Genomic DNA, 48,167 nt, shown 5'->3' with positions numbered 1-48,167 from the left:
CGGCGGGGGGGGGGGTTTTTTGTGGGGCCCCCAAAAAGCAGCCACAACCACTCACGACCACTGTCCAGCGGAAACATCAACGATAGGGAGAAACCGATGTTCTGGATTCAGCTCAGCACGTTCGTCCTGTTCAACCTGCTGATCCTCGCCATGCTCACCACCCAGATCCCCACGCGGGCGATCGCCTTCGCGACAACGGGCCAGCACGCCGGAGGCGGCGAAGGCGCCTACACGGTCTGGCACCTCATCGCCGACATCGAAGCCGAAACCCGAGAAGAACGCGGCTCGGAACACGAACATCCCCGCATACCACCGGAATTCCCCACCACCGACCCAGACGAACCCACCGGACGCCACCACCTACGGCCCTAAAAAGCTCGTGAGCGCTCACTCCGGCCCTTACCGGAACCAGCACTCACGACACCCGAGCAGGGCCGGTGCGGCGACCTCCCTCAACCCCCACCCGCACCGGCCCACCCCGGTGACCGGGCGCGATGCCCCCGACCCCACGCGCCCGGTCACCGTTGACCAGACTCCGCAGGCCGTCGAGCACGCCCGGCCGCCCGCCGCTACATCACGAAATGCCCGCCGGGACGCGGGCGATGAAGCGGCAGCCGTCGGTGACCTGGTCTATCCGGACGTCTCCGCCGTGCGCGCGGATCAGGCCGCGGGTGATCGCCAGGCCCACGTCGCCCGGCTCGACGGAGTCGCCGATGTCCATGAGCCCTCCGCAGCCGTCGACCACGATCACCTCGATCTCGTCACCCGACACCACCGCCGTCACCGTCACCGGCTCGCCCGGCATCGTGTGCCGCACCGCGTGCATCACCAGGTTCGTCAGGGCCCGCGTCGTCACCGCGATGTCGACCAGCACCGGATCGGTCGCGCTGTCCAGGCCGACGCCGTGCAGCCGCACTCCGCGCTCCAGGGCGACCGGGAGCGCCGTCGCCAGCGCCGAATCCAGCAGGTCCGCCAGCCGGGTCGGCATCCGTTCCACCGGCGCCGCCTGGATGCGGGCCAGCTCGAAGAGGTCGCCGGTCACCCGGTTCAGCCGCTGCGCGCCGCCGACCAGGCTTTCCAGGTATCGCTCGGGTTCCTGCGCCACGCCGTCCTGCAGCGCTTCCGCCGCGGCGCGGATGGTGGCCAGCGGGGTGCGCAGTTCGTGGGAGATGGCGGTGATCAGCTCGCGCTGCGCGCGCCGCAGGTCGGCCCGGCCCTGCTCCGCTTCGATCAGCGCGTTGCTCGCGGCCGTGAGTTCTTGCCGCAGCCAGCGGAGTTCCGGCTGCGGGTAGCGGCGGGTCCAGCGGCCGAGCGCCCACCCGACCGCGCCCGACGCGAGGCACATCGCAGCCAGCGCCTTGCTCACCCTGGCCACGTCTGGTCACCCCTGAGATCTGTTCCTTCGGCGGCGGTGGCCGCTCGCGGTGCGGGTCGCGGCTCGCGCCGCCGCGGGTTCTCGTGGACCTGCCCGCGGGGTTCTCCGCGAGCGCGGTCCTTCCTGCTTTCGGGGATCCCACGCCGGGGTTCCGCCACCCGCACCGCTGCGCAAGCCACTCTCGAAACAGTCCTCAAGTGCGTTCGCCCGGTCCGGGTGGGACGGCCGGCTCTCCGAATCGTCCGTTCCATTTAACCTCCCGGCAACCACGCTCCGGGAGTCCCATGAAAAGGGGTCGGCGGGCGACGTTGTTGGGACTAACGCTCGCGCATCGCGCAGGGCAGGCTGGGAACACCGTTTCAACGCAAAGCGGATTTAGCGGTCGTTGGATCCGCGCGGTCGATGGAGGAGAGTGGCGTGGCACGGCCTGTGCTTTCGGTCCGCCCGGAGGGGCCCGACGGTCATCGGACCATCACGGCGGCATTGGAGCAGGCCCGCCCGGGAGCGGTCATCTCGGTGCACCCAGGCCGCTACCAGGAGAACCTGGTGATCACCAAGGTCGTCACCATCACCGCCGCCGAGGGTTCGCGCACCGTGGAGCTGGCCCCGGTCCGCGGCAGCGCGGTGCGGGTGGTGTCCGAGGCCGTGCAGCTCAGCGGCCTGGTGCTGCGCGGCCGCGACCCCGAACTGCCCACTGTGGACGTTCCGCGCGGCCAGGCCGCGATGGACGACTGCGAGGTCACCGGCTCGGCCTGGACCGCCGTGCTGGCAAGGGAATCCGGCTCGCTGGCGATGCGCGACTGCCGGGTCACCAACTCCTCCGGCGCCGGCATCGTCGACACCTCCGAGGCGGGCAGCGTCGTCGAGGACAGCGTGATCGAGCACCTCGGCAGCTCGGCGATCGTGATCAGCGACCGCGCCGCTCCCACGATCCGCCGCTGCGTGCTCCGCGACAGCCGCGGCAACGGAATCTGCGCGAACGCCGAATCCCGCGGCACCGTCGAGGACTGCCAGATCTCCCGCACCGACAAGCCCGCCATCGCGCTGGAAGGCTCCAGCAGCACCGCCATCAGCAACACCTCCGTCAAGGACGTGGCGATCGGCGCCTACCTGAACAGCACGGGCCGCCCGACGCTGCGGGACTGCTCGATTACCGGCACCCGGGAGCACGGCGTCGTGGTGCTCGGCGGCAGTGAGCCGGTGCTGACCGGCTGCCGCGTCGGCCGCAGCAAGGCGCACGGCCTGCTGATCACCGACAAGGCCAAGGGCAGCTACGAACAGCTGCGGGTGTTCGGCACCAAGCAGGCCGCCATCCACGTCGGGGAGTTGGCCGGGCCAAGCTTCCGCGAGACCACCGTGCACGACAGCGCGAAGGAAGGCGTGGTGCTCACCGACGAGTCGGTCGCGGAGTTCGACCGGCTCGAAGTGCGCGACGTCGAAGGCACCGGGATCAGCGTGGGCGCCGGGGCGAACCCGATGCTGCGCCGGGTCACCGTGCAGGAGGCGCGCGGCGACGGGATCGCGGTGTTCGGCGGCGGGCACGGCCGGCTGGAGGAGTCCGAGATCGGCGACGTCGCCAAGGTCGGCCTGCGGATCGGCGAGGACGCCGACCCGTACGTCAGCGGCACCGTGATCCGGGCCGCCACCGGCGTGGCCGTGGAACCCGGCGGCACCGGCATGTTCCGGGACTGCGAGGTGCGGGACTGCACCGGCGACGGCGTGACCGTCGCCGACCACGCGGAACTGACCATGCTGCGCAGCAAGATCCGCAAGAACGACGGCCACGGCGTGCTGGTGAGCAACGGCGGCCGCGCCACGCTCGACGAGTGCGAACTGGTCGACAACACCCGCGACGGCGTCCGCGTCGAGACGACCGAACCGGTCTCGGTGACCAACTGCACGGCCACCGGCAACGGCGGCTCGGGCGTCAACACCCCGAACAGCACCAGCAGCGGCGGCGACCGGCTGGAGATCGAGAACCTGGACAGCCGCGACAACGCCAACACCACCGACGCCGAGGCCGGGCCGCTGGTCGAGCTGACCGCGCTGGTCGGCCTGGACGGGGTGAAGGAGCAGGTCACGACGCTGGTGAACCTGACGGAGATGGCCAAGCGCCGCGAAGCGGCCGGGCTGCCCGCGCTGCCGATGAGCCGGCACCTGATCTTCGCCGGGCCGCCCGGCACCGGCAAGACGACCGTCGCCCGCCTCTACGGCGAGGTGCTCGCCTCGCTCGGCGCGCTGCGCAGCGGCCACCTGGTGGAGGTCGCGCGCGCCGACCTGGTCGCGCAGATCGTCGGCGGCACCGCGATCAAGACCACCGAGGCGTTCAACAAGGCACTCGGCGGCGTGCTGTTCATCGACGAGGCGTACACGCTGAACGCGCAGGAGGGCGGCGGCCCCGACTTCGGCCGCGAGGCGGTCGACACGCTGGTGAAGCTGATGGAGGACCACCGCGACGACGTGGTGGTCATCGCGGCCGGGTATTCCGAGCAGATGCAGGGATTCCTGGCGTCCAACCCGGGCCTGGCGTCGCGGTTCAACCGCACCATCGAGTTCGAGAACTACTCGGTGCCCGAGCTGGTCACCATCGTCGGGAAGATGTGCGAGGCGCACAGCTACGAGCTCGGCGAAGGCACCCGCGAGGCCCTCGAACAGCACTTCGGGCGGATGCACCGCGGCGCCGACTTCGGCAACGGCCGCGCCGCCCGCAAGCTCTTCGAGGAGATGATCGACCGGCAGGCCGTCCGGCTGGCCGCGCTGCCGGACGCCGACGGGCCGGAGCTGTCCCGGATGCTGCCCGAAGACGTGGGCGCCGAGCCGGAACCCGCGGCGGACGACAAGCCGTCGGCGCTGACCCGGCTGCGCGAGATGATCGGCATCGGCTCGGTGAAGTCGGCGGTGGAAGACCTGGTCAACCTGCTGGAGGCGAACAAGCGGCGGGCCGCCGCCGGCCTGCCGACGCCGAAGATCAGCAACCACCTGGTGTTCGCCGGGCCGCCCGGCACCGGCAAGACCACGGTGGCCCGGCTCTACGGCGAGGTGCTGGCCGGGCTGGACGTGCTGCCGACGGGCCAGCTGGTGGAGGTCGCGCGAGCCGACCTGGTCGGCAAGTACATCGGGCACACCGCGCAGCTGACCCGCGAGGCGTTCGAGCGGGCGCGGGGCGGCGTGCTGTTCATCGACGAGGCGTACACGCTCACGTCCTCCGGCGGCAACGACTTCGGCCGCGAAGCGATCGACACGCTGGTGAAGCTGATGGAGGACCACCGCGACGAGGTGGTGGTGATCGTCGCGGGCTACCCGGCGGAGATGCAGGACTTCCTGGACTCGAACCCGGGCCTGGGCTCGCGGTTCTCCCGCCACGTGCAGTTCGAGAACTACACGGCGTCGGAGCTGGTCAGCATCTTCGAGCGCACGGCGGAGACCAACGGCTACGAGTGCGGCGAGGCCGTCCGATCGGCGCTGCTGGACCACTTCGAGCAGGTGCCGCGAGACCGGAACTTCGGCAACGCCCGCTACGCCCGCCAGCTCCTGGAGTCGACGATGACCCGCCAAGCGGGCCGCATCAGCGCCCTCCAGTCGCCAACCCTCGAAGACCTCCGGAACCTCCAACCCTCCGACCTCCCCCTCTGACGGGCCCCGGGGGTCCGCAATTTCCATTGAAATCGAAGGTCCAATTGCAATGGAAATTGCGGACTCAGCAGACCCGACGGCGGCCGCCCCGGCACGGCGATCCCCTTTTGGGGACGTGTCGCCTTCGAGCGCCAGGGCATAGCTTCGGGGCGTGCGAACTTGTGCCAAGTGGGCGGCCGTTTTCGGGGTCATCTCGGTGCTTTCCGCTCCGGCGGCGAGCGCCGCGCCGGACCTGCCACCGATCACCCCGGTCCTGTCGAGCTACCAGGGCTGCCGCACGGCGTCCACAGTGGACACCAATGACATCCCGTGGGCACAGGCGATGCTCCGCCCCGACCGCGCCTGGCAGCACGCGAACGGCGCGGGCGTGACGGTCGCGGTCGTCGACACCGGCGTGGACGCGACGTCCCCGGCCCTCGCCGGCCGGGTCGCCAACGCCGGGGAGGACTGCGTCGGCCACGGCACCTTCGTGGCGGGCCTGATCGCCGCCACTCCCCGCCAGGGCGGCGGATTCACCGGCATCGCCCCCGGCGCGCGCATCGTGGCCGTCCGCGCCACCGACCAGGCGGGCAACGCCACGGCGGACGGCGTGGCCAACGGCATCCGCTCGGCGGTCGCGGGCGGGGCCCGGGTCATCCAGGTCTCGGCCGCGGTCACCGAGGGCAACGGCACCCTCGCCGCCGCAGTCCGGGACGCCACGGCGGCCGGGGCTGTCGTCATCGCGCCCTCTTCGACCGGCGACCCCGACAAGGCGGTCCCGTCGTTCCCGGGCGCATATCCCGAGGTGATCGCGGTTTCGGCGATCGCCCCGAACGGCGCCCCGGTCCGCGCCTCGGCACCCGAGATCAAGGTCGACCTCGCCGCCCCGGGCGCGATGATGACGGGCATCGGCCCGCGCGGCAACGGCCTGTTCGTCTCGGGCGGCGACGCGGTGGCGGCCGCGCAGGTCTCGGGCGCCGCAGCGCTCGTCCTGTCGTACCGCCCGGCGCTGTCCCCGCAGGAGGTGGTGCGCCGGCTGCGCGACACCGCCTACCCGCCGCCCGGCAGCGCCCCGGACCCGCTGCTCGGCAGCGGAGTCATCGATCCGGAGGCGGCGCTGACGGCGGAATTCCCCACCGCAGGGGGAAAGCCGCCCGTCGTCCCGGCAGCGGTCCACATGCCACCACCCGTGGACACGACGCCAGAGGTGACGGCGGCAGTGGTGGCAACGGCGGCGGCGGTCGTGATCGCGGCCGTGACGATCGCGGCGGCGATCATCCCCCGAGGCCGCAAGCGCGGCTGGCGCGCGGCCCCCTGAACCCACCGCCCGGGGCGAGTGCTTCCGAAACGCCGTTTTCACCCGAAGACGACGCCCCTTCGCCACGCAATCTCCGCCCACCACAGCGGTCCGCTGTGGTCAGACCCGCGCCGTCTCCGGAACTTCGACGAGCTTCGTGGTGCTGACCCGCTCGTGCCAGCCCAGCCCGGCCACCATCGCCACCACGATCACGAACCCGACCCACTGGGTCGCGCTCAACTCCGCGCCCAGCACGAAGACGCCGACGATCGCCGCCGTCGCCGGGAACGACAGCTCGGCGAGCGTCGCCCGCGCAGCAGGAGTGGTGCTCAAACCGATGTAGTAGAGCCAAAGCGCGAGCAACCCGGGGATCAGCGCCAGCAGCACCAACCCGAACGCGTTGTGCCAGCCCACCGCCACCGGCGACCCGCTGAACAGCAGGATCACCGACGCCGCCGGCAGCCCGATGGCGAACCGCAGGGTGGTGACGTCCCGCGCGGGAACGCTGCGGCTGACGAACCGCCCCAGCACCGTCCCGGCCGCCCACAGCACCGCGGCGCCCAGCGCCAGCAGCGCGGGCACCACCTGCGAAACCTCGATGTGCAGCGGGTTCTTGAACGCCAGCAGCCAGGCCCCGATCAGGGCCGGGATCGCGAAGGCGAAGTAGCGCCCGCGCAACTTCTCGCGCAGCAGGGCGAACGAGGCGACGGCCGCGAAGATCGGTTGCAGCTTCTGCAGGACCAGCGGCGTCACCGGGTCGCCGTACTTGAAAGCGGTGGTGAACAGCGCGGTCGCGAGCGCGGACGAGCCGACCCCGACGACGATGATCGCGACGCGTTCCCGCCAGCCGCAGGCCCGCAGAGCACGCAGAGCGCGCGGCAGGAACGGCGCCAGCAGCACCACGATGATCACGTGCTCCCAAAACACCACGCTCGCCGACGGCAGGCTCGTCGCGAGCGGCTGCCTCCACAGTGCATCGGTGCCCCACATCGCGGTGGCCAACGCCACCAGCCAGGTCCGATCCGCGCCCCGCGATAACCCCATGCCCACAATCTATGATCTCGCCCCGCCCGCCCGGCCGGCCGCTCGCCATCTGGGACGCGATCCGCGGCTTTCGTACCCCTGTTCATACGACAGGACACGGGCCACCTGCGGCCATACGCTCGATCCGGGCCACCGCTGGACGCCGGTTTCGGCGCGTCGGCGATCACGGGCAGAATCGGCGTCGATTCGGACAGTAACGACAAAGGACGGATACCTCATGCTTCACCAGAGCTCTCGCCTGACCGGCTCGACCCTCGGCCTGTGCACGGCGGCCGTGCTGATCGCCGGATGCGGCGGCGGGCAGGCCCCGGCGCCGTCCGAGCAGCCCGCGACGCAGGAACACGGCCAGCACCAGGCTGCCAAGCAGACGTCGGCGACCTTCGAGCCCTACAAGGAAGGCGCCACCGCGATCACCTACAACCCCGAGCAGGTCCCGGCCGGTTCCCACGTCAACCTGTCCTCGGAGCGCACCAACGGCCAGACCAAGATCACGGTGAACGTCGAGGGCCTGCAACCGAACCGCGACTACGGCGCCCACGTGCACACCAAGCCCTGCGGCCCCACCGGCGAAGACGCGGGCCCGCACTTCCAGGAGAAGGCCGACCCGGTGAAGCCGTCGGTCGACCCGGCCTACGCGAACCCGCAGAACGAGGTGTGGCTGGACTTCCACACCGACGCCCAGGGCAACGGCACGGCCACCGCGGAGGGCAACTGGTCCTTCGACAACCGGCAGGACGCGAAGTCGTTCGTGATCCACGAGATGCACACCCACACGGAGCCCGGCAAGGCCGGCACGGCGGGCGGCCGCCTGGCCTGCACCAACGCCACGTTCTGACCGGACCGCGCCGCGGCGGAACGCAATTTCAGTGAGGTTTTTCCAACCTCGTTTTGCGTGGCGGTGCGGGTAGCGGAACCTCAGAGGCTCCCTGGACTGTGGGTGCCCCTCCTGATGTATGTCCAATACACGGCGGAGGGGCCGTCCTCGCCGGGGGAACCCCGGAGGGGTGGGCACCGTGAACCCGCGGCGGTGCAAGTGTCGTAGGTGGGCTATGCGCCTGCGGCGCATACGGCACCCCATCGACGTGCAGCTTTGCGGCCCGCGGCTGCGGGCCGGCCAGGATGAAAAACGCTCAATGGAAATCGGAGGTCCGATTTCCGTTGAAATTGCGGAAGCAGAACCAGGATTTCACGATACGGAAAGGTAGCCAGAGGGGCGCCTGGCGGCCATCCGGCCGGAGGCGCCCCTCTTCCGGTCCGATTCTTTAACTGAGTGCTCAGTTAATTTGCTAGCCTGGTGGCATGGCTCGAACAGTCGACCCGGAACGCTCCGCAGCGCGGCGCAAGGCGATCACGCAGGCGGCCGCGACGTTGTTCGCGGAGCGGGGCTTCGAGAACACGTCCGCGGCCGAGATCGCGAAGGCCGCGGGCGTCAGCTCGGGGAGCGTCTTCTACTACTTCACCGACAAGCGCGCCGTGTTCCGCTCGGTGTTCGAACAGGACCTGCCCACGTCCCGCGAGCTGGTGCGGCGGTGCACCGCGGGCGACGACCCGGTGGCGTCGATCCTGACGATGGTCGACGAGCTGGCGGTCGAGGCGATGGATCCGATCGCCCCCGGCCTCCTCGTCGAAATCCTGCGGCAGGCCGGCAAGGACCCCGAGTTGGCGCAGGTCATCGGCCAGAACGCGGCGATCCTGCGCGCGGGGTTCGCGGAACTCGTCGAGCGCGGCATCCGCACCGGAGCCATCGATCCGGCGCTGGATCCGGATGAGACGGCGGAGGCGATCGAGGTCGTCATCGACGGCGCCTTCGTCAACGCCGACCCCGACCGCGACCCGCGACCGATGCTGCGCCGGATCGTCGCGAAGTTGCTCTCCCACCCGTGCGAACCCGCTGGAGAACCCGCATGACCACCACCGAAACCTCCGTCACCCTCCGCATATCCAACGTCGTGCTGTGGCTGCTCGGAACAGGCTGCGGCGCCGCCGGTTTCGGCCTGGGATTCCTCGTCAAACCGGTCGTGGAGTGGATCGTCGACGCTGTGGGCGATGCGCCGGGCCCGCTGCGGCTGGCCGCCGCCCTGCCGACCGTCTGGGCGGTGCCCGTCCTCACCCTCGTCGGCCTCCTGATCGGCGCCTGGCTGGCGAGCATGGCGCAGAAGGAAGCCCTGGCGCTGACGGTCAACGCCGCGTGCGTGGGCCTGCGGCAGGACGGGGCCGACCGCCACATCCCGCGCGACGCGATCGGCTCGGTGTTCCTGGACGGCAAGGAACTGGTGTTCCTCGACGCGCAGACGAAGCAGATCGCCCGCCACAAGGCCTCCGACCTCTCCAAGACCGCCGTGCGCACCACCTTCGAACGCTTCGGCTACCCGTGGGCGGGCATGAGCGATCCGCACGAGCAGGAGTTCCAGCGCTGGGCGGACGGGCAGCCAGGCCTCGACGAGCACGCCAACGGGCTGCTGCGCGCCCGCTCCCGGGCGCTGACCGACAAGCAGGCGGGCGCGGCGGCGGACCTGGCCGACCAGCTCCAGGCGGCGGGCGTGGTGCTCCGCGACCGCGACGACGCCCAGCAGTACCGCCAGATCCGCTGATCGGGGTCACATCGGACGGATCACGCCGGACCGGACCAGGTCGTCGTAGTTCGCGACGATCTCCCGCTGCACGATCTCGGGCGTGAGTTCTTCCGGGCCGTACTCCTCGTGCAGGTCGATGCCGAACTGCACGGCGGCCTGATCCGCCGGGTCGGTGTGTCCCTGGGTGCCGTAGTCGGCGACGTCGGCGCCGGTGTGCAGGTCGTCCGCGCTGAATCCCGCCTCCCTGCCGACGTAGCCGTAGTGGATGTTCGACCACATGTCGTACCGGATTTCCCCGGACGTTCCAGGAATCGGGGTCGCCGTGTTGTCCTCGACCGTCATGTCGAGGATCCGCGACTTGTGGTCCCATTCCCCTCCGGGCTTGACCAGTTCGAACCACTCCGCGTAGGCGCCGGAGCGGTTGAGCTTCTCGGACAGGTCGTCCGATTCGAACATGTCCAGGAAGTTCTCCGGCGGGTCGAGCACGTCGTCCAGCAAGTCCAGGAAACCGCCCAACCGGTTCTTCTCGATCAGCTCCCGCGTCCTGGGATCCTTGGAGTTGTTGATCATTTCCCCGGTCATGAAGTTCAGGACGTCGCGGAACTCGGCGAATGCGTCTCCGGGCCTCCGCTGGGCGGCCACACCGGAATCGAGGTACTCCGCCGACCTCGCGGCATCGTCCATGATGCGCACCACCTCGGCGGCCACGCCGTGAACGACGAGCGACTGCTTCGAAGCCCACGAGTACAACGTGCTGTTGCGGAGGACGAGCGCGGCGATATCACGTTTCGCCGCTCCTACGATGTCCGCGAACAAGGCGGCGTGGTTGCTCTTCTGCTCGCAGCTCAGCCGAACCGTCTCCGTCACGTCCACGATGTCCTCGACCTGCCCGGCGAACAGCGTCCCCGCCGGGTCCGGCCACGCTTCGCCGAATTCACCGGACCGGACCGGAATCGTGGTGAAGTCCCTGGCGGCGTCTTGCCAGGCGCGGGACAGCTCGTACATGTCGTCCTCGTTGGTCTCCGGCCACCACCAGGCCGTGTAACCCGTCGCTTTCACCGCATCCCAGAGTCCGTTGGGATCGGCAGGTTCCGGAATGGGCACGCGACCTCCTATCCGGGGAAGCAGCTGGCGGCGTCCTGCTCGGCCTGGAGGTAGAGCGCCACCGCGTCCGTGCCGTTCCTGCCCTGCGCCAGCCACCGCCCCGGCAGCGGATCGGCCAGCGCGAAGATGGAGTCGCGGCCGGGGCCGTATTCGGTCCGGAACGCGCGCCCCAGCGGATCACCGCCGATTCCTGACTCGTTCTCCGAGATCGCCGCCCGGCGCCGGTTCCACCCGGTCTGCATGTCCTCGCCGACCGCGGTGAGCACCCGGGACAGGCGCTCGAAGTCCTCGGGCTTCATGTGAATGCAGTTGGGATCCGCCATGTTTGAAAGCGTGAACCGCCGGAAGCCCCACCGCGGCAGGCTGACCGCTTCCGGCCAACGCCCGCACCGCCGCGGCGGGCGGCGAACTGCCGACCGCGCCCTATTCCACGTCCAGGTGGCGGAGCAGGACGTCGTAGGTCGGGGCGAGCTCGCGCAGGACCGCAGCAGCTGCGCGGTCGTCGCCGGTGACCAGCGGGTGCTGGAGCGCACCGACCAGCCGTGCCTGCTCGGTGACGACGGCCGCCGCCCCGGTGCGACCGACCCGGTGCAAGCACGTCGCGGCGTCGGCCAGCCGCCGCGCGCCAACGCGGATCACGAAGTCGACGAGCTGTTCGCGCACATCGTCCTCGCAGCCGGATTCGAACAGCTCCGCCAGGGCGAGCGCGGCGGTGCCGCTGCCCGGCTCGGCGCGCAACCAGTGGATCGCGCGGTCGAGCGATGCGCGGATGGCGTCATCCGGATCGACCTGCGCGGTCCGATGGAAGTTCGTGCGCGAGGTGAAGGGCTCGCCGTAATCGATGGTGTCGCCTCGCCACGCCGCGACGAAGTCGCCCACCGGCAGCCGCGCGTACGGGTAGCCCTGCGGGTCGTGCAGCAGCACGTGCTCGTCGTCGATGCCGAGTGCCACGAGGTAGTGGTCCGCGCGGACCGGCCCGGTCATGCCCGGCTGGTACCGCAGATGCCCCATCTCGACGGGGCCGACCATGACCGGACCGTTCGCCAGGCTCGCCGAGAGACGATCCAGCGCGGCATCGACGTCACCTCCGCTGGTGGTCTCCGCGGCCCAACCGAGGGCCGCCATGGCGTCGTCCACGCCGATCTCGGGGTCCCAGCCGGGCGGATCGAAGAACGGCAGCGACCCGCCGACCAGCTGCACGCCGAACGGGCTCCCGGTCAGCGTCTCCACGACACCGACGTCCGGCGCATCCGCACCGATCATCATGACGAGGCTGTGCGAGTAGCAGTACGGCCCTGAGCCGCGATAAGCGATCATGCGGACAAGATGGCCTTTTTCGTGCGAAAACACCACCGCCTTCCGCCGCGCTCCCCCTCCGCCCCGCGGCAGTACCGGCCGGTCCGCGGTCGGCGATGCCCCAGGCGCGACCATCGAAGTCGCGGGGGCTGAAGGTCGTTTCGGGCGTCAGCGACAATGGGGAGCGTGACCGCCACCTTGTCCAAGCCCGCCTTGAAGATCGGCCCCTACGAGGTCGATCCGCCGGTGGTGCTCGCGCCGATGGCCGGCATCACCAACGTCGCCTTCCGGCGGCTCTGCCGGGAGTACGGCGCCGGGCTGTACGTGTGCGAGATGATCACCAGCCGCGCGCTGGTCGAACGGCACCCGAAGACCCTCGAAATGATCACCTTCGACGCGGACGAGCACCCCCGCTCCATGCAGCTCTACGGCGTCGACCCGGTGACCATGGGCAAGGCCGTGCAGATGATCGTCGACGAGAACCTCGCCGACCACGTCGACATGAACTTCGGCTGCCCCGTGCCGAAGGTCACCCGCAAGGGTGGCGGCTCCGCCCTGCCGTACAAGCGGCGGCTGTTCGCCGAGATCGTCTCGGCCGCGGTCCGCGCCGCCGAACCGGCGGGCGTCCCGGTGACGGTGAAGTTCCGCATCGGCATCGACGACGACCACATCACCTACCTCGACGCGGGCCGCCTCGCCGAGGAGAACGGTGCCGCGGCCGTCGCGCTGCACGGCCGCACCGCGGCCCAGCGCTACTCCGGCACCGCCGACTGGACCGCCATCGCGCGGCTCAAGGAGCACGTCAAGACGATCCCGGTGCTGGGCAACGGCGACATCTTCAGCGCCGACGACGCGCTCCGGATGATGGCCGAGACGGGCTGCGACGGCGTGGTGGTCGGCCGCGGCTGCCTCGGCCGCCCGTGGCTGTTCCGCGACCTGCAGGCCGCGTTCGCCGGCCGGCCGATCCCGCCCGGGCCGAAGCTGGGCGAGGTCGCCGCCGTGCTCCGGCGGCACGCCGAGCTGCTCGCCGACCACATGGGCGAGGAGAAGGGCCTGCGCGACCTGCGCAAGCACATGGCGCAGTACCTGCGCGGCTTCCCCGTCGGCTCCGACCTGCGCCACCAGTTCGGCCTGGTGTCCAGCCTCGCCCAGCTCGACGACCTGCTCGCCGGGCTCGACCCGGACGTGCCGTTCCCCGCCGACGGCGAGGGCCCGCGCGGCCGCCAGGGATCGGCGGGCAAGGTCGTGCTCCCGGAGGGCTGGCTGGACGACCCGGAGGACGCCACCGTGCCGGTCGGCGCGGAGATCGACAGCAGCGGCGGCTGAGTGGCCGCGCAGCGCACCACGACCCGCGATTCCGTTGCGGCGCGCCGAATTCGCCACCGATCGGTTTTCCTCGTCGGCGTGTCGGCGCTGCTTTTCGCGGCCGGATGTGCCCAGCCGCCAACCGAATCCGAGTCGCTGCGACTGTCCGAGCAGTACTTCGCGGAGAACAACTCCGCCGCGGCGCAAGGACCCCAGGCGCAACAGGAGTTCTTCCGCCGCACGCAACATCCCGATTTCCAGGACCAGACCTGCGATCTCGGAACGATCACGGTCGAACTCGACCCGGCATTGTCGACGCTGCGGCCGGATCCGGGTTTCGCCCCGGACGGCGCCAAGCCGCGCGGCGAGATCTGGGTGGTCGGAGTCGAGGTGACCACCAGGTCGGCGGGCAGCACCACCGGCCACCAGATCGGTTCGCAACACCTGGTGCTGATGGACGGCCGAATGCACGGATTCGCGCCTTGTCCAACCTGAGTAATTGTTGCGCGCTCAAGCGCTGTAACGCGAAGGACGGGCGAAACCGATGAACTTGCAATGTGGTGATGAGAAACACACGCTGGTCTGCTCGTCCGTGCGGGTGGGTCCGATCCGTTTTGCTTCCACACACACCCCTCCGCCCGGTACACATCCAAGGCAGCTGCAGATTCGCGCGGCGCTCGCCAATTCGGACCAGGCCAGGGTCAGCCGGTCGAGCGAATTAGGGCGGTGCGCGAGTCAGAGCAGCTCAAGCGATCCGTCCCACCCGACGACACCACGGACGGGAGGTGAGTGCGATGACCGGACTGCGCAACGGTTTCGCCGGGCCGGAGCCACTGCGTGACGACGAGCCGCCCATCGCGCTGCCTCCCGGCAGGCGCTCCCGGCAGGACCTGGCCAACGGGACCGGGATGGCCGAGCTGCACGAATCGATCGCGAGCCTGCTCGCGTCGCGCGGCCAGTGGCGGCAGGCGTACCACCACCTGCGGTCGGCGCTGGACCTGAAGTCCACCGCGGACCCGCCGCGGGTGCCGGAGCAGCTGCGGCACGAGGTCAACCGGCTGCGCCGGGAGCACGCCGAGGCCCGCGAGCAGAGCCTGCGGGACAGCCTGACCGCCAGCTACAACCGCCGCTACCTCGACGAACGACTGGCCGACCTGCTGGCCGACCACGTCGGCACCGACCACGGGCTGGCCGTGGCACTGGTCGACCTGGACTGGTTCAAGCAGGTCAACGACACCTACGGGCACCTGCTCGGCGACCGGGTGCTGCAGCGCGTCGTGGACCTGCTGCAGGAGGTGCTGCCGACCGGCGCGTTCTGCGCTCGCTACGGCGGCGAGGAGTTCGTCCTGGTGCTGCCGAACATCGAGCCCGCGGCGGCCGTCGCGGTGTGCGAAACAGCACGTTCCCGGGTGGAGCGGTTCCCGTGGGCGCAGATGGCACCGGGGCTGCGGGTGACGGTCAGCGCCGGCGTGGCGCACGAGCACACCACGGCCGATTCCGCGCCGGTGTCGGCCGAGCAGCAGCTGCTCAGCGCGGACGCTCTGCTCTACGCCGCGAAGCAGTCGGGGCGCAACGCGGTCGCGTACCGGACCGGAGCCGAAGTCCGTTTGGCCGGGATTGCGGCGGGACGGCGCGGCGCCGCGGCTCGGCGGGTCGCCGGTTACTGATCGCGATCATGCAAAAGCACAGGGTGTATTCGAGAAACGTTTACCCCGGTCAACCTGCATAGCACAGTTGGCCGCATTCGACGAGGTCCGGGGCATGATCGTGCACTGATTGTGAAGAAATTGTCGCCCACTATCGTCAATTCGGGCGATCGGCCGTACTATCTCGTAGGCGCCGACCGATACGCGTCGGGGGGTATCGAGCGCGTCGGCAGTAGTCGCAGACCGTTGGCTTTCGCAGGTGGGAGGGAAAACGCGTGCCGCAAGACCCCCGGCATGGCGAATTCGGGCACCGGCGTTCCCGCCCCGACGAGGACGTCGCCGACAACGCCACCGCCGCTTCGACCGGTCGACGCAGGCGCGCATTGAGCGACGACGGCACGGGCGGCACCCGCGTCATCGACCTGCTCTCCAAGCACGGCAAGGCCCCGGGCAACGGCTCCAACCACCGGCGCGCCGCCGAGCCTGAACCCCCGCAAGCACCCCAGGCACCGCAGCCTCCGCAGGCGTCGAAACCGCGCCGCGCCGCGCGACCGCCCCAGAACATCCCGCCGGGCCCAGCGGAGCAGTCGGACCCGCGCGGCTGGACCGCGCCGGAGGGCGCGTCGCGCCGCTCCCGCCCCGCGCCGCCGCCGAACTCCGGCACCCCGCCCGCCACGCCGCCGCCCGGCTGGGCGCCGCCTGCGGCGGGCTCCCACGCCGCCCAGGCCCCGAACGGCGAGCCCCGCCAGGGCCGCCGTCGCGCGCGCCCTGAGAGCCCCGCACGGCCCGCCGACGGCCCTTCGGGTCGCGCTCGCCCGAACCTCGGCGGTGCCGCCGCAGCGTTCGCTGGCGGAGCCGCCGCGCGCAACGGCGCCCCTGCCGACCTCCCGACTCGCAACGGCGCACCCGCAGAACCGTCTGTTGGCCGCAACGGCGCTCCGGTCGAGCCGCCCGCTGGGCGCAACGGTGCTCCCGTAGAGCCGCCCGCCGGCCGCAACGGCGCTCCGGTCGAACGGCCGGGTCGCAACGGCGCCCCAGCAGAGCCACCGGCCCGCAACGGCGTGCCGGAGCGGCCCGTCGGCAACGTCGCTCCGATCGAGCCGCCCATGCGCGGCGGAGCCCCCGGCCAGCCGCCCGCCCGCAACGGCGCACCCGCCGAGCCGCCCGCGGCCGAGCCGACCCGAATAACCCAGGCGCTGACCGGCGAGGCCGCCCCCGCCCCCGCCCCCGCCCCCGCGCCCGCCAAGCCGCCGCGCCGCGCGCCGCGCCCCGCCGCGGGCCGCCCGGTGCCGCCTCCGGTGAACGAGGACCTGGAAGCCACCACCCAGCACCCGGCCGTGCCCGCGGCCCCGCCGCAGGCCGAGAAGACCGCGATGGTCGCGCGCCCCAAGCGGGACGACAAGACCACCATCGCCAAGCCGGTAGCGCCGCCGACCTCGGACGCCGAGGAGACGGCGATCGTCGCGCCCGCCGAGCTCGACGGCCTCGACGACTTCGATGACCTGGACGACGTCGACGACCTCGAGGACGCCGACGAGCCCGGCGAGACGGGCGAGGAACGCAAGAACGACATCAAGGAGATCGACGCCACGCTGGCGCGGTTCTCCGCGGTCCACGACGAGATCGCCGCCGAGGAGGAAGCCCGGCGCAAGAAGTACTCGTGGCTGCTGGGCAAGCGCCGCGAGCCGGAGCTCGGCACCGACATCCCGTTCGACTTCGTCGAGGGACGGGACGGCCAGTCCCGGATGGAGTGGAAGAAGAAGCAGCGCAAGCGCCGCACGAACCTGATCGTGATGGCGGTGGCGATGGCCGCGTCGCTGACCGTGTTCCTGACCCTCGGCATCGCCTGGGGCGCCACCACGCTCTGGGGCCCGCCGTCGGTCCAGGCGCTGGACCCGAACTCGGACTCCATCAAGGAGATCGCCAAGCAGACCGGCGACCAGAACTTCCTGCTGGTCGGCTCGGACACCCGGGCGGGCGCCACCGCCGAGGACGGCGTGGGCAGCGAGCAGGACGAGCCCGGGGCGCGCTCGGACACCACGATCATCGCCCACATCCCGGCCGACCGGAGCCGGGTCGTGCTGGTGTCGTTCCCGCGCGACCTCAAGGTCGACCGGCCCACCTGCGAGCGCTGGGACGCGACGACCGGCAAGTACACCGGCGAGCAGGTTCCGGCGGACAAGGGCGTGCGGCTGAACTCGGCCTACGCCGTCGGCGGCCCGCTGTGCACGACGAAGGTCATCCAGCAGATCTCCGGCCTGCGCGTGAACAGCTTCCTGGGCATCGACTTCCAGGGCTTCAAGTCCATGGTGGACGCGGTGCAGGGCGTCGAGATCTGCACCGAGAAGCCGATCATCGACTCCACGCTCGGCACCGTGCTGCCCCAGGCCGGCCGGCAGACCCTCACCGGCGAGCAGGCGCTGAACTACGTGCGCGCCCGCCACGTCAAGGGCGACCCGACCTCGGACTACGGCCGGATGCAGCGCCAGCAGCTGTTCCTGTCGGCGCTGCTGCGCAAGACGATGTCCAGCCAGGTGCTGCTCGACCCGGGCAAGCTGGGCGACTTCGTCAAGGCGGTCAGCGCGAACACCTTCGGCGAGAACATCGGCGTCGACCGGCTGATGGACCTGGGCCAGCAGATGCAGGGCCTGGACGCCAGCCGGGTGACCTTCATCACCGTGCCCACGACCGGCTACGCCGACGAACAGGGCATGGAGGTGCTGCGGGAGGGCGACACCAAGTCGCTGTTCCAGGCGATCCTCGACGACGCCCCGATCATGTCGGGCAACGGCGGGCCCGCGGCCATCACCGCCACGCCCAGCGGCGGGGGTGCCGCGGCGGCGAGCGGCCTGGTGCAGCAGCAGCCCGCGGACCCGAACCAGCCGCCGGCCGTGCCGGACGGGCTGTCCACGGTGAACGCCGGAACCGACCTCTGCGGCTGAACCGCTCCGAGCCGCGAGTACGGGTTCATCACGGCCCGTTCACCCCCGGTTCACCACAGGGCATTCTGTCCGATTCCGGCTGGAAGTACCCTGGTTGTCATGCGTGAGGTTTACCAGGAACAGCTCGGCGTGCTGGCCGATGAACTCGCTTCGATGTCGGCCATGGTCGGCACCGCCATGGAGCGCGCCACGAAGGCTCTCCTGGAGGCCGACCTGTCGCTCGCCGAGCAGGTCCTCGACGAGGACGTGCAGGTGGACGAGGCGCGGGCCCGCGTCGAGGAGCACGCCTTCGGCCTGCTGGCGCTGCAGGCGCCGGTGGCCGGCGACCTGCGCACGGTCATCTCCGCCATCCACGCCGCCGAAGACCTGGAGCGGATGGGCGACCTGGCGCTGCACGTGGCCAAGACCGCGCGCCGCCGCCACCCGAACGCCGTGCTGCCGCAGGACGTGCAGCCGTACTTCGCCGAGATGGGCCGGATCGCCGTCAAGCTGGCCGGCCGGGTCCGCACCGTGATCCGCACGCAGGACGTCGAGGCCGCGCGCGGGCTCGAAGAGGACGACGACGAGATGGACGACCTCCACCGCCACCTCTTCACCGTGCTGATGAGCCCGGAGTGGTCGCACGGGGTGGCGGCCGCGGTGGACGTCACGCTGCTGGGCCGGTTCTACGAGCGCTTCGCCGACCACGCCGTCTCGGTGGCTCGCCGAGTGGTGTTCGTCGTGACCGGAAAGATGCCGACCGGCTGAGCCGTCATCGCAGGTCACGGGTCATTTGGCCGGGAAAGTATTAATACTCGGTCTCAGTACTCGATGTTGCGATCGCCGTGTGCGATGCTCGTTCGGGTGAGAAGGTTCCGAACAGCTTCCGGCGGGGTGTCCGGTGCGTAAGAGTCCGACCGTGCACCGACGGCGGCTGGGCAGCGAGTTGCGGCGACTGCGCGAGTCCGCCGGCCGCACGCACCGCGAAGTCGCCGCTCACCTGGACTGCTCCCAGGGCAAGATCAGCCAGATCGAACTCGGCCGGGTGCCGGTGCGCACCTCCGACGTGCGGCTGATGGCCGAGTTCTACGGCGCCACGACCGACCAGCTCTCGACGCTGGTGGACCTCGCGCAGGACTCCAAGCAGCGCGGCTGGTGGCAGCAGTACCCGAGCACCGCGCAGCGGCCCGGCCTGCAGACCTACCTCGGCCTGGAGACCTCGGCGAAGGCGGTCAGCTGCTACGGCTCGGATCCGCTGCCGGAGCTGCTGCAGACCGCCGAGTACAGCCGGGCCCTGCTGACCGCCGGCGCGCAGCCCTACGGGGCGGACGAGCTGCAGGAGCGGCTGACGGTGATCTCCACCCGGCAGCAGCGGCTGCTCGGGGAGAGCCCGCTGGAGCTGTGGGCGGTGCTCGACGAGGCGGCGCTGCGGCGCGCCGTCGGCGGCCCCGCGGTGATGCGCCAGCAGCTGGAGCACCTGGTGCTGCTGGGTTACCGGCGCAACGTCACGATCCAGGTGCTGCCGTTCCGCACCGGCGGGCATCCGCTGATGGGCGACCGGATCGCGGTGTTCTCCTTCCCGGACGACGCCGACCCGCAGGTCGTGCACCTGGGCGACTCGGCGAACTCCCGGTTCCTGGACAAGCCCGAGGACACGGCGGACTACCTCAAGTCCTTCGAGCAGGTCTGCACCCGGGCCCTGAACCCCAAGGACTCCAGCGCCTTCATCTCGGCCATAGCCGACGAATCCCCGGCCTGACCCGGAGGTCCGCAATTTCAATGGAAATCGAAGGTGCGATTTCCATTGAAATCGAAGTCTCCTGTGGACAACTCGTCGGAGCCTGTGGATGGTTCGCGCGAAATCGGGGCGCGTGCGCGGAGGAAGTCCGCTGTGGACCGGTCCGCCGGGAAGAAGGACTCGATCGCCAGTTCCGCGACCGTCACGTCCAGCGGGGTGCCGAAGACCGTCGTCATGCTGAGCAGCGACAGCTCCCGGTCGCCGTGGCGGAGGCGCAGCGGCACCACGACATCGCTCGCCCCCGGTAGCTCGACCTCCGGTTCCGGCTGGTCGCACGGGTAGTCGCGGAGCTCCGCGAGCAGCTCGGCCAGCGCCGGGTCCGCGGTCGCCGCGGCCTGGCGGCGCAGCCGGCCGAGGACGTGGGCGCGCCACTCGCCGAGGTTGGCGATGTTCGGCGCCACGCCCTGGGGGTGCAGGCTCAGCCGGAGCACGTTCACCGGCGGCGCCAGCAGATTCGCGGCCGCGCCTTCGAGGAGCAACTCGACGCTGGCGTTGCTCTCGACCAGCTGCCACGCCCGGTCGACGACCAGCGCCGGGTAGGGCTCATGCCCGGCGAGCACCTGGCGCAGCGCCGCTCGCACGGCCGCCAGCTCCGGCACGTCCAGGCCGCTCGCCGGGTAGACCGGGGCGTAGCCGCCCGCCAGCAGCAGGCTGTTGCGCTCCCGAAGCGGCACGTCGAGCCGTTCGCTGAGCCGCAGGATCATCTCCTTGGTGGGCTTCGACCGGCCGGTCTCCACGAAGCTGAGGTGCCGCGTCGAGATGTCGGCGTCCAGCGAGAGCTGCAGCTGGCTCAGCCTCCGCCGCTCCCGCCATTCCCGGAGCAGCACACCCACCTGGCGCTGTTTCACCGTTGTCACACCACGACATTAGCCACCGGGGCCATTACCTCCCGGGTAATCGACGCGATGACCCACCGCGCCGCACAGTGGTGCTCATCGAACCGCAGAACGGAAGGGTTTCCACCATGAACGAGCTCCTCGACCGCTACCTCGCCACCTGGAACGAGCGGGACGCCGACAAGCGCCGCGCGATGGTCGACGAACTCTGGGCCGACGGCGGCACCTACACCGACCCGCTGGCCGACGTGCGGGGCCGGGAGGCCATCGACGCGACGATCGCGGCGGTGCAGGCCCAGTTCCCGGACTTCGCGTTCCGCCCGGGCGAGGTCTTCGACGCCCACCACGACATCGCCCGCTTCACCTGGGAGCTCGGCCCGGCGGACGGCGAAGCCGTGGTGGTCGGCTTCGACGTCGCGGTCCTCGACGAGAACGCCCGGATCCGGGCGGTGCACGGCTTCCTCGACAAGGTCCCGGCGATGTGATGCGACCGGTCGTGAGTGGCTGTGGCCGCTCCGGCGGCCATTGCCACTCACGACACCGGGTCAGGCCGCGCCGTTCAGCGCCGCCATGAGCCGCCGGGTCTGCCGCTGCTCCTCGTCGGTCCCGAAGGGCGCCGCGATGAGCTCGGTGGCTCCCGCCGCCGCGTAGCGGCGCAGCGCGCTTTCCACCGCCGCGTCGTCGCCGATGACGGCGACGTCCTCCGGGCCCGCGAGACCTTGGTGGTCCAGCACCGCCCGGTAGGCGGGCAGTTCGCCGGCGATCGCCAGTTGCGCGGCGAACCGTTCGCGAGCATCGTCCACATCGGACACCACCGACACCGAGACCATCGCGACGACGCGCGGTTGTGCCGCAACCGCCCGGATCTTCGGCACGATGTGCTCGTCGAGCGCCCGCGGCCCGGCCCAGACCGTGATCGTGCCGTCCGCGAGCTCGCCCGCGATCCGCAGCATCGTCGGCCCCAGCGCCGACACCAGGAGCGACGGCGGCTCGGCGCCCGGGACCTCGACCTGCCCGGCCGCCCGCAGCGTCGCGCCGCGGAAGTCGACGGCTTCGCCGCGCAGCAGCGGCCCCAGCGCCGCCAGGTACTCCCGGACGTGCCGCGCGGGTTTGTCGTAGGAGTAGCCGAACTGGTCCTCGACGATCACCCGGTGGCTCGGCCCGATGCCGAGGTCGAGCCGGCCGCCGGTGATCGCCTGCACGGTGAGCGCCTGACCGGCGAGCATCAGCGGGTGGCGCGGATAGGTGGGCACGATCGCGGTGCCGAGCCGGATGCCCGGCACCTCCGCCCCGATCGCGGCGAGCGAAGTCAGCACGTCCCACGAGGCGTGCTGGCCCAGCCAGAAGCTCCCGAAGCCGTCGGCCGCGGCGTCGCGAACCGCCGCCAGCAGTTCGCCGTGCGAGAGCTCCCGCTCGTCGACGCAAAGCCCGATCCGCATGTCAGCCCCTCACGTCCAGCACGGCCTTGCCCGGAACCCGCCGCTGCAGCAGCGCTTCGGCGGCCTCGTCGAGGCGGTCCCACGAGCCCCGCCAGCCGATCTCCGGCGAGATCCGTCCTGCCGCCAGCAGACCGGCCAATGTGGACAGATCTTCGGCGGGCACGGCGACGTCGCCGAAGGTGTTCAGCGACTTCGACGGCCCGACCGCGAAGATCGAGTAGGGCTCGAAGACCGCCGGTTCGCCGGAGGTCCAGCCGATGTTCTGCACGCTCCCGCCCAGCTTGACCAGCTTCCAGGCGTCGACCAGCAGCTGCCCGCCGACGTTGTCCAGCACCAGGTCGACCGGCCGCACGGCGCTCAGATCGGACACCACCTCGTGCGCGCCCAGCTCCGCCAGGCCGTCCTGCCGGTTGGCCTGCGCGATGACGTGCGCGCCGCCGATCGCGGCGAGCTGCACGGCGAAGCGCCCGACGCCGCCGGAAGCACCCGTGATCAGGACCCGCTTGCCGAGGATCGGCGCGGTCCGCAGCGTGCGCAGCGCGGTCAGGCCCGCCATCGGCAGCGCCGCCGCGTCGGCCAGGTCCACCGCCGCCGGAACCTCCGCCACCGCGTCGGCGTTCACCGCCATGCGCTCCGCCCAGGCGCCCGCGCCGAAGGCGATCACCCGCGCACCGACCGGCGGGCTCCCCTCCGCCGCCCGCACGACGACGCCCGCGGCGTCGTAGCCGTGGACGGTGCCCGGGGCGAGCCGCCCGGCGAAGGCGATTTCGCCGTGGTTGAGCGAGATGTGGTGGACGTCGAGCAGCACCTGCCCGTGCTCCGGCTCCGGGACCTCGCCGAGGCGCAACTTCGCGGGTGCCGCCAGGTCGGCGACGAGTGCTCGCATGTTCCCTCCAAGCAGTAACCGGACCATCGGTCCGCTTAATCGACGGTAGCATAGGCGGACCGACAGTCCGGTTATTCAGGAGGGGATGTGCCGAAGCAGGAGCGAGCCGACGCGGCGCGCAACCGCCAGGCGGTGCTGGAAGCGGCCGAGCGGCTGCTGGCGGAGCGCGGCCACGTCTCGCTCGACGAGGTCGCGGCCGAGGCCGGGGTCGGCAAGGGCACGGTGTTCCGCCGCTTCGGCAGCCGCGCTGGCCTGATCAGGGAAATCCTGGAGGAGCGCTCCCGGGCGCTGCGCGAGAACGTCACCAGCGGGCCGCCGCCGCTGGGCCCGGGCGCGCCGACCCGCGAGCGGCTGATGGCGTTCCTGGCGGAGCTGACCGGCATCGGCGAGCAGAACGCCTCGCTCCTGTCGGCGCACGAAGCGGCCTGCGCCGACCACAAGCACGAAGACCCCAGCTACCGCTTCTGGGCCCGGCACATCGCGGACCTGATCACGGCGGAGCGCCCGGACCTGGACTCGGACTTCCTGAGCCACGCGATCCTGGCGACCTTCGACGCCGACCTGATCCGCCACATGCGGACCCGCGGACCCGGCGCCTTCACGCACGCGGTCCAATCCATGGTCACCGCGCTCCTCGACGCACCCCGAAAGCAACAGGACCCCAGTTTCAATTGAAACCAGGGTCCTGCTTCGGACACCCACACCAGTTTCAATTGAAACTGGGACACCCGGGCACGGTGCGCAGTTTCAATTGAAACTGCGGACGATCAGCCGAAGCGGCCGGAGATGTAGTCCTCCGTCGCCTTCTGCGTCGGGTTGGAGAAGATCTTGCCCGTCTCGTCGATCTCCACCAGCTGGCCCGGCTCGCCGACCGCGCGCAGGTTGAAGAACGCCGTCTGGTCGCTGACCCGCGCCGCCTGCTGCATGTTGTGGGTGACGATGACGATCGTGTAGTCCTGCTTGAGCTGCGAGATCAGGTCCTCGATCGCCAGCGTCGAGATCGGGTCCAGCGCCGAGCACGGCTCGTCCATCAGCAGCACGTCCGGCCGCACCGCGATCGCTCGCGCGATGCACAGCCGCTGCTGCTGACCGCCGGAGAGACCGCCGCCCGGCTTGTTCAGCCGGGCCTTGACCTCTTCCCACAGGTTCGCGCCGCGCAGCGCCCGCTCCGCGACGTCGTCGAGCTTCTTCTTGTTCTTCTCGCCCGCCAGCTTCAGGCCGGCCACTACGTTGTCCCGGATGGACATCGTCGGGAACGGGTTGGCCCGCTGGAAGACCATGCCGATGGTCTTGCGCACCTGCACCGGGTCCACGTCGTTGGCGTAGATGTCCTCGCCGTCGAGCATCACCTTGCCCTCGACCCGAGAGCCCGGGATGACCTCGTGCATCCGGTTCAGCGAGCGCAGCACGGTCGACTTGCCGCAGCCGGACGGGCCGATGAACGCGGTGACGCTGCGGGCGGGCACCTGCAGGGTCACGTCCTGCACGGCGTGGAACTTGCCGTAGAAGAGGTTCAGGTCCTTGATGTCGAGACGCTTGGCCATGTTTCGGTCCCTACTTCGTCTTGATCGCGAGCAGCTTGGACAGCAGCGACGCGACAAGGTTGATCAGCATGATGACGAGCACGAGGGTCAGCGCGGCGCCCCACATCCGGTAGTCACCGGCCACCGTTCCGGTGCTGCGCTCCATGTAGATCACCAGCGGCAGCGACGCCATCTCACCTCCGAAGAGGTTGTAGCTGATCGAGCTCGAGTAACCCACCAAGATCAGCAGCGGCGCGGTCTCGCCGAGCACGCGCGCGAGGCCGAGCATCACGCCGGTCAGGATGCCGGACAGCGCGGTCGGCAGCACGATGCGCAGGATCGTCTTCCACTTGGGCACACCCAGCGCGTAAGACGCCTCGCGCAGCTCGTCCGGCACGATCAGCAGCATCGTCTCGGTGACGCGCACGACCACCGGCAGCATCAGCAGCACCAGCGACAGGGCCACCGCGAAGCCGCTGCGGCTGAACCCGAAGGTGGTGATCCACAGCGCGTAGATGAACAGGCCCGCGACGATCGACGGCAGGCCGCTGAGGATGTCGACCATGAAGGTCGCGATCCGCGCGAACCGGGACTCCCGGCCGTACTCGATCAGGTAGACGCCGACCATGATGCCCAGCGGCACCGAGATGACCGCGCACACCAGGCCCTGCAGCAGGGTGCCGATCAGGGCGTGGTTGATGCCGCCGCCGAAGTCGTTGGGCAGCAGCCCGTTGAACGAGTTCGTCCACCAGGTGGAGCCGAACATCGGCTTGAGGCCCCGTTCCAGCAGCGTCCACAGCACCCACAGCAGCGGGACCACCGCGACCACGAAGGCCGCCCCGAACAGCGTGGTGGCCAGGTTGTTCTTGAACTTCCGCCCGAAGCTGATGCGCTGGAACGCCGGCGGGGTGGCGAGCTGCTCCACGTCAGCGGTGTCGGTCCTCATGCTTTCCCCTTACCGCTGGAGTTCTCGATCCAGCGGGCGAGCGCGTTGACCGCGAAGGTGATGACGAACAGCACCAAACCGGCCGAGATGTAGGCGCCGACCTGCAGGTTGTTGTTGAACTCCCCGGAGCCGAGCGCGATCTTGGAGGCGAAGGTGGCGCCGGCGTCGAAGACGCTGTAGTTCGGCGGCGCGGTGCTCATGCTCAGGATGATCGTCAGCGCGACGGTCTCGCCGAGCGCGCGCCCCAGGCCGAGCATCGACCCGCCGATGAACCCGTTGCGGCCGAACGGGAACACCGTCGTGCGCACCACTTCCCACTGGGTGGCGCCGAGCGCCAGGGCGCCTTCGATGTGCATGTTCGGGGTGCGCTGGAAGACCTCGCGGCTCACCCCGGTGATGGTCGGCAGGATCATCACGGCCAGCACGATGCCGGCGGTGAAGACGTTCGCGCCGGAGTCGGTCGGCGCGTTGCCGTTGGCGAAGATCGGGATCCAGCCGAGGTTCTGGTTCAGCCACAGCGCGACGGGCTTGAGCACCGGCCCCAGCACCAGGTAGCCCCACAGGCCGTAGATCACCGACGGCACCGCGGCGAGCAGGTCGACGATGTAGGCGAAGGGGCGGGCCAGGGCCCGCGGCGCGTACTGGGTGAGGAACAGCGCGATCCCGCAGGCGATCGGCATCGCGATGACCAGCGCGACCACCGAGCTGGCCACCGTGATCCAGGCCAGGTCGATGATGCCGAAGCTCATATCGTTCGGGTTCGAGGTGTTCCACTCCCTGCTGAACAGGAAGTTCACCTGGTCGACCTGCAGCGCGGGGACGGCGCGGATCAGCAGGAAGATGCCGATCGCGGCGATGAGCGCGACCACGAACGCGCCGGAGGCGGTGGCAACCGTGGAGAACACCCGGTCGCCGATGCGGACCTTCGTGCCCGCGGTGGTTTCGGGAGCGGAAATGGGAGCCTCCGGTCCGGAACTGGGCGCCGAAGCGCCCCGCGGCGCACCGTTGTCGGTGTCCGCGGGGCGCTGATCGGCTCTAGTCGAGTCGGTCACTGCTGTTTGCAGCCTCTCACTTCGTCCGTTCGACCCTTGTTTCACCCTGGGTATGTGCGACCCGGGTTACTCACGAGATGGCGTTGACGGCAGTCAGGACCTTGCCCTTGAAGGACTCCGGCAGCGGCACGTAGCCGGCCTTCTCCAGCTCCTCCGGGTTGGCGTTGGCCGCGACCGTCAGGAACGCCTTGACCGACTTCGCGGTCTCCGCGTCGTAGCCCTTGGAGCAGACGATCTCGTAGGTGTTCAGCACGATCGGGTAGACGCCCGGGGCCTTGTTGCCGTAGATCGAGTCGAGGTTGACGCGCAGGTCGTTGCCCTCGCCCTTGATCTCGGCGTCCTCGATGGCCTTGCCGACGTTGGCGGTGGTCAGCTCGACCGGGCCGGCGCCGCTGTCGATCTTGGCGATGCCCAGGCCGAGGTTCTTCGGGAAGGACCACTCGACGTAGGTGATGCTGCCTTCGGTGGCCTTCACCGACTGCGCGACCTGGTCGCTGCCGTCGCGACCCTGGCCGATGCCGGCGCCGCCCTGGAACTGCTTGCCCTTGCCGGTCCAGGTGCCGCCGGTGGCGGTGGTCAGGTACTTCTGGAAGTTCTCGGTGGTGCCGGACTCGTCCGAGCGGAAGAACGGCACGATGTCCTTGGCGGGCAGCTGCGCGTTCGGGTTCAGCGCCTTGATCGCCGGGTCGTCCCACTTCTTGATCTGGCCCTGGTAGATCTTGGCGATCACGTCGGCGTTGAGGGTCAGGTCGGTGACGCCGGGCAGGTTGTAGGAGATGGCGACCGGGCCGAACACCATCGGCAGGTTCCAGGCCGGGTTGCCCTGGCAGCGCTCGGCGGCCTTGGCGACCTCGCCCTTCTCCTCGCTCAGCGGCGAGTCGGAGCCGCCGAAGTCGATCTGGCCGGCGGTGAAGGCGGCGACACCCTTGCCGGAGCCCGACTTGGTGTAGTTGAGCTTCTGACCGGCGCACTTCAGGCCGTAGTCACGGGCGAAGACGTCCATGGCGTTCTTCTGCGCGGAGGAGCCCTCACCGGAGACCGGCTTGGTGCCGCACTCGACCTGGAGGCCGTCCAGGGCCGGGTTGCCGCCACCCTGCGGGGTGTTCTGGTCCGATCCGCAGCCGGCGAGCACGAGCGCGCCCGCGGCGAGAACGGCGAACGCAGCGCTGTGCCGCTTGATCTTCACTTCGTTCCTCCAGTTGGAAACCCTGCGGTTGCGCGGCCGAGCAGGCGCAGGCCCGTGTTGCCGCTCGCCAGGGACGCTAGGGAGTCGGGGTGGACGGCCTTCGCCATCGAAGTGAACGGGAGGTGAACAAGGCACGCTAAGTAAGCAGGCCCACATTCGAACGGGGGATTGGCTGCCCGGTTCTCAGGTGACCCGGTGACTCAGGGCAAAGATCGATCAGCGCCCAAATTGCACGTCCGTGTCCCATTTCTCGAATCCCAACCGCTGGTAGACCTTGATTGCGGGCGCGTTGTCACCTTCGACGTAGAGCATCACCTGACGGGATCCAGTGTCGCGGAGGTGACGCAATCCGGCCACCGTGAGTGACCGACCCAACCCGCCGCCCTGCGCGGCCGGATCGACGCCGACGACGTAGACCTCGCCCATGCCGTCGGGGTGGACCTTGGTCCAGTGGAAGCCCAGCAGCCGGTCCTTGCCGTCCACGGCGAGGAAGAACCCGGCGGGGTCGAACCACTCCTCACGCTCCTTGGCGCGCAGGTCCTGCTCGGTCATGCCGCCCTGTTCGGGGTGCCAGGAGAACGCCCGATGGTTGACCTCGACCACGGAGGGTTCGTCCCGGCCGGGCCGGAAGGTGCGGATCCGCACGCCTTCCGCGAGCTCCGGCTCGGGCAGCTCCGGGGTGGCGAGGTCCCGGCCCATCCGCCACAGCTCGCGGGGCCGGCTGAGCCCGAAGCGCTCGGCCAGCCGCACCGCGCCGGGGTGCTCGCCGTGCGACCAGATCCGCAGGCGGCCCAGGTCGGGCGCGGGTTCCGGGGAGAGCTCGGCGCGGTCCAGCAGCGCCTCGACGAGGCGGGCGCCGACGCCCTTGCGGCGGTGGTCGGGGTGCACGGCCAGCTCGGCGACGAGCTGACCGGCGGTCTTCTCGTGCTCGGTGTCCAGGTGCGCGTACCCGATGAGGACGCTCCCGGCGTCGCGCACCACGAAGTGCTCGGAGCGCACGTCGGCCTGCACCGGCTCGATCTGGTGGATGACGTCGCGATGCGCCTTCAGGCGCAAGATCACGTGTTCGCCGACCGGGGCCACCCCGTCGGCCTGCTCGGCCTTCTCGAGCAGGGCCATGACCTCGGCCGCTTCACTGCTGTCCAGTCCGTTTCGCCAAGTCAGCTGCACGCCACCGACGTTACCCACGAACCTTGCGGTTGACGCGAGCAGAACGCTAAGACTTGTCCGCGAACTCCTCTCACCGGGCGGTGCAGGTGCCGAAACCCCGCAGGAACATCACGTGACCGAGCTCCGCCGACGCCTGAACACCGCGGACGCGGTGACGATCGGGCTGACGGCCATGATCGGAGCGGGCCTGTTCAGCGCCTTCGCCCCGGCGGCGGCAGCGGCCGGATCGGCCCTGATCATCGGCCTGGTCATCGCGGCGATCATCGCGTTCTGCAACGCGAGCAGCTCGGCGGTCCTCGCGGCCCGCTACCCGGCGGCGGGCGGCACCTACGTCTACGGCCGCGAACGGCTCGGCCCGTTCTGGGGCTACCTCGCGGGCTGGGGCTTCGTGCTCGGCAAGACGGCCTCGTGCGCGGCGATGGCCCTGACGGCCGCCGAGTACCTCGCCCCCGCCGCCGCCAAGCCCGTCGCCGCGGCGTTCGCCGCGGCTCTGGGCGCGGTGAACTACGTCGGCGTCACCCGCACCGCCAAGCTCGCTCGCATCCTGCTCGCGGTCACGCTCGCGGCGCTCGCGTGCACGCTGCTCGCGATCTGGCTCGGGGGTGCCTCGGCTGCCGCCTCGGCGTCCCCGCCGCCTGCGCCGCTGGGCGTCCTGCAGTCCGCCGGGCTGCTGTTCTTCGCGTTCGCGGGCTACGCCCGCATCGCGACGCTCGGCGAGGAGGTCCGCGATCCGCGGCGGACGATCCCGCGCGCGATCCCGGTCGCGCTCGGGATCGTGGTGTGCCTGTACTTCGTGGTGGCGGTTTCGCTGCTGGTGGCGCTCGGCCCGGCTGGCCTCGCGGCGTCGTCGGCTCCGCTGGCCGACGCGGTGCGCGCCGGCGGCTTGTCGCAGCTGGCGCCGGTTGCGGTGGTCGGCGCCGGGATTGCCGCGCTCGGCTCGTTGCTCGCGCTGCTCGCCGGGGTGGGCCGGACGACGTTGGCGATGGCCCGGGAGCGCGATCTGCCCGCTCCGCTGGCCGCGGTGCACCCGCGCTTCGCGAGTCCGCACCGCGCGGAGCTGGCGATCGTCGCGGCTGTCGTCGTGCTGGTGTTCGTCACGGACTTGCGGGGTGCGATCGGCTTTTCGTCGTTCGGCGTGCTGGTGTACTACGCGATCGCCAACGCTTCGGCGTTCACCTTGCCCAGCGACCAGCGCTGGTTCCCGCGCGCGCTCCCGGTGCTCGGCCTCGTCGGCTGCGTGGTTCTGGCGTTCGCGCTGCCGTGGGCATCGGTGCTCAGCGGGCTCGCCTGCTTCGCGCTCGGCGCCGCCGTCTGGGCCTGGCGCCACCGCGCCCGCGCCTGACCTCGATCACCCCGCGTGGCCGTCTCCGGGCGGGCGGAATTTCGCGAGAAATCGACCATCACTCGGGGAACGTCAATTTCTCGCGAAATTGCGCCCTGCAGCGGTGAATCACCACCGAATGATTCCATGATGCGGAAGAGAAGTCCAGTTACTTCCGATTCCGCCCGAAATCGGACGCCCCGATTTCAGGCGGAATCGGGAACCCGGCACCGGACGAAGATCAACAATTCGACCGGGGATCGCCCGGAATGCGCGAAGGCGCCTCCGGCCGGATCGACCGGAGGCGCCTTCGCGGGTGGATCAGTACGCGTCGACCGTCTCGCGCTCGATCGCTTCGAGCTCCGGGTGCGCCTGCTCGGCCGCCCGCGCGGAGCCGCCGCGACTCGGGCGGACGAACTTGTAGCCCACGTTGCGGACCGTGCCGATCATCGAGTCGTGCTCCGGGCCGAGCTTCGCGCGCAGTCGCCGCACGTGCACGTCGACCGTGCGGGTGCCGCCGAAGAAGTCGTAGCCCCACACCTCCTGCAGCAGCTGGGCCCGGGTGAACACCCGGCCCGCGTGCTGGGCGAGGTACTTGAGCAGCTCGAACTCCTTGTAGGTGAGCTCCAGCGCCCGCCCCTTCAGCCGCGCCGTGTAGGTCGCCTCCTCGATCACCAGGTCGCCGACGCTCAGCGAACCGTCGCCGCCGGAGCCCGCGCTGGTGCGCCGCGACACCAGCAGCCGCAGGCGGGCGTCGATCTCCGCCGGGCCGGTGGTCGGCAGCAGGATGTCGTCCACGCCCCACTCGGCGCTGATCGTGACCAGCCCGCCCTCGTTCACCAGGGCGACCACCGGCACGTCCCCGGCCGCCAGCAGGCGGCACAGGTCGCGCGCGCCGACCAGGTCGTTGCGGGCGTCGACGATGATCACGTCGTGCGCGCCGCCGGAGAGGATGGCGCCTGGATCGGCGGGCAGGGTGCGGACCCGGTGCGGCAGCAGCGCCAGCGCGGGCAGCACCGCTTCGCACTCGGATTCACTGGTAAGCAGGAGTAGTTCGGAGCTCATCAGAGGGGCCTCCGTCCCAAGGCGAGAAACACCGACGACCGGTGGGAGAGCGGCCATCCGCAATCGGGGGACGGCCCGGCGTCGTTGCCTGTGGATGGCAAGGAGAATAACCGAAATGCGGCGGAAAAACCCAGGTCCAACCGGCGGCATCACATTTGTGAACGGTGGGCGACCATTTGTTACGGGCATGTGTCGGGTGCGCCACGTCACTCTCACCGCCGCCGACGGCACGCCGCTGCGCGGGCTGCTCTACCCCGGTCCGGGCCTGCCCGCGGACCTCGGTTTCGTGGTCGGCCACGGCTTCACCAACCACGTGCGCAAGCCCGCCGTGCGGCGGGTGCTGGAACGGCTGGCGAGCCACGCCCCGGTGCTCGCGGTCGACTTCCGCGGGCACGGCCGCTCCGGCGGCCGCACCACCGTCGGGCCCGCCGAAGCGCTGGACATCGCCGCCGCCGTCGAGCGCCTCCGCGAGCTCGGCTGCCGCAAGGTGGTCACCGTCGGGTTCTCGCTGGGCGGCTCGGTGGTGCTGCGGCACGCGGCGCTGTCCACGCCGCCGGACGCGGTGATCTCGGTGAGCAGCCCGGCGCGCTGGTGGGTCCGCGAGACGCCCGCGATGCGCAGGGTGCACTGGCTGCTCGAGCAGCCGCACGGCCGCTGGAGCGCCCGGCTGCTCGGCGTCCGCCTCGCCCCGCCCTGGCCGGACGTGCCGATCTCGCCGATCGAGCTGGCGCCGCGCATCCCGGTGCCGCTGCTGGTCGTGCACGGTGACCAGGACCACTACTTCCCGGTGGCCGACGCGGTGGCGCTCAGCGAGGCGGGCGGCGGCGAGTTCTGGCTGGTCCCGGGCATGCGACACGCCGAGAGCTCGACCAGCGCCGAATTGGTGGACCGCATCGCCGGCTGGGCGGCCGATACAGTGGGGCCACCCGATCGTGGTGGCCGCTAGATCCCGAAGGCCACCGGCCCGCTGCCCCGACGAGAAACGGACCGCTCGGTGAAGAAGCTCGCCATCGCCCTCGTGATCATCGTCGGCCTCCTGGTGGGCGCCGACTTCGGCGCAGCCGCGATCGCCGAGTACCAGGTGTCGAAGCGGCTCGCCGAGCAGATGCAGCTCCGCGAGAACCCGGACGTGCGGATCAACGGGTTCCCGTTCCTCACCCAGGTCATCGCCGGGAACTACCGCGACGTGCAGCTGGCCGCCAACGCGGTGCAGGTCGGTCAGCTCAACGAGGTCGGCATCGAGGCCGACCTGCACGGCGCGCGGGTGTCCACCGCCGACGTGATCTCCGGCACCGCCGACCACATCACCGTCGACCAGCTCGTCGGCCGGGTGAAGCTGAAGGCCTCCGACATCGCGCGGCTGATCGGCATCCAGGACCTGACGATCGAGCCGGCCCCCAAGGACGCGCTGGCCGACGACGACGGCAACATCAGCAGCGCCGACGAGCAGCTCGCGGCGGGCACCGACGACACCAAGGCCGTGGTCCAGCTGGACGGCACCGTGAACATCGCGGGCTCCGACAACAAGGTGCGGGTCATCGCGGTCTTGTCCCTGGTCGACGACAAGATGAAGATCGAGCCGCGGAAGCTGGACCTGAACAACAGCGCGCTGGGCCGCATCGAGCTGCCGAAGCTGTTCGAGCAGTCGGTGCTCAAGCAGTTCAGCACCACCCTCGACCCGGGGATGCTGCCGTTCGAGATCAAGCCGACCGCGGTGCGCGTCGAGCGGGGCGCGCTGGTCATCGAGGGCATCGCCGAGAACGTCACCATCAACGCCGGCGGGGTGACCACGGGGTGAACGCGGGCACCTGGGCGCTGCTGATCGCCGTCGCCGTCGCCGCGGTGTTCGGCCTGGTGTGGCGGGCCGGGGAAGGCAAGGTGCGCAAGGCGACCGGCGGCGAGGAGAGCATGTTCGACAAGCTTCCCGAGGGCCTGCGGCAGCAGCTCGCCGACGCCCCGGACACCGACGCCAAGGTGACGCTGCTGCAGCTGTCCACCACGTTCTGCGCGCCCTGCCGGCACACCCGCATCCTGCTGTCCGACTTCGTCGGGCGCACGGAGGGCGTGCGCCACGTGGAGGTCGACCTCACGGATCACCCGGAGTGGTCGACGCCGCTCGGGGTGCACCGCACCCCGACGACGCTCGTGCTCGACGACGCGGGCCGGGAGCTGTTCCGCGTCGGAGGCGTCCCGCGCCGGGACGAACTCGCCACCGCCCTGCAACCCCACCTCGCGTGACGCTGGTCCATCCGGGCGATTTCCCACGCCCTTGAGCACCCGTGATCACACCGCCGATTGGCAGCGCGATCACGTTCCCCGCCGCCCGGCAAGGCCCACCGCTCGCCGTCTCACCCTGTGAACGACCTTCCCGCCGATCGGTCTAGCCGGTAACCTCCGGTCCGTGCATGTACTGCTGACCCGGAGGCGCGCGGTGGACCTTTGCCGCGTGGGTAGCAGCCTGTGTTGCGGGCACTGACCGGGCGGTAGTACGTCTTGCACATCGCACGGCCGCGCGTGGCTGGGGTGTGCTCTCCGAAACCGCCTGACGGACTCGGCAGTCGAAGTCCACTGAGTCAGGAGGCCCCATGTCCGCCGCAACGCTCGACCCGCGTGGCGTCCGCTTCACCGCCGCGATGACCAGCGTGATCCTCGCGCTCGGGCTGGTCACCGCGAGTTGGCGGGTGCTCGCCGCACAGATGGTGCTGTTCGGGATGTGCGCGTTCCTCGGAATGCGGCTCAACCCGTGGGGTTACGTGTTCCGGCAGGCAGTGCAACCGCGCCTCGCGCCCGTCGATCCGGCCGAACGCGAAGAACCGGCACCGGTCCGGTTCTCCCAGGGGGTCGGTTTCGCCTTCGCGCTGGTGGCCACCATCGGCTACGCCGCCGAGTGGACGACGCTGGGCCTCGTCGCGAACGCGTTCGCCCTGGTGGCGGCGCTGCTCAACGCGGTGTTCGGCTACTGCCTCGGCTGCCAGATGTACCTCTTGCTCCGGCGCGTCGCGCCCGTCGGGGCGTCCACATCAGACACCCGCTGAACCACCGAAGATCAACGAAGGAGTCGCTCGATGAGCCGCGCAGAGGTCCTGGTTTCCACCGAGTGGGCCGAACAGAACCTGAACACCGCCGGCGTGGTGTTCGCCGAGGTGGACGAGGACACCACCGCCTACGACGGCGGGCACATCCCGGGCGCCATCAAGCTGGACTGGAAGAACGAGCTCCAGGACCACGTCCGCCGCGACTTCGTCAACCGCGAGGGCTTCGAGAAGCTGCTGTCCGCCAAGGGAATCAGCAACGACGACACGGTGATCCTGTACGGCGGCAACAACAACTGGTTCGCCGCGTACGCGTACTGGTACTTCAAGCTGTACGGGCACGGTGACGTCAAGCTGCTCGACGGCGGCCGCAAGAAGTGGGAGCTCGACGGCCGCGAGCTGACCAAGGACGAGCCGAACAAGGCCGCGACCACCTACAAGGCGCAGGAGCCGGACACCTCGATCCGCGCGTTCCGCGACGAGGTCGTGGACGCCATCGGCAACAAGAACCTGGTCGACGTCCGCTCGCCCGACGAGTTCGCGGGCAAGCTGCTGGCCCCGGCGCACCTGCCGCAGGAGTCGGCGCAGCGCGCCGGGCACATCCCGTCGGCGATCAACGTGCCGTGGAGCAAGGCCGCGAACGAGGACGGCACCTTCAAGTCCGACGACGAGCTGACCGAGATCTACCAGGACGCCGGGCTCGACACGTCGAAGGACACCATCGCCTACTGCCGGATCGGCGAGCGCTCCTCGCACACCTGGTTCGTGCTCCGCGAGCTGCTGGGCAACGCCAACGTCAAGAACTACGACGGCTCGTGGACCGAGTACGGCTCGCTCGTCGGCGTCCCGATCGAAAACCCCGCCGAAGCGGCCAAGAACTGAAACTGTTCGCACCGCGTCGCACGCTCCGACCCGTGTCTACTTTTCGCTTCTATAGCAACAAAAAGTAGACACGGGCGAAGCGACCACCAGGACGCGGACGAGATCGAGGAGAGTTGAGCATGAGCGGATGCGGAGCGCCGCAACAGTCGGGCACGGCGGTCGCCGAGGACACCGACCAGGTCATCGTGACGGGCAAGGTGCTGGCCGGTAGCGCGCCGGTCGGCGGGGCTTTCGTCCGCCTGCTGGACTCCTCGGGCGAGTTCACTGCGGAGGTCGTCTCCTCACCGGAGGGTGACTTCACCTTCTACGCCGCCCCGGGCGACTGGACGGTCCGGGCCCTCCACCGCGAGGGCAAGGGCCAGGCCGCGGTCACCACCAGCGGACCGGGCGTGCACGCGGTGGACATCGCCGTCGCCTGAGTTCTTCCCAACGCGAAGGGCGCCCCGCACCGGTTCGGTGCGGGGCGCCCTTCGTCCACTGTGGTCAGCGGGCGGACTTGGACCGGAGCAGGGCGAAGGCCCGTTCGTCGCGGTCCTGGGAACGCGGGTCGGAGTCCTCCTGGCAGCCGACCGTCGTGAAGTCCACGACCTCCCAGCCGGTGCGGTCGAACAGCCGGCGCAGGCCCGTCTCGCTGAAGATCCAGAAGTTCGTCGCGTCGTTGTTGGCCTCGGCCGGGTCCAGCAGGTACGCCACCGGCAGCTGCTGGACCCGGGTGCCGTCCGGCGCGACCTGCGCGACCCGGGTCGACACGAAGCACAGATCGGCGCGCTTGGCCAGCTCCTCCAGCACGAAGTACGGGTTCTTCAGGTGGTAGAGCAGGCCGAGGAAGAACACCGCGCCGTAGTGCTCGGCGGGCAGCCGGAACTGCGCGTCCAGGTCGATCTCGTGCACCTGCACGCCGGAGTCCAGCTCCTCGACGAGCCGGCGCGCGCCGCGCAGCCCGTTGAAGTTCGTCGGCGCGTTGTCGATCACGTCCACCTGGCAGCCCAGCTCGGCCTCCAGGAAGAAGCCGAAGTCGCCGTCGGCCGCGCCGATGTCCGCGATCCGGGTGCCCGCGATCCGGTCGAACACTGAGCGCTGCTCGCCGGTCAGCAGCGCGTCCAGGTGGAAGATGTTCGCCATCGTGTCGTACGGGTACCAGCCGAAGTCGGCCGGCGCGATCTTGTCCTTGCGCGCCAGCAGATCCTCGCGGAAGGCAAGCGCCCGCTCGCGCAACGTCTCGAAGTCCATGTGATCCCCGTCCCTGCTGTCGGCCCAGCGCAGTTCGGCGCGGTATCCGCCCGCAGATCATGCCCGACACCACACTCCGGACGGGCGCCGCGGTGGTTATCCTTTGCGCGTGGAACTTATCGACTTCCTGCACTACGGTCTCGTCACCCTCGTCGGGCTCGCCGCGCTGGCCACCATCTGGTTCGCCTGCTACGTGGTGTACCGCCTGCACAGCGACTGATCAGGGGCTCCCGGTAATCTCGACGCGATGACTGCTACGCCGAACGAACCACAGCGCGGCAGCGGCGACGCCGCGGTCGCCGCGGCCGAGGAGCGCGCCAAGCTGACCCGGGACCGCAACGTCCCGGAGTACGACGACCTGCCCGGCGTCGGCGACACCGCCAACCTGCGGATGGGCCCGTCGCTGAACGACGCCTGCCTCGCACTGCTGCCGCTGGTCGGCGTGTGGCGCGGCGAGGGCGAGGCGTCGCACCCGTCGCTCGACGAGTCGTACTGGTTCGTCCAGCAGGTGACCATCGCGCACGACGGCCGCCCGTTCCTGACCTACGAGAGCCGCGCGTGGCGGCTCGACGGCGAGGGCGGCAAGGTCGTCGCGCCCGCGTTCCGCGAGGTGGGTTTCTTGCGCCCCCAGGCGGACGACACCATCGAGCTGATGATCCTGCACGAGACCGGCGTCGCCGAGATGTTCTTCGGCAAGCCGCAGGGCCAGACCACCTGGCACTTCGGCACCGACGCGGTCCTGCGCACTCCGACCAGCGAAGACGTCACGGCGGCCACCCGGCTCTACGGCGTCGTCGAAGGCTCGCTGGCCTACGTCGAGGAGCGGGCCACCTCGGAGCACGAGCTGCAGCCGCGCCTGTCTGCGAAGCTCGACCGCGTCGTCGGCTGACGCTCCCGCTCGGCCGTTCCTGTCAGACCTCCGGGCTACGTTCTGGTCAGCTGACCGACGAACCCGAGGCAGGCAGAGCATGACCAGCACCCTCACCGGCGAGCGCGCCGACATCCTGGAACTCCTGCGGGCGCACCGCGGCTTCCTGCGGCACACGGTGCAGAACCTCACCGACGAACAGGCCCGCCTGCGGCCGACCAAGAGCGAATTGTGCCTCGGCGGGCTGATCAAGCACGTGACCGAGGTCGAGCGGGGCTGGTCCGACTTCATCCGCAACGGCCGCAAGTTCGACGCCTACGACGAGGCGGCGTTCGCCGAGCAGGCGGCGACCTTCCACCCGACCGACGAGGAAACTCTGGAATCGCTGCTGGCGGAGTACGCGGAGGTGGCGGAGCGGACCGACGAGATCGTCGCGACCCTGCCGGACCTGGACCTCTCCCACCTCCTGCCGGACGCCCCCTGGCAGGAGGAGAAGGGCCAGCGCTGGACGGTGCGCCGGGCGCTCCTGCACATCGCGGCGGAGACCGCCCAGCACGCGGGCCACGCCGACATCATCCGCGAGACCATCGACGGCCAGAAGACCATGGGCTGACCTCGTGGGACCGCAAGTTCCATTGAAATCGAAGGTCCAATTTCAATGGAACTTGCGGGAGTCATCCACAACCTTCGGCGTGTCGCGGACCGACACGCCGTCCGGCCGCAATTTCCATTGAAATCGAAGGTCTGATTTCCATTGAAATTGCGGCCGGTCGGTCACCGGTGCCGGTGATCAGTAGTTGGACTCGTAGAGGCGGTTGATCTCGGCGTGCAGGTCGGCATCGGTCTTGACCGCGGTGCCGTCGATGGTGTGCACCTGGGTCACCAGCCGGACGCTCGACGCCAGCCACACGCCGTCGCTTTCGAACAGCGCCGAGGCCGGGAACTTCGCCACCTCGGTCTTCCAGCCCGCCTGCTCCGCGGCGCGGAACAGCGCGCCCTGGGTGGTGCCCTTGAGGATGCCCGAGCTGGGCGGCGTGGTCAGCAGCGTGCGGCCCTGCGCGAGCACGACCGTCGAGGTCGGCCCCTCCAGCACCGAACCGTCGGTGGCGGTGAAGATCACCTCGTCCGCGCCGCGCGACTCGGCCTCCCGCATCGCGGCCATGTTCACCGCGTACGACAGGGTCTTCGCGGACAGCAGCAGCCAGGGCGCGCGGTCCATCAGGTCCGGCGCGTAGCCCCGCTCCAGCGTCACCGCCGCGACGCCTTCGGCGCGCTTGCGCAGCGTGTCGGGGCCGATCTGCATGCCCATCGCGAAGCCGTTGGGGGTGCCGTCGCCGCCGTCGACGCCGCGGGTGCACACGAGCTTCAGCGCCATCTGCGGGTCGGTGTCCCACGGCCAGTTGTCGATGACCGTCTGCACGACGCGCTCCCACGCGGCGCGCTCGGGCAGCCGAATCTGCATCAGGCCGGCGGAGCGCTCCAGCCGGTCGAGGTGTGGCCCGAGTTCCCTCGGCTTCCGGTCGGCGACCAGGATCGTCTCGAAGATGCCGTCGCCGCGCATCACGCCGAGGTCGTCGGCGCGGAACAGCGGTGCCTCCGGATCAACGAGGGTCCCGTCCAAAAGTGCCAGTACGCGCATGCCGGAAGCCTAGAACCTCCGCGCCGGAGACAACGGCCGCCCCGCGCACGCGGCCGGCAACACCACCCACCCCGCTCAACGAGCCGATCCGAGCATTCCGGCACGGAGTTACGATCGAAGGAACTTCAAGCGCGCCGAGCACAGGAGCGGGCATTGAGCGACCAGGGATCGCTGCGCAGCACCTTGCACCAACGCGGCATGCGGATGACACCGCAGCGCCAGCTGGTGCTGGACGCGGTGCGCGAGCTCGGGCACGCGACGCCGGAGCAGGTCTGCCGGCGCGTGCAGGGCACCGCATCGACGGTCAACATCACGACGATCTACCGCGCCCTGGACCTGCTCGAGGAGCTGGGCCTGGTGCGGCACACGCACCTGGGGCACGGCGCGCCGACCTACTCCGTCGAGGAGCACGAGCACGTCCACCTGGCGTGCCACCGCTGCGGGACCATCGACGAGGTCTCGACGGAGCTGCTGGACGACCTGTGCCGCGATCTGCTCGCGCGGTTCGGGTTCGCCCTGGACGCCACCCACCTGGCCCTGTCCGGCACCTGCCGGAACTGCCGCAACGCCGACGCCGCCGAGGAGCGCCGATGAGCTCACCCCTGTTGGACCTGCCGGGTGCGGTGCCCGCGCCGGAGGATGCGGTGGACGCCGGTGTGCCCTGGCACTTCGGCGACCCGTTCGCCGAGCAGCGGTCGGCGACCCGCTCCGCGGTGCTGGTGGACCGCTCGCACCGGCAGGTCATCGCGGTGCCCGGCGAAGAGCGGCTGAGCTGGCTGCACCTGGTGCTCTCGCAGCACCTGACGGAGCTGCCGGACGGGCAGGGCACCGAGGCGCTGGTGCTGGACAGCCAGGGCCGCGTCGACTGCCACGTGCTCGTCGCGCACCACGACGGGGTCGTCTACCTGGACGCCGATGCGGGGGCCCAGGCCACCAGCGCGTTACCGACGATGGGCGTGGACGGCAGGCAGTCGCTGCTGGAGTACCTCGACGCCATGCGCTTCTGGTCCAAAGTGGAGCCTCGGGACGCCACCGAGGAGTTCGCGGTGCTGACCGCCGTCGGCCCGGACGCGGGCGGCATCCTCGCCCAGTTCGCGCCGGTGCCGTCGAAGCCGTACGAGGTGAAATCCCTGCCCGGCGGCGGTTTCAGCCGGTACGTGCCGTTCCGCGCGCTGCCCACCATCGACCTCGTGGTGCCGCGCGCATCGCTGGTGGAGTGGTGGACGAAGCTGACCGACGCCGGCATCCGGCCCTCCGGCACGCTCGCCTTCGAGGCCCTGCGGGTGGAGGCGCTGCGGCCGCGGGTCGGGCTGGACACCGACGAGCGCGCGATCCCGCACGAGCTCGGCTGGGTGCACGTGGCGGCGCACGTGGCCAAGGGCTGCTACCGCGGTCAGGAAACCGTCGCCAAGGTGCACAACGTCGGAAAGCCGCCGCGGCGGATGGTCCTGCTGCACCTGGACGGTTCGGCGGAGATCCTGCCGGAGACCGGTGATCCGGTGTGGCTCGGCGAGCGCAAGGTCGGCCGGGTGGGCAGCGTGGTGCAGCACCACGAGCTCGGTCCGGTGGCGCTGGCGCTGCTCAAGCGGTCGGCGCCGGTGGACGGCGAACTGGTCGCCGGCGATCCGGAACAGGATCGCGCGGTGGCGGCCGCGGTGGATCCGGACTCGGTGCCGCCGGACACCGGCGAGCCGCCGGGGCGGATCGCGGCCCAGGGGCTGCGCGGCCGGTAGTTGACGAAGCGGGTATGTCTGGAGGCGCCACCCCGCGCGTGATCCAACGCGGCGGGGGGAGCACCGTTGTTGCAACAACATCACCCGAACTGTTGGCGAACTGCACAGAATTGCCGGAGGATGGCCACGTGATCGAAGTCCGCCCGGGTGGACGGCGCCGAATCGACAGGGTCCTGGCCCCGGACTACACCAGCGATATCGAACAGCGCACGCTCGGCGAGGTGCGCGCGTTGCGGGACGAAGCAGCGCAGGAGGAAACGGATCTCTCCTACCTGCGCCGGGTTCTGCACGCGCGGATCGACATCGTGCGCGCCGAGCAGCGGCGGCGCCGCGAGGGCGGATCCGCCTCGGTCGTCGAGCAGCTGGTGAACATCCTGTCGGACAACGCCGTCGGGCCGGCGGCCGGTTCCGGCCGCTACCAGACGACCGAGCCGTCGCGGGCCGAGGCGCACCGCAGGCACGTCGAGGCGCTGATCTCCGATGTCGACCTCTCGGACGTGATGTCGTTGTCGGAGGCCAAGCTCGACCAGGCCCTCGGCGCCTACACCGCGGAGGAGGACTCGGTGTCCCAGCGCCGCCGGGAGGTGCAGGGCGTGGTGGACCGGTTGAACGCGGAGATCGCCCGCCGCTACCGCGAGGGCGCGGCATCCGTGGACGACCGGCTCGCGGAGGAACGCGACCGGCCCTGACCGCCGAACGGCGTCCTAAGTAGACACCAGGAACGCAGCTCGTGAGCGTTCGATCCGGCAAGAACCGGATCGAATGCTCACGAGCTTTTTTCTTCCCAACTGGGCTTTCCCCGGAGTACGCTCACATATTGGTACTGATCTCCCATATTTTGAGATGGATGTCATGAGTGCGCAGCCGGACACCTACACCCACGGACACCACGAGAGCGTGCTGCGGTCGCACCGCTGGCGGACCGCCGAGAACTCCGCCTCCTACCTGATCCCGCACCTGCGGCCGGGCACCCGCGTGCTCGACATCGGCTGCGGACCGGGCACCATCACGCTGGACTTCGCCGCCCTGGTCGGCCCCGGCGAGGTGCTGGGCATCGACAACGTCGACGAGCCGCTGGAGATCGCCCGAGTCGGAGCCGCCGAACGCGGCCTGGACAACATCGCCTTCGCCAACGCCGACGTCTACCGCCTGCCCTACGCCGACGACTCCTTCGACGTCGTGCACGCCCACCAGGTGCTGCAGCACCTGACCGATCCGCCTGCCGCGCTTCGGGAAATGCGGCGCGTGTGCAAGCCGGGCGGCGTCGTGGCGGCCCGCGACGCGGACTACGGCGGCATGCGCTGGTCGCCGGACAACCCGGGCCTGGACCGCTGGCTGGAGCTGTACCGGCAGGTGGCGCAGAGCAACCAGGCCTTCCCGGACGGCGGCCGGTACCTCAAGGCCTGGGCGCTGGAGGCGGGCTTCGAGGACATCACGTGCACGGCGTCGGCGTGGTGCTTCGCGGCGCCCGAAGACCGCTCCTGGTGGGGCAACCTGTGGGCGGACCGCATCCGCCGGTCGTCCTTCGCCGAACAGGCCCTCGCACACGGCCTGACGACGCGCGAGGAACTGGAGGAGCTGGCGGCGGCCTGGCACACCTGGATCGCCGCCGAAGACGGCTGGTTCGCCGTCCTGAACGGCGAGATCACCTGCCGCCCCTGACGTCCGGCTGTGAGTGTTCTGGGGTGCTGCTGTACGCCCCAAAACACTCACGGACCCGCTAGCGCCGCCGCGAGGGAGGCGCGTGGTGCGTTCGTCGTCAGTTGTGGCGTTCGCGAGCGGCGAATTCCGCCCAGAAGTCCCGCAGGGATTCGTAGTGGGTCGCGACGTCTTCGGCGTCGTCGGCTTCCATCGCGTCGACGATCGCGTGCACGTCCTCCGCCGACGTGTCCGCGTCCAGATCGCTGGACGTCATCAGCTGCACCAGGCCGCCGTAGTCCAGCTCCACCGCCGAGTGCGGGTGGAAGCGCTCCAGCCAGCGGCCGGTCTCCCGCAGGATCCGCGTCGGCCCTTCCTCGCCGATGGACTTCCGGCCGATCGAGTGCGCCCGGGCGACCCTGCGCCGCGCGTCGGCCATCGCCGCCCGCCAGCACACCCGGCGCCGGCCCGGCTCGGTGAACACGCAGCGCTCCGTCGGATCGATCAGCACGAACCACGGCAGCGGGACGGTCCAGGTGGACGACAGCACGTGCACCCCGCCGCCCGCGAGCTCGCTGACCACCGCGGTGGCGCGCACCTTGGCCTTCTCCGCGGGCACCTGCAGCGCCGCGGTCCGCAGCGGGACCTCCGCATCGCCCAGGAAGCCGACCAGCGCCGCGGCGGACCGCCCGCGCAGGTCCAGCGGGCAGACCAGCGGGCCCGGCCCCACCGTGGCCGACGGCGCGCTCGGCACGTCCGCCGGATCGAGCACCAGCACGTCGCCGACGCCCGCGACCGCGCCGTCGGCGGTCTCGCCGGGCAGCAGCCGGGGCGGCGAGGCGAGCTGGCTGCGCAGCCAGACGTCCTGCTCCCGCACTCCGGCGTCGAACGGGTCGACCGGCCCCTGCGCGACGGCCGCCTCGAGCTCCTCGCGCAGCGGCGGGTCGAAGGCCGACAGGGGCTCGTACACCCTCAGGTAGGCGACGAACGGCTCTGGCACAGCGAGCATCGTGTCATGCGCTCCGGGACCGCCTGCGGCTGGCTCTCCGGGCAGCGAAAACAGGGATGGGAAGGGCCCTCGGAGGGGGAGAGTTGGACGTCACCCAAGACACGGGCACTCAGTCATGGCACCACGTCGCGTTGAACCGCCTCGACACGGTACGGTAGTTACAGGAAAAGTTGTCGAGATCATGCGGGGCCGACATTCCCCTGTCCGCCCCGCAACCCTGTGCGAGGGGGTCGAGCCATGGGGCGCGGCCGGGCTAAGGCCAAGCAGACGAAGGTGGCCCGCGAGCTGAAGTACAGTTCCCCGTCCATGGACATAGAGGCGTTGCAGCGCGAGCTGTCCGTCTCGGAGTCCGGCGAGTGGTCCCGTGAGGACCGCGATGACTCGCGCGACGATGGGTACGACGACTACGACTACGACCGACGTTGAAGCACTTCTCCACGGGGACAGCGGTTGAACGCTGTTCGCTCGATGGCGAGGTACGTCGGAGTCGTTCGTCTGACCCGATGTCAAGGAGCGGGTGGGGTTGACGAGTTCGCAAGTCCCACATAGGAGGAGCACCGCGAGTGGCGTTGCCGGGTTCACCGGCGACGCCACTCACGTCTGTGTGCTGCCGTCCGAAAAGGCCTGAGCGAGAAGGCGAACGCGCGCGGAAGTCCGGCGGGCAAGACGAAGCCGGCGCGCGCGGGCCGCCTCTCGGCGAGTGGCGCTGCTGGGCTCCAGCCGAACGGTATTCCCAGCAGGCGGTAGTTGGAGCCCGGGGGCACACGCGCACGCCGGCAATCGGTTCAACGACCGAAACCCCATCAGGATTCCCGGCCGCGATCACATGTTTCGGGCGCGGCCCGGGACAGAACCCGAACCGCGCCCGGCGTCAGCTAGATCTTTGAAGCGGCGCAGCCGCTTAGCCCACCTACGAACTCGCACCGCCGCGGGTTCTCAGGCGTCTTCTCGCGAGGACAGCCCCGACGTGGTGAATTGGCATTCATGAGTCGGGGATCCCACAGCGAGAAGGCGCCTGAGGTTCCGCTACCCGCACCGCCACGCAGAACGAGCCTGGAAACAGGCTTTCTCAGAAGCGCGGGTGGTTGCCGCGGAGGATCACTCGGTCTTCTTCCGTGGTGCCTTCGACGGTGGGCTGCTTGACGATCTCGCCGAGGACCCAGGCCGGCACGTGGCGGGCCGTGAGCACCGCGAGGGCGCGGTCCACGTCTTCGGCCGTCACCACCGCGACCATGCCGATACCCATGTTGAAGGTGCGTTCCATCTCGTCGGCCTCGACCCGGCCGCGCTGGGCGATCAGCCGGAACACCGGGTCCGGCGTCCAGCTGCCCCGGTCCAGCACCGCGGTCAGCCCCGACGGGATCACCCGCGCCAGGTTCTGCGCCAGCCCGCCGCCGGTGACGTGCGCGAACGTCCGCACGCCCGCCTCCGCCGCCAGCGCCATGCAGTCCTTGGCGTAGATCCGGGTCGGTTCGAGCAGCTCCTCGCCGAGGGTCCGGCCGAACTCCTCGACGTGGCCCTCCAGCGGCATCCGGGCGATGTCCAGCAGCACGTGCCGGGCCAGCGAGAAGCCGTTGGAGTGCAGGCCCGACGAACCCATCGCGATCACCACGTCGCCCGGGCGGACCTTGTCCGGGCCGAGCATCGCGTCCGCCTCGACCACGCCGACGCCGGTGGCCGAGATGTCGTACTCGCCGGGCGCCATCATGCCGGGGTGCTCGGCGGTCTCCCCGCCCAGCAGCGCGCAGCCGGCCTGCACGCAGCCCTCCGAGATGCCCTTGACCAGGTCGGCGATGCGGTCCGGCACGACCTTGCCGACCGCGATGTAGTCCTGCAGGAACAGCGGCTCGGCGCCGCACACCACCAGGTCGTCCACCACCATCGCGACCAGGTCGATGCCGACCGTGTCGTGCACGTCCATGGCCTGCGCGACGGCCAGCTTGGTGCCCACGCCGTCCGTGGAGGAGGCCAGCACCGGCTCCTTCCAGCGGTCGAGCTTGAGCTGGAACAGCCCGGCGAAGCCGCCGAGCGAGCCGATCACCTCCGGCCGGGTCGCGCGCTTCGCCCACGGGCGCATCTTCTCGACCGCCTCGTCACCGGCCTCGATGCTCACGCCCGCGGCGGCGTAGGTGGCTTTCGGACTACCGGTCTGGGCAGACCCTGCGAGCAGGTCTTCGGACACGACTGGCTCCACATCTTGGTGCGAGTTTCGGTTCGCCGGACGCGCATGTGTAGCACGGACAACGCTACGCGCCGATGGCGAACCCGGGTGCGGGAACGGTGCGATTCTCAGGGCCGCTGCAGCGCGTCGGCCGCGCCGTAGCTGCTCGGCAGCACCGGTTCGGCCGGCCCTGCGACACCGCGTTCGGCCTGGTTGAGGCCCTCCAGCAGGTACTTGCCGATCCGGGCGTCCTCCGGCAGCGGGATCGGGTAGTCACCGTCGAAGCAGGCCGCGCACAGCCGGGTGCGGGGCTGTTCGGTGGCGGCGACGAGCCCGTCCAGCGAGACGTGGCCGAGGCTGTCCGCGCCGATGGAGCGGCGCACCCCGTCCATGTCCAGGCCGTTGGCGACCAGTTCGGCGCGGGAGGCGAAGTCGATGCCGTAGAAGCACGGCCACTTCACCGGCGGCGAAGCGATCCGGACGTGCACCTCGATCGCGCCGGCCTCGCGGAGCATCCGGACCAGGGCGCGCTGGGTGTTGCCGCGGACGATCGAGTCGTCCACCACGACCAGCCGCTTGCCGCGGATCACCTCGCGCAGCGGGTTCAGCTTGAGCCGGATGCCGAGCTGGCGGATCGTCTGCGACGGCTGGATGAAGGTCCGGCCGACGTAGGAGTTCTTCACCAGGCCGTTGCCGTAGGGGATGCCGGAGGCCTGCGCGTAGCCGATCGCGGCGGGCGTGCCGGACTCGGGCACCGGGATCACGAGGTCGGCGTCGACCGGGTGCTCCTTGGCCAGCCGGCGGCCGATCTCGACGCGGGTGCCGTGCACCGAGCGGCCGGAGATCGTGGTGTCGGGGCGGGCCAGGTAGACGTACTCGAAGATGCAGCCCTTCGGCTTCGGGCTGGCGAAGTGCTGGGAGCGCAGCCCGTCCCCGTCGATGGCGAGCAGTTCGCCGGGCTCGACCTCGCGGACGAACGACGCGCCGACGATGTCCAGCGCGGCCGTCTCGCTGGCCACCACCCAGCCGCGTTCCAGCCTGCCGAGCACCAGCGGGCGAACGCCCTGCGGGTCGCGCACCGCGTAGAGCGTCTGCTCGTCGCAGAACACCATCGAGAACGCGCCGCGGACCGTCGGGAACAGCTCCATCGCGGCCTGTTCGAGACCCTTGTCCACGGCGAGCGCGGCCAGCAGGCCGGTCACCAGGTCGGAGTCGCTGGTGGCCCGCTCGCAGCCGTTGGCCGGCGAGGACGTGTTGGCCGTGGTGTCGACGCCCTCGGCGACGACCCGTTCCAGCAGCTCGGCGGTGTTGACCAGGTTCCCGTTGTGACCCAGGGCCAGGCCGTTGCCGGTGGCCGTGGTGCGGAAGGTCGGCTGGGCGTTCTCCCAGCTGCCGCCGCCGGTCGTCGAGTACCGGGCGTGCCCGACGGCGACGTGGCCGCGCAGCGACGCCAGGGTCTGTTCGGTGAAGACCTGGCTGACCAGGCCGAGATCCTTGTAGACGAGCACCTGCGAGCCATCGCCGACGGCGATGCCGGCGGCCTCCTGCCCGCGGTGCTGGAGGGCGAAGATCCCGTAGAAGCTGAGCTTGGCGACTTCTTCGCCGGGTGCCCAGACGCCGAAGACGCCGCATTCCTCGCGGGGGATGTCGCGCTCGAGGCTGGAGAGATCCGTTGGGGTACTTGCGTTTGCCGGTTCGGGCCGGTCGGTGACCACCGAGAACTCCCTGAAGGACGAAGCCGGAGTTACACCTCAGTGTAAACAGGTGGCAACCGGCCCAACTCCGCCCCGATGCGTGTCCGCCATCTCATCCTCGGACCGGCCGTCGACGCGACGTGCAGGTTCGGTCACGGCTCGTCGATCCGGACCAGCGGGAGCCACGGCGAAACGTCCGAGCGGGAGCCGGAGGCGGTGAGCGCCCCGCGCTCCAGGGCGGCGGCCCAGTCGAGCCGCCCGGTCGCCAGCAGCAGCCAGGTGCGCGGGTCGGTCTCGACGACGTTGGGCGGCGTGCCACGGGTGTGCCGCGGGCCGGTGACGCACTGCACGGCCGCGAACGGCGGCACCCGGACCTCGACGCTGTTGCCGGGCGCGACCTGCTCCAACGTCCGCAGGCTCAACCGCACGGCGGCGGCGAGCTCGGCGCGCGCCGGCTGCGCCGCCTCGCCGTCGAGCCAAGACCGAACGGCCAGCACGGCATCGCGCATTTCCCCGGGATCAACGGCACGGCGACTGGGCATGCCCAAAGCCTACGAACACACCCGACACCCAAACCCCCGACTCCAGACACCCCAACTCCGGGCCCCGGGCACTCCGACCCCGGGCCCCGGACTTCCGACACCTGACTCCGGGCCCCTGACTCCGGGCCCCTGACTCCGGGCCTCGGACTCCGGGCACCGGGCACCGGGCACGGGCCTCGGACTCCCGGCACCGGGCACGGGCCTCCTCGAGACCGGAGACACGCAATTTCAATGGAAATCGAAGGTCCGATTTCCATTGAGGTGATCTCAGTGGGGGTTATGTGTAGCCGTGTTCGTGGTGGGTGAGGACGAGTGCGGCTTGGACGATGTCGCCGATTTTGCCG

General features: G+C 70.4%; 49 protein-coding genes. 29 read left to right on the top strand and 20 right to left on the bottom strand.

Translation table 11 applies throughout. The features are described 5' to 3' along the window. Nucleotides 1-96 precede the first annotated feature (96 nt). Nucleotides 97-372 (top strand): hypothetical protein, encoded by a 276-nt coding sequence (locus tag AB0H93_RS40940; protein WP_358581528.1) that lies wholly within the window; start codon nucleotides 97-99, stop codon nucleotides 370-372. 202 nt (nucleotides 373-574) lie between these two features. Here the strand turns inward: AB0H93_RS40940 and AB0H93_RS40935 are convergent, their stop codons facing one another. Continuing rightward, nucleotides 575-1,375 (bottom strand): HAMP domain-containing sensor histidine kinase, encoded by an 801-nt coding sequence (locus tag AB0H93_RS40935; RefSeq protein WP_358581526.1) that lies wholly within the window; start codon nucleotides 1,373-1,375, stop codon nucleotides 575-577. A 417-nt stretch (nucleotides 1,376-1,792) separates the two neighbouring features. Between AB0H93_RS40935 and AB0H93_RS40930 the strand changes: the two genes are divergently transcribed. Together AB0H93_RS40930 and AB0H93_RS40925 are read left to right on the top strand one after the other, a co-directional pair. Further along, nucleotides 1,793-5,008 carry a right-handed parallel beta-helix repeat-containing protein gene (locus AB0H93_RS40930; protein ID WP_358581524.1) on the top strand — a complete coding sequence of 1,072 codons (3,216 nt, stop codon included), beginning with the start codon at nucleotides 1,793-1,795 and terminating at the stop codon, nucleotides 5,006-5,008. Nucleotides 5,009-5,159: 151 nt separating this feature from the next. Beyond that, entirely contained in the window at nucleotides 5,160-6,305 is a 1,146-nt protein-coding gene (locus AB0H93_RS40925; protein WP_358581522.1) for a S8 family serine peptidase, read from the top strand. A 99-nt stretch (nucleotides 6,306-6,404) separates the two neighbouring features. Here AB0H93_RS40925 and AB0H93_RS40920 read toward each other — a convergent pair whose 3' ends face one another. Continuing rightward, entirely contained in the window at nucleotides 6,405-7,328 is a 924-nt protein-coding gene (locus tag AB0H93_RS40920) for a DMT family transporter (protein ID WP_358581519.1), read from the bottom strand. 217 nt (nucleotides 7,329-7,545) lie between these two features. On the opposite strand from AB0H93_RS40920, the gene AB0H93_RS40915 reads away from it, so the two are divergent. The 3 genes from AB0H93_RS40915 (at nucleotide 7,546) to AB0H93_RS40905 (ending at nucleotide 9,919) form a co-directional block, all read left to right on the top strand. Beyond that, nucleotides 7,546-8,163, top strand: coding sequence for a superoxide dismutase family protein (locus AB0H93_RS40915; protein ID WP_358581517.1), 618 nt, complete (start codon nucleotides 7,546-7,548; stop codon nucleotides 8,161-8,163). A 464-nt stretch (nucleotides 8,164-8,627) separates the two neighbouring features. Continuing rightward, the gene (locus tag AB0H93_RS40910; protein ID WP_358581515.1) at nucleotides 8,628-9,236 is read left to right on the top strand and encodes a TetR/AcrR family transcriptional regulator; all 609 of its coding nucleotides are present in this window, start codon (nucleotides 8,628-8,630) and stop codon (nucleotides 9,234-9,236) included. Further along, complete coding sequence (locus tag AB0H93_RS40905) at nucleotides 9,233-9,919, top strand: hypothetical protein (protein ID WP_358581513.1); 687 nt, start codon at nucleotides 9,233-9,235, stop codon at nucleotides 9,917-9,919. Before AB0H93_RS40910 ends, AB0H93_RS40905 begins: the two co-directional genes overlap by 4 nt. Before the next feature lie 6 nt (nucleotides 9,920-9,925). Here the strand turns inward: AB0H93_RS40905 and AB0H93_RS40900 are convergent, their stop codons facing one another. From AB0H93_RS40900 to AB0H93_RS40890, 3 genes are all read right to left on the bottom strand, one after another. After that, a complete protein-coding gene (locus tag AB0H93_RS40900) occupies nucleotides 9,926-11,005 on the bottom strand; it encodes a polymorphic toxin type 44 domain-containing protein (protein WP_358581510.1) in 1,080 nt (359 codons plus the stop codon). 8 nt (nucleotides 11,006-11,013) lie between these two features. Next, entirely contained in the window at nucleotides 11,014-11,328 is a 315-nt protein-coding gene (locus tag AB0H93_RS40895; protein WP_358581508.1) for a hypothetical protein, read from the bottom strand. Between the two features lie 100 nt (nucleotides 11,329-11,428). Further along, complete coding sequence (locus AB0H93_RS40890; protein WP_358581506.1) at nucleotides 11,429-12,322, bottom strand: hypothetical protein; 894 nt, start codon at nucleotides 12,320-12,322, stop codon at nucleotides 11,429-11,431. A gap of 156 nt (nucleotides 12,323-12,478) precedes the next feature. On the opposite strand from AB0H93_RS40890, the gene dusB reads away from it, so the two are divergent. The 6 genes from dusB (at nucleotide 12,479) to AB0H93_RS40860 (ending at nucleotide 19,932) form a co-directional block, all read left to right on the top strand. Next, nucleotides 12,479-13,627 (top strand): tRNA dihydrouridine synthase DusB, encoded by a 1,149-nt coding sequence (dusB, locus tag AB0H93_RS40885; protein ID WP_358581504.1) that lies wholly within the window; start codon nucleotides 12,479-12,481, stop codon nucleotides 13,625-13,627. A 78-nt stretch (nucleotides 13,628-13,705) separates the two neighbouring features. Further along, complete coding sequence (locus AB0H93_RS40880; RefSeq protein WP_358581502.1) at nucleotides 13,706-14,101, top strand: hypothetical protein; 396 nt, start codon at nucleotides 13,706-13,708, stop codon at nucleotides 14,099-14,101. Between the two features lie 299 nt (nucleotides 14,102-14,400). After that, nucleotides 14,401-15,273: a GGDEF domain-containing protein gene (locus AB0H93_RS40875; protein ID WP_358581500.1), complete on the top strand. Its 873-nt coding sequence runs from the start codon at nucleotides 14,401-14,403 to the stop codon at nucleotides 15,271-15,273. 254 nt (nucleotides 15,274-15,527) lie between these two features. Beyond that, the gene (locus AB0H93_RS40870; RefSeq protein WP_358581498.1) at nucleotides 15,528-18,194 is read left to right on the top strand and encodes an LCP family protein; all 2,667 of its coding nucleotides are present in this window, start codon (nucleotides 15,528-15,530) and stop codon (nucleotides 18,192-18,194) included. Between the two features lie 99 nt (nucleotides 18,195-18,293). Then, complete coding sequence (phoU, locus tag AB0H93_RS40865) at nucleotides 18,294-18,941, top strand: phosphate signaling complex protein PhoU (protein ID WP_358581496.1); 648 nt, start codon at nucleotides 18,294-18,296, stop codon at nucleotides 18,939-18,941. A 133-nt stretch (nucleotides 18,942-19,074) separates the two neighbouring features. Then, nucleotides 19,075-19,932 carry a helix-turn-helix transcriptional regulator gene (locus AB0H93_RS40860; RefSeq protein WP_358581493.1) on the top strand — a complete coding sequence of 286 codons (858 nt, stop codon included), beginning with the start codon at nucleotides 19,075-19,077 and terminating at the stop codon, nucleotides 19,930-19,932. 17 nt (nucleotides 19,933-19,949) lie between these two features. Here the strand turns inward: AB0H93_RS40860 and AB0H93_RS40855 are convergent, their stop codons facing one another. Continuing rightward, on the bottom strand, nucleotides 19,950-20,828 hold the full coding sequence (locus AB0H93_RS40855) for a helix-turn-helix transcriptional regulator (RefSeq protein ID WP_358581491.1): 879 nt from the start codon (nucleotides 20,826-20,828) through the stop codon (nucleotides 19,950-19,952). Nucleotides 20,829-20,935: 107 nt separating this feature from the next. Between AB0H93_RS40855 and AB0H93_RS40850 the strand changes: the two genes are divergently transcribed. Further along, nucleotides 20,936-21,292: a nuclear transport factor 2 family protein gene (locus AB0H93_RS40850; RefSeq protein WP_358581488.1), complete on the top strand. Its 357-nt coding sequence runs from the start codon at nucleotides 20,936-20,938 to the stop codon at nucleotides 21,290-21,292. A 60-nt stretch (nucleotides 21,293-21,352) separates the two neighbouring features. On the opposite strand, the gene AB0H93_RS40845 is transcribed toward AB0H93_RS40850, so the two are convergent. Together AB0H93_RS40845 and AB0H93_RS40840 are read right to left on the bottom strand one after the other, a co-directional pair. Then, the gene (locus tag AB0H93_RS40845; protein WP_358581485.1) at nucleotides 21,353-22,246 is read right to left on the bottom strand and encodes a TIGR03564 family F420-dependent LLM class oxidoreductase; all 894 of its coding nucleotides are present in this window, start codon (nucleotides 22,244-22,246) and stop codon (nucleotides 21,353-21,355) included. A gap of 1 nt (nucleotide 22,247) precedes the next feature. Next, nucleotides 22,248-23,132 (bottom strand): zinc-binding dehydrogenase, encoded by an 885-nt coding sequence (locus AB0H93_RS40840; RefSeq protein ID WP_358581483.1) that lies wholly within the window; start codon nucleotides 23,130-23,132, stop codon nucleotides 22,248-22,250. Nucleotides 23,133-23,219: 87 nt separating this feature from the next. Here AB0H93_RS40840 and AB0H93_RS40835 point away from each other — a divergent pair, with 87 nt between their 5' ends. After that, nucleotides 23,220-23,807 carry a helix-turn-helix domain-containing protein gene (locus AB0H93_RS40835; protein ID WP_358581481.1) on the top strand — a complete coding sequence of 196 codons (588 nt, stop codon included), beginning with the start codon at nucleotides 23,220-23,222 and terminating at the stop codon, nucleotides 23,805-23,807. Nucleotides 23,808-23,899: 92 nt separating this feature from the next. Here the strand turns inward: AB0H93_RS40835 and pstB are convergent, their stop codons facing one another. The 5 genes from pstB to mshD all read right to left on the bottom strand — a co-directional run bounded on the left by pstB (nucleotide 23,900) and on the right by mshD (nucleotide 29,003). Beyond that, nucleotides 23,900-24,676: a phosphate ABC transporter ATP-binding protein PstB gene (gene pstB / locus AB0H93_RS40830; RefSeq protein ID WP_358581478.1), complete on the bottom strand. Its 777-nt coding sequence runs from the start codon at nucleotides 24,674-24,676 to the stop codon at nucleotides 23,900-23,902. 10 nt (nucleotides 24,677-24,686) lie between these two features. Next, nucleotides 24,687-25,601, bottom strand: coding sequence for a phosphate ABC transporter permease PstA (pstA, locus tag AB0H93_RS40825; RefSeq protein WP_358581475.1), 915 nt, complete (start codon nucleotides 25,599-25,601; stop codon nucleotides 24,687-24,689). Further along, nucleotides 25,598-26,557: a phosphate ABC transporter permease subunit PstC gene (gene pstC, locus AB0H93_RS40820; RefSeq protein ID WP_358581535.1), complete on the bottom strand. Its 960-nt coding sequence runs from the start codon at nucleotides 26,555-26,557 to the stop codon at nucleotides 25,598-25,600. Before pstC ends, pstA begins: the two co-directional genes overlap by 4 nt. 166 nt (nucleotides 26,558-26,723) lie before the next feature. Further along, complete coding sequence (gene pstS / locus AB0H93_RS40815) at nucleotides 26,724-27,839, bottom strand: phosphate ABC transporter substrate-binding protein PstS (RefSeq protein ID WP_358581473.1); 1,116 nt, start codon at nucleotides 27,837-27,839, stop codon at nucleotides 26,724-26,726. 216 nt (nucleotides 27,840-28,055) lie between these two features. Beyond that, nucleotides 28,056-29,003: a mycothiol synthase gene (gene mshD / locus AB0H93_RS40810; protein WP_358581533.1), complete on the bottom strand. Its 948-nt coding sequence runs from the start codon at nucleotides 29,001-29,003 to the stop codon at nucleotides 28,056-28,058. A 118-nt stretch (nucleotides 29,004-29,121) separates the two neighbouring features. On the opposite strand from mshD, the gene AB0H93_RS40805 reads away from it, so the two are divergent. Then, on the top strand, nucleotides 29,122-30,351 hold the full coding sequence (locus AB0H93_RS40805) for an APC family permease (protein WP_358581471.1): 1,230 nt from the start codon (nucleotides 29,122-29,124) through the stop codon (nucleotides 30,349-30,351). Between the two features lie 300 nt (nucleotides 30,352-30,651). Here AB0H93_RS40805 and AB0H93_RS40800 read toward each other — a convergent pair whose 3' ends face one another. Then, a complete protein-coding gene (locus tag AB0H93_RS40800; RefSeq protein WP_358581468.1) occupies nucleotides 30,652-31,395 on the bottom strand; it encodes a response regulator transcription factor in 744 nt (247 codons plus the stop codon). 187 nt (nucleotides 31,396-31,582) lie between these two features. Here AB0H93_RS40800 and AB0H93_RS40795 point away from each other — a divergent pair, with 187 nt between their 5' ends. The 7 genes from AB0H93_RS40795 (at nucleotide 31,583) to AB0H93_RS40765 (ending at nucleotide 35,728) form a co-directional block, all read left to right on the top strand. Beyond that, the gene (locus AB0H93_RS40795; RefSeq protein WP_358581466.1) at nucleotides 31,583-32,341 is read left to right on the top strand and encodes an alpha/beta fold hydrolase; all 759 of its coding nucleotides are present in this window, start codon (nucleotides 31,583-31,585) and stop codon (nucleotides 32,339-32,341) included. Nucleotides 32,342-32,389: 48 nt separating this feature from the next. Next, nucleotides 32,390-33,193 carry an LmeA family phospholipid-binding protein gene (locus tag AB0H93_RS40790; protein WP_358581464.1) on the top strand — a complete coding sequence of 268 codons (804 nt, stop codon included), beginning with the start codon at nucleotides 32,390-32,392 and terminating at the stop codon, nucleotides 33,191-33,193. After that, on the top strand, nucleotides 33,190-33,633 hold the full coding sequence (locus AB0H93_RS40785) for a thioredoxin family protein (RefSeq protein WP_358581461.1): 444 nt from the start codon (nucleotides 33,190-33,192) through the stop codon (nucleotides 33,631-33,633). Before AB0H93_RS40790 ends, AB0H93_RS40785 begins: the two co-directional genes overlap by 4 nt. 163 nt (nucleotides 33,634-33,796) lie before the next feature. After that, nucleotides 33,797-33,871 (top strand): putative leader peptide, encoded by a 75-nt coding sequence (locus AB0H93_RS40780; protein WP_350945149.1) that lies wholly within the window; start codon nucleotides 33,797-33,799, stop codon nucleotides 33,869-33,871. 109 nt (nucleotides 33,872-33,980) lie between these two features. After that, nucleotides 33,981-34,430, top strand: coding sequence for a DUF4395 domain-containing protein (locus tag AB0H93_RS40775; RefSeq protein ID WP_358581459.1), 450 nt, complete (start codon nucleotides 33,981-33,983; stop codon nucleotides 34,428-34,430). 30 nt (nucleotides 34,431-34,460) lie between these two features. After that, nucleotides 34,461-35,309 (top strand): sulfurtransferase, encoded by an 849-nt coding sequence (locus AB0H93_RS40770; RefSeq protein ID WP_358581457.1) that lies wholly within the window; start codon nucleotides 34,461-34,463, stop codon nucleotides 35,307-35,309. 119 nt (nucleotides 35,310-35,428) lie between these two features. Then, nucleotides 35,429-35,728, top strand: coding sequence for a DUF1416 domain-containing protein (locus AB0H93_RS40765; protein ID WP_358317301.1), 300 nt, complete (start codon nucleotides 35,429-35,431; stop codon nucleotides 35,726-35,728). Nucleotides 35,729-35,792: 64 nt separating this feature from the next. On the opposite strand, the gene AB0H93_RS40760 is transcribed toward AB0H93_RS40765, so the two are convergent. Beyond that, nucleotides 35,793-36,539, bottom strand: a complete 747-nt coding sequence (locus AB0H93_RS40760) for a class I SAM-dependent methyltransferase (RefSeq protein ID WP_358581455.1) — start codon at nucleotides 36,537-36,539, stop codon at nucleotides 35,793-35,795. 247 nt (nucleotides 36,540-36,786) lie between these two features. Here AB0H93_RS40760 and AB0H93_RS40755 point away from each other — a divergent pair, with 247 nt between their 5' ends. Beyond that, nucleotides 36,787-37,428, top strand: coding sequence for an FABP family protein (locus tag AB0H93_RS40755; RefSeq protein ID WP_358581453.1), 642 nt, complete (start codon nucleotides 36,787-36,789; stop codon nucleotides 37,426-37,428). Nucleotides 37,429-37,507: 79 nt separating this feature from the next. Continuing rightward, nucleotides 37,508-38,020 (top strand): DinB family protein, encoded by a 513-nt coding sequence (locus tag AB0H93_RS40750; RefSeq protein WP_358581450.1) that lies wholly within the window; start codon nucleotides 37,508-37,510, stop codon nucleotides 38,018-38,020. Nucleotides 38,021-38,197: 177 nt separating this feature from the next. On the opposite strand, the gene AB0H93_RS40745 is transcribed toward AB0H93_RS40750, so the two are convergent. Then, nucleotides 38,198-39,046 carry an aminodeoxychorismate lyase gene (locus tag AB0H93_RS40745; protein ID WP_358581448.1) on the bottom strand — a complete coding sequence of 283 codons (849 nt, stop codon included), beginning with the start codon at nucleotides 39,044-39,046 and terminating at the stop codon, nucleotides 38,198-38,200. A gap of 198 nt (nucleotides 39,047-39,244) precedes the next feature. Here AB0H93_RS40745 and AB0H93_RS40740 point away from each other — a divergent pair, with 198 nt between their 5' ends. The 4 genes from AB0H93_RS40740 to AB0H93_RS40725 all read left to right on the top strand — a co-directional run bounded on the left by AB0H93_RS40740 (nucleotide 39,245) and on the right by AB0H93_RS40725 (nucleotide 42,441). Then, entirely contained in the window at nucleotides 39,245-39,640 is a 396-nt protein-coding gene (locus AB0H93_RS40740) for a Fur family transcriptional regulator (protein ID WP_235883381.1), read from the top strand. Beyond that, nucleotides 39,637-40,779: a folate-binding protein gene (locus AB0H93_RS40735; RefSeq protein ID WP_358581446.1), complete on the top strand. Its 1,143-nt coding sequence runs from the start codon at nucleotides 39,637-39,639 to the stop codon at nucleotides 40,777-40,779. Before AB0H93_RS40740 ends, AB0H93_RS40735 begins: the two co-directional genes overlap by 4 nt. 128 nt (nucleotides 40,780-40,907) lie before the next feature. After that, on the top strand, nucleotides 40,908-41,468 hold the full coding sequence (locus tag AB0H93_RS40730; RefSeq protein WP_358581443.1) for an aerial mycelium formation protein: 561 nt from the start codon (nucleotides 40,908-40,910) through the stop codon (nucleotides 41,466-41,468). Nucleotides 41,469-41,631: 163 nt separating this feature from the next. Further along, the gene (locus AB0H93_RS40725) at nucleotides 41,632-42,441 is read left to right on the top strand and encodes a methyltransferase domain-containing protein (RefSeq protein ID WP_358581440.1); all 810 of its coding nucleotides are present in this window, start codon (nucleotides 41,632-41,634) and stop codon (nucleotides 42,439-42,441) included. A gap of 97 nt (nucleotides 42,442-42,538) precedes the next feature. Here the strand turns inward: AB0H93_RS40725 and AB0H93_RS40720 are convergent, their stop codons facing one another. Next, nucleotides 42,539-43,417: a hypothetical protein gene (locus AB0H93_RS40720; RefSeq protein ID WP_358581438.1), complete on the bottom strand. Its 879-nt coding sequence runs from the start codon at nucleotides 43,415-43,417 to the stop codon at nucleotides 42,539-42,541. Nucleotides 43,418-43,663: 246 nt separating this feature from the next. Here AB0H93_RS40720 and AB0H93_RS40715 point away from each other — a divergent pair, with 246 nt between their 5' ends. Beyond that, on the top strand, nucleotides 43,664-43,852 hold the full coding sequence (locus tag AB0H93_RS40715; protein WP_093264158.1) for a DUF3073 domain-containing protein: 189 nt from the start codon (nucleotides 43,664-43,666) through the stop codon (nucleotides 43,850-43,852). A 643-nt stretch (nucleotides 43,853-44,495) separates the two neighbouring features. Here AB0H93_RS40715 and purM read toward each other — a convergent pair. From purM to AB0H93_RS40700, 3 genes are all read right to left on the bottom strand, one after another. Next, the gene (gene purM / locus AB0H93_RS40710) at nucleotides 44,496-45,608 is read right to left on the bottom strand and encodes a phosphoribosylformylglycinamidine cyclo-ligase (RefSeq protein ID WP_358581435.1); all 1,113 of its coding nucleotides are present in this window, start codon (nucleotides 45,606-45,608) and stop codon (nucleotides 44,496-44,498) included. 107 nt (nucleotides 45,609-45,715) lie between these two features. Continuing rightward, complete coding sequence (purF, locus tag AB0H93_RS40705; RefSeq protein ID WP_358581530.1) at nucleotides 45,716-47,233, bottom strand: amidophosphoribosyltransferase; 1,518 nt, start codon at nucleotides 47,231-47,233, stop codon at nucleotides 45,716-45,718. 200 nt (nucleotides 47,234-47,433) lie between these two features. After that, on the bottom strand, nucleotides 47,434-47,823 hold the full coding sequence (locus tag AB0H93_RS40700) for a sterol carrier family protein (protein ID WP_358581433.1): 390 nt from the start codon (nucleotides 47,821-47,823) through the stop codon (nucleotides 47,434-47,436). Between the last annotated feature and the right edge of the window lie 344 nt (nucleotides 47,824-48,167).

This window comes from Saccharopolyspora sp. NPDC050642 (assembly GCF_040654735.1).
GTDB classification, from domain to species: Bacteria; Actinomycetota; Actinomycetes; order Mycobacteriales; family Pseudonocardiaceae; genus Saccharopolyspora; species Saccharopolyspora elongata.
The sequence above is the reverse complement of the archived record's forward strand: the minus strand, read 5'-3'. Positions and strand labels throughout refer to the sequence as shown.

What these genes read in the sequence shown, in the direction of transcription:
- AB0H93_RS40940 (WP_358581528.1), top strand. Translation starts at nt 97, where the DNA reads ATGTTCTGGATTCAGCTCAGCACGTTCGTCCTGTTCAACCTGCTGATC.
- AB0H93_RS40920 (WP_358581519.1), bottom strand. Translation starts at nt 7,328, where the DNA reads ATGGGGTTATCGCGGGGCGCGGATCGGACCTGGCTGGTGGCGTTGGCC.
- AB0H93_RS40915 (WP_358581517.1), top strand. Translation starts at nt 7,546, where the DNA reads ATGCTTCACCAGAGCTCTCGCCTGACCGGCTCGACCCTCGGCCTGTGC.
- AB0H93_RS40910 (WP_358581515.1), top strand. Translation starts at nt 8,628, where the DNA reads ATGGCTCGAACAGTCGACCCGGAACGCTCCGCAGCGCGGCGCAAGGCG.
- AB0H93_RS40905 (WP_358581513.1), top strand. Translation starts at nt 9,233, where the DNA reads ATGACCACCACCGAAACCTCCGTCACCCTCCGCATATCCAACGTCGTG.
- AB0H93_RS40895 (WP_358581508.1), bottom strand. Translation starts at nt 11,328, where the DNA reads ATGGCGGATCCCAACTGCATTCACATGAAGCCCGAGGACTTCGAGCGC.
- AB0H93_RS40890 (WP_358581506.1), bottom strand. Translation starts at nt 12,322, where the DNA reads ATGATCGCTTATCGCGGCTCAGGGCCGTACTGCTACTCGCACAGCCTC.
- dusB (WP_358581504.1), top strand. Translation starts at nt 12,479, where the DNA reads ATGGGGAGCGTGACCGCCACCTTGTCCAAGCCCGCCTTGAAGATCGGC.
- AB0H93_RS40875 (WP_358581500.1), top strand. Translation starts at nt 14,401, where the DNA reads ATGACCGGACTGCGCAACGGTTTCGCCGGGCCGGAGCCACTGCGTGAC.
- phoU (WP_358581496.1), top strand. Translation starts at nt 18,294, where the DNA reads ATGCGTGAGGTTTACCAGGAACAGCTCGGCGTGCTGGCCGATGAACTC.
- AB0H93_RS40850 (WP_358581488.1), top strand. Translation starts at nt 20,936, where the DNA reads ATGAACGAGCTCCTCGACCGCTACCTCGCCACCTGGAACGAGCGGGAC.
- AB0H93_RS40845 (WP_358581485.1), bottom strand. Translation starts at nt 22,246, where the DNA reads ATGCGGATCGGGCTTTGCGTCGACGAGCGGGAGCTCTCGCACGGCGAA.
- AB0H93_RS40840 (WP_358581483.1), bottom strand. Translation starts at nt 23,132, where the DNA reads ATGCGAGCACTCGTCGCCGACCTGGCGGCACCCGCGAAGTTGCGCCTC.
- pstB (WP_358581478.1), bottom strand. Translation starts at nt 24,676, where the DNA reads ATGGCCAAGCGTCTCGACATCAAGGACCTGAACCTCTTCTACGGCAAG.
- pstA (WP_358581475.1), bottom strand. Translation starts at nt 25,601, where the DNA reads ATGAGGACCGACACCGCTGACGTGGAGCAGCTCGCCACCCCGCCGGCG.
- AB0H93_RS40800 (WP_358581468.1), bottom strand. Translation starts at nt 31,395, where the DNA reads ATGAGCTCCGAACTACTCCTGCTTACCAGTGAATCCGAGTGCGAAGCG.
- AB0H93_RS40795 (WP_358581466.1), top strand. Translation starts at nt 31,583, where the DNA reads ATGTGTCGGGTGCGCCACGTCACTCTCACCGCCGCCGACGGCACGCCG.
- AB0H93_RS40775 (WP_358581459.1), top strand. Translation starts at nt 33,981, where the DNA reads ATGTCCGCCGCAACGCTCGACCCGCGTGGCGTCCGCTTCACCGCCGCG.
- AB0H93_RS40770 (WP_358581457.1), top strand. Translation starts at nt 34,461, where the DNA reads ATGAGCCGCGCAGAGGTCCTGGTTTCCACCGAGTGGGCCGAACAGAAC.
- AB0H93_RS40765 (WP_358317301.1), top strand. Translation starts at nt 35,429, where the DNA reads ATGAGCGGATGCGGAGCGCCGCAACAGTCGGGCACGGCGGTCGCCGAG.
- AB0H93_RS40760 (WP_358581455.1), bottom strand. Translation starts at nt 36,539, where the DNA reads ATGGACTTCGAGACGTTGCGCGAGCGGGCGCTTGCCTTCCGCGAGGAT.
- AB0H93_RS40755 (WP_358581453.1), top strand. Translation starts at nt 36,787, where the DNA reads ATGACTGCTACGCCGAACGAACCACAGCGCGGCAGCGGCGACGCCGCG.
- AB0H93_RS40750 (WP_358581450.1), top strand. Translation starts at nt 37,508, where the DNA reads ATGACCAGCACCCTCACCGGCGAGCGCGCCGACATCCTGGAACTCCTG.
- AB0H93_RS40745 (WP_358581448.1), bottom strand. Translation starts at nt 39,046, where the DNA reads ATGCGCGTACTGGCACTTTTGGACGGGACCCTCGTTGATCCGGAGGCA.
- AB0H93_RS40740 (WP_235883381.1), top strand. Translation starts at nt 39,245, where the DNA reads ATGCGGATGACACCGCAGCGCCAGCTGGTGCTGGACGCGGTGCGCGAG.
- AB0H93_RS40735 (WP_358581446.1), top strand. Translation starts at nt 39,637, where the DNA reads ATGAGCTCACCCCTGTTGGACCTGCCGGGTGCGGTGCCCGCGCCGGAG.
- AB0H93_RS40725 (WP_358581440.1), top strand. Translation starts at nt 41,632, where the DNA reads ATGAGTGCGCAGCCGGACACCTACACCCACGGACACCACGAGAGCGTG.
- AB0H93_RS40715 (WP_093264158.1), top strand. Translation starts at nt 43,664, where the DNA reads ATGGGGCGCGGCCGGGCTAAGGCCAAGCAGACGAAGGTGGCCCGCGAG.
- AB0H93_RS40700 (WP_358581433.1), bottom strand. Translation starts at nt 47,823, where the DNA reads ATGCCCAGTCGCCGTGCCGTTGATCCCGGGGAAATGCGCGATGCCGTG.